59 protein-coding genes, 4 pseudogenes and 1 other annotated feature (2 of these 64 only partly in view) are annotated in these 55,301 nt (G+C 53.3%); of the genes and pseudogenes, 35 read left to right on the top strand and 28 right to left on the bottom strand.

Features of this window, described 5'->3' with window-relative positions:
• Positions 1–371: the 5' portion of a pyrimidine (deoxy)nucleoside triphosphate diphosphatase gene (locus ACKI5T_RS01490; protein WP_407435075.1), read on the bottom strand. It extends 46 nt beyond the left edge of the window; only the first 371 of its 417 coding nucleotides appear in the window; it begins with the start codon at positions 369–371; its stop codon lies beyond the left edge, outside the window.
• 75 nt (positions 372–446) lie between these two features.
• Between ACKI5T_RS01490 and ACKI5T_RS01485 the strand changes: the two genes are divergently transcribed.
• Positions 447–1,016: a carboxymuconolactone decarboxylase family protein gene (locus tag ACKI5T_RS01485; RefSeq protein WP_407435073.1), complete on the top strand. Its 570-nt coding sequence runs from the start codon at positions 447–449 to the stop codon at positions 1,014–1,016.
• Entirely contained in the window at positions 1,009–1,626 is a 618-nt protein-coding gene (locus tag ACKI5T_RS01480; RefSeq protein ID WP_407435071.1) for a CDP-alcohol phosphatidyltransferase family protein, read from the top strand. The genes ACKI5T_RS01485 and ACKI5T_RS01480 overlap by 8 nt, the downstream gene beginning before the upstream one ends.
• Here ACKI5T_RS01480 and ACKI5T_RS01475 read toward each other — a convergent pair.
• From ACKI5T_RS01475 to xthA, 6 genes are all read right to left on the bottom strand, one after another.
• Entirely contained in the window at positions 1,623–2,930 is a 1,308-nt protein-coding gene (locus ACKI5T_RS01475) for a sulfurtransferase (RefSeq protein ID WP_407435069.1), read from the bottom strand. The two genes, ACKI5T_RS01480 and ACKI5T_RS01475, sit on opposite strands and share 4 nt — an antisense overlap.
• Before the next feature lie 77 nt (positions 2,931–3,007).
• Positions 3,008–3,628 (bottom strand): ATP-binding cassette domain-containing protein, encoded by a 621-nt coding sequence (locus tag ACKI5T_RS01470; RefSeq protein ID WP_407435067.1) that lies wholly within the window; start codon positions 3,626–3,628, stop codon positions 3,008–3,010.
• Positions 3,628–5,163 carry a thiamine ABC transporter permease gene (locus ACKI5T_RS01465; protein WP_407435065.1) on the bottom strand — a complete coding sequence of 512 codons (1,536 nt, stop codon included), beginning with the start codon at positions 5,161–5,163 and terminating at the stop codon, positions 3,628–3,630. Before ACKI5T_RS01465 ends, ACKI5T_RS01470 begins: the two co-directional genes overlap by 1 nt.
• Positions 5,136–6,308 carry an ABC transporter substrate-binding protein gene (locus ACKI5T_RS01460; RefSeq protein WP_407435064.1) on the bottom strand — a complete coding sequence of 391 codons (1,173 nt, stop codon included), beginning with the start codon at positions 6,306–6,308 and terminating at the stop codon, positions 5,136–5,138. The genes ACKI5T_RS01465 and ACKI5T_RS01460 overlap by 28 nt, the downstream gene beginning before the upstream one ends.
• A 12-nt stretch (positions 6,309–6,320) precedes the next feature.
• Positions 6,321–6,950, bottom strand: a complete 630-nt coding sequence (locus tag ACKI5T_RS01455) for a TVP38/TMEM64 family protein (RefSeq protein ID WP_407435141.1) — start codon at positions 6,948–6,950, stop codon at positions 6,321–6,323.
• A 57-nt stretch (positions 6,951–7,007) separates the two neighbouring features.
• Complete coding sequence (gene xthA, locus ACKI5T_RS01450) at positions 7,008–7,814, bottom strand: exodeoxyribonuclease III (protein ID WP_059178229.1); 807 nt, start codon at positions 7,812–7,814, stop codon at positions 7,008–7,010.
• A gap of 433 nt (positions 7,815–8,247) precedes the next feature.
• Here xthA and ACKI5T_RS01445 point away from each other — a divergent pair, with 433 nt between their 5' ends.
• The 7 genes from ACKI5T_RS01445 to ves all read left to right on the top strand — a co-directional run bounded on the left by ACKI5T_RS01445 (position 8,248) and on the right by ves (position 15,954).
• Positions 8,248–9,468, top strand: coding sequence for an aspartate aminotransferase family protein (locus ACKI5T_RS01445; protein ID WP_407435062.1), 1,221 nt, complete (start codon positions 8,248–8,250; stop codon positions 9,466–9,468).
• Complete coding sequence (astA, locus tag ACKI5T_RS01440) at positions 9,465–10,499, top strand: arginine N-succinyltransferase (protein WP_407435060.1); 1,035 nt, start codon at positions 9,465–9,467, stop codon at positions 10,497–10,499. The genes ACKI5T_RS01445 and astA overlap by 4 nt, the downstream gene beginning before the upstream one ends.
• Complete coding sequence (astD, locus tag ACKI5T_RS01435; RefSeq protein WP_407435059.1) at positions 10,496–11,983, top strand: succinylglutamate-semialdehyde dehydrogenase; 1,488 nt, start codon at positions 10,496–10,498, stop codon at positions 11,981–11,983. Before astA ends, astD begins: the two co-directional genes overlap by 4 nt.
• Positions 11,970–13,295, top strand: a complete 1,326-nt coding sequence (gene astB / locus ACKI5T_RS01430; protein ID WP_407435057.1) for an N-succinylarginine dihydrolase — start codon at positions 11,970–11,972, stop codon at positions 13,293–13,295. The genes astD and astB overlap by 14 nt, the downstream gene beginning before the upstream one ends.
• 9 nt (positions 13,296–13,304) lie before the next feature.
• Positions 13,305–14,270 carry a succinylglutamate desuccinylase gene (astE, locus tag ACKI5T_RS01425; RefSeq protein ID WP_407435055.1) on the top strand — a complete coding sequence of 322 codons (966 nt, stop codon included), beginning with the start codon at positions 13,305–13,307 and terminating at the stop codon, positions 14,268–14,270.
• A gap of 338 nt (positions 14,271–14,608) precedes the next feature.
• Positions 14,609–15,097: an ATP-independent periplasmic protein-refolding chaperone Spy gene (gene spy / locus ACKI5T_RS01420; RefSeq protein ID WP_407435053.1), complete on the top strand. Its 489-nt coding sequence runs from the start codon at positions 14,609–14,611 to the stop codon at positions 15,095–15,097.
• Between the two features lie 299 nt (positions 15,098–15,396).
• Positions 15,397–15,954, top strand: a complete 558-nt coding sequence (gene ves, locus ACKI5T_RS01415) for an environmental stress-induced protein Ves (protein ID WP_012017097.1) — start codon at positions 15,397–15,399, stop codon at positions 15,952–15,954.
• Here ves and cho read toward each other — a convergent pair.
• Together cho and nadE are read right to left on the bottom strand one after the other, a co-directional pair.
• Positions 15,932–16,810 (bottom strand): excinuclease Cho, encoded by an 879-nt coding sequence (gene cho / locus ACKI5T_RS01410; RefSeq protein ID WP_407435051.1) that lies wholly within the window; start codon positions 16,808–16,810, stop codon positions 15,932–15,934. The genes ves and cho overlap by 23 nt on opposite strands.
• An 86-nt stretch (positions 16,811–16,896) precedes the next feature.
• Entirely contained in the window at positions 16,897–17,724 is an 828-nt protein-coding gene (gene nadE, locus ACKI5T_RS01405; RefSeq protein WP_407435049.1) for an ammonia-dependent NAD(+) synthetase, read from the bottom strand.
• A 246-nt stretch (positions 17,725–17,970) separates the two neighbouring features.
• On the opposite strand from nadE, the gene osmE reads away from it, so the two are divergent.
• From osmE to chbG, 7 genes are all read left to right on the top strand, one after another.
• A complete protein-coding gene (osmE, locus tag ACKI5T_RS01400; RefSeq protein ID WP_012017100.1) occupies positions 17,971–18,315 on the top strand; it encodes an osmotically-inducible lipoprotein OsmE in 345 nt (114 codons plus the stop codon).
• Between the two features lie 188 nt (positions 18,316–18,503).
• Entirely contained in the window at positions 18,504–18,896 is a 393-nt protein-coding gene (locus ACKI5T_RS01395; protein WP_071818733.1) for a PTS sugar transporter subunit IIB, read from the top strand.
• An 81-nt stretch (positions 18,897–18,977) separates the two neighbouring features.
• On the top strand, positions 18,978–20,336 hold the full coding sequence (chbC, locus tag ACKI5T_RS01390; RefSeq protein ID WP_012017102.1) for a PTS N,N'-diacetylchitobiose transporter subunit IIC: 1,359 nt from the start codon (positions 18,978–18,980) through the stop codon (positions 20,334–20,336).
• 46 nt (positions 20,337–20,382) lie between these two features.
• The gene (chbA, locus tag ACKI5T_RS01385) at positions 20,383–20,730 is read left to right on the top strand and encodes a PTS N,N'-diacetylchitobiose transporter subunit IIA (RefSeq protein WP_407435046.1); all 348 of its coding nucleotides are present in this window, start codon (positions 20,383–20,385) and stop codon (positions 20,728–20,730) included.
• A 24-nt stretch (positions 20,731–20,754) separates the two neighbouring features.
• On the top strand, positions 20,755–21,573 hold the full coding sequence (chbR, locus tag ACKI5T_RS01380; protein WP_012017104.1) for a transcriptional regulator ChbR: 819 nt from the start codon (positions 20,755–20,757) through the stop codon (positions 21,571–21,573).
• Positions 21,574–21,686: 113 nt separating this feature from the next.
• Positions 21,687–23,042 carry a 6-phospho-beta-glucosidase gene (locus ACKI5T_RS01375; protein WP_407435043.1) on the top strand — a complete coding sequence of 452 codons (1,356 nt, stop codon included), beginning with the start codon at positions 21,687–21,689 and terminating at the stop codon, positions 23,040–23,042.
• 10 nt (positions 23,043–23,052) lie between these two features.
• Entirely contained in the window at positions 23,053–23,811 is a 759-nt protein-coding gene (gene chbG / locus ACKI5T_RS01370; RefSeq protein WP_407435042.1) for a chitin disaccharide deacetylase, read from the top strand.
• 39 nt (positions 23,812–23,850) lie between these two features.
• Here chbG and katE read toward each other — a convergent pair whose 3' ends face one another.
• The gene (gene katE / locus ACKI5T_RS01365) at positions 23,851–26,109 is read right to left on the bottom strand and encodes a catalase HPII (RefSeq protein ID WP_407435040.1); all 2,259 of its coding nucleotides are present in this window, start codon (positions 26,107–26,109) and stop codon (positions 23,851–23,853) included.
• Positions 26,110–26,315: 206 nt separating this feature from the next.
• On the opposite strand from katE, the gene cedA reads away from it, so the two are divergent.
• A complete protein-coding gene (cedA, locus tag ACKI5T_RS01360) occupies positions 26,316–26,570 on the top strand; it encodes a cell division activator CedA (RefSeq protein ID WP_407435139.1) in 255 nt (84 codons plus the stop codon).
• 46 nt (positions 26,571–26,616) lie between these two features.
• On the opposite strand, the gene ACKI5T_RS01355 is transcribed toward cedA, so the two are convergent.
• The 4 genes from ACKI5T_RS01355 to hxpB all read right to left on the bottom strand — a co-directional run bounded on the left by ACKI5T_RS01355 (position 26,617) and on the right by hxpB (position 30,399).
• Positions 26,617–28,008: an L-cystine transporter gene (locus ACKI5T_RS01355; RefSeq protein ID WP_407435038.1), complete on the bottom strand. Its 1,392-nt coding sequence runs from the start codon at positions 28,006–28,008 to the stop codon at positions 26,617–26,619.
• A gap of 127 nt (positions 28,009–28,135) precedes the next feature.
• The gene (locus tag ACKI5T_RS01350) at positions 28,136–28,726 is read right to left on the bottom strand and encodes a metal-dependent hydrolase (RefSeq protein WP_407435036.1); all 591 of its coding nucleotides are present in this window, start codon (positions 28,724–28,726) and stop codon (positions 28,136–28,138) included.
• A 94-nt stretch (positions 28,727–28,820) separates the two neighbouring features.
• A complete protein-coding gene (gene kduD, locus ACKI5T_RS01345; protein ID WP_407435034.1) occupies positions 28,821–29,582 on the bottom strand; it encodes a 2-dehydro-3-deoxy-D-gluconate 5-dehydrogenase KduD in 762 nt (253 codons plus the stop codon).
• Positions 29,583–29,727: 145 nt separating this feature from the next.
• Positions 29,728–30,399, bottom strand: coding sequence for a hexitol phosphatase HxpB (gene hxpB / locus ACKI5T_RS01340; RefSeq protein ID WP_407435033.1), 672 nt, complete (start codon positions 30,397–30,399; stop codon positions 29,728–29,730).
• 146 nt (positions 30,400–30,545) lie between these two features.
• Here hxpB and ACKI5T_RS01335 point away from each other — a divergent pair, with 146 nt between their 5' ends.
• Positions 30,546–31,082, top strand: coding sequence for a YniB family protein (locus tag ACKI5T_RS01335; RefSeq protein WP_407435031.1), 537 nt, complete (start codon positions 30,546–30,548; stop codon positions 31,080–31,082).
• A gap of 50 nt (positions 31,083–31,132) precedes the next feature.
• On the opposite strand, the gene ACKI5T_RS01330 is transcribed toward ACKI5T_RS01335, so the two are convergent.
• The 3 genes from ACKI5T_RS01330 to pfkB all read right to left on the bottom strand — a co-directional run bounded on the left by ACKI5T_RS01330 (position 31,133) and on the right by pfkB (position 33,424).
• Positions 31,133–31,993, bottom strand: coding sequence for a fructosamine kinase family protein (locus ACKI5T_RS01330; protein WP_407435029.1), 861 nt, complete (start codon positions 31,991–31,993; stop codon positions 31,133–31,135).
• A 105-nt stretch (positions 31,994–32,098) separates the two neighbouring features.
• The gene (gene ghoS, locus ACKI5T_RS01325; protein WP_407435027.1) at positions 32,099–32,389 is read right to left on the bottom strand and encodes a type V toxin-antitoxin system endoribonuclease antitoxin GhoS; all 291 of its coding nucleotides are present in this window, start codon (positions 32,387–32,389) and stop codon (positions 32,099–32,101) included.
• 102 nt (positions 32,390–32,491) lie between these two features.
• Complete coding sequence (pfkB, locus tag ACKI5T_RS01320) at positions 32,492–33,424, bottom strand: 6-phosphofructokinase II (RefSeq protein ID WP_133630453.1); 933 nt, start codon at positions 33,422–33,424, stop codon at positions 32,492–32,494.
• A gap of 305 nt (positions 33,425–33,729) precedes the next feature.
• Here pfkB and ACKI5T_RS01315 point away from each other — a divergent pair, with 305 nt between their 5' ends.
• Positions 33,730–34,488 carry a YdiY family protein gene (locus ACKI5T_RS01315; protein WP_041689381.1) on the top strand — a complete coding sequence of 253 codons (759 nt, stop codon included), beginning with the start codon at positions 33,730–33,732 and terminating at the stop codon, positions 34,486–34,488.
• Positions 34,489–34,750: 262 nt separating this feature from the next.
• Complete coding sequence (locus tag ACKI5T_RS01310; RefSeq protein ID WP_407435025.1) at positions 34,751–34,984, top strand: hypothetical protein; 234 nt, start codon at positions 34,751–34,753, stop codon at positions 34,982–34,984.
• A gap of 210 nt (positions 34,985–35,194) precedes the next feature.
• Here the strand turns inward: ACKI5T_RS01310 and yniD are convergent, their stop codons facing one another.
• Both yniD and yncL read right to left on the bottom strand, forming a co-directional pair.
• A complete protein-coding gene (yniD, locus tag ACKI5T_RS01305; protein WP_096759519.1) occupies positions 35,195–35,302 on the bottom strand; it encodes a small membrane protein YniD in 108 nt (35 codons plus the stop codon).
• A 66-nt stretch (positions 35,303–35,368) separates the two neighbouring features.
• Positions 35,369–35,461 carry a stress response membrane protein YncL gene (gene yncL / locus ACKI5T_RS01300; RefSeq protein ID WP_407435022.1) on the bottom strand — a complete coding sequence of 31 codons (93 nt, stop codon included), beginning with the start codon at positions 35,459–35,461 and terminating at the stop codon, positions 35,369–35,371.
• A 322-nt stretch (positions 35,462–35,783) separates the two neighbouring features.
• Between yncL and thrS the strand changes: the two genes are divergently transcribed.
• The 14 genes from thrS (at position 35,784) to selO (ending at position 48,393) form a co-directional block, all read left to right on the top strand.
• Complete coding sequence (gene thrS, locus ACKI5T_RS01295; protein WP_407435020.1) at positions 35,784–37,712, top strand: threonine--tRNA ligase; 1,929 nt, start codon at positions 35,784–35,786, stop codon at positions 37,710–37,712.
• Positions 37,713–37,715: 3 nt separating this feature from the next.
• Entirely contained in the window at positions 37,716–38,258 is a 543-nt protein-coding gene (gene infC / locus ACKI5T_RS01290) for a translation initiation factor IF-3 (protein ID WP_071818735.1), read from the top strand.
• 96 nt (positions 38,259–38,354) lie between these two features.
• Positions 38,355–38,552: a 50S ribosomal protein L35 gene (rpmI, locus tag ACKI5T_RS01285; protein ID WP_012017121.1), complete on the top strand. Its 198-nt coding sequence runs from the start codon at positions 38,355–38,357 to the stop codon at positions 38,550–38,552.
• Positions 38,553–38,604: 52 nt separating this feature from the next.
• On the top strand, positions 38,605–38,961 hold the full coding sequence (rplT, locus tag ACKI5T_RS01280) for a 50S ribosomal protein L20 (protein WP_012017122.1): 357 nt from the start codon (positions 38,605–38,607) through the stop codon (positions 38,959–38,961).
• A 118-nt stretch (positions 38,962–39,079) separates the two neighbouring features.
• Positions 39,080–39,203 (top strand) — a sequence feature (Phe leader region).
• A complete protein-coding gene (gene pheM / locus ACKI5T_RS01275; protein WP_001386830.1) occupies positions 39,085–39,129 on the top strand; it encodes a pheST operon leader peptide PheM in 45 nt (14 codons plus the stop codon). (Overlaps the previous feature by 45 nt.)
• 40 nt (positions 39,204–39,243) lie before the next feature.
• Positions 39,244–40,227, top strand: coding sequence for a phenylalanine--tRNA ligase subunit alpha (gene pheS, locus ACKI5T_RS01270; RefSeq protein ID WP_012017123.1), 984 nt, complete (start codon positions 39,244–39,246; stop codon positions 40,225–40,227).
• Positions 40,228–40,242: 15 nt separating this feature from the next.
• Positions 40,243–42,630, top strand: coding sequence for a phenylalanine--tRNA ligase subunit beta (gene pheT, locus ACKI5T_RS01265; protein WP_407435017.1), 2,388 nt, complete (start codon positions 40,243–40,245; stop codon positions 42,628–42,630).
• Between the two features lie 4 nt (positions 42,631–42,634).
• Entirely contained in the window at positions 42,635–42,934 is a 300-nt protein-coding gene (gene ihfA / locus ACKI5T_RS01260; protein WP_003857805.1) for an integration host factor subunit alpha, read from the top strand.
• Between the two features lie 99 nt (positions 42,935–43,033).
• Positions 43,034–44,014: a vitamin B12 ABC transporter permease BtuC gene (btuC, locus tag ACKI5T_RS01255; RefSeq protein WP_407435137.1), complete on the top strand. Its 981-nt coding sequence runs from the start codon at positions 43,034–43,036 to the stop codon at positions 44,012–44,014.
• A 32-nt stretch (positions 44,015–44,046) separates the two neighbouring features.
• A complete protein-coding gene (locus ACKI5T_RS01250) occupies positions 44,047–44,598 on the top strand; it encodes a glutathione peroxidase (protein WP_407435015.1) in 552 nt (183 codons plus the stop codon).
• Complete coding sequence (gene btuD / locus ACKI5T_RS01245; protein WP_407435013.1) at positions 44,598–45,353, top strand: vitamin B12 ABC transporter ATP-binding protein BtuD; 756 nt, start codon at positions 44,598–44,600, stop codon at positions 45,351–45,353. The genes ACKI5T_RS01250 and btuD overlap by 1 nt, the downstream gene beginning before the upstream one ends.
• 72 nt (positions 45,354–45,425) lie before the next feature.
• The gene (locus ACKI5T_RS01240; RefSeq protein WP_012017128.1) at positions 45,426–45,890 is read left to right on the top strand and encodes a C40 family peptidase; all 465 of its coding nucleotides are present in this window, start codon (positions 45,426–45,428) and stop codon (positions 45,888–45,890) included.
• A 285-nt stretch (positions 45,891–46,175) separates the two neighbouring features.
• Positions 46,176–46,889 (top strand): EAL domain-containing protein, encoded by a 714-nt coding sequence (locus ACKI5T_RS01235; RefSeq protein WP_407435011.1) that lies wholly within the window; start codon positions 46,176–46,178, stop codon positions 46,887–46,889.
• 61 nt (positions 46,890–46,950) lie between these two features.
• Entirely contained in the window at positions 46,951–48,393 is a 1,443-nt protein-coding gene (selO, locus tag ACKI5T_RS01230; RefSeq protein ID WP_407435009.1) for a protein adenylyltransferase SelO, read from the top strand.
• Here selO and hmuV read toward each other — a convergent pair.
• The 9 genes and pseudogenes from hmuV to ACKI5T_RS01185 all read right to left on the bottom strand — a co-directional run.
• Positions 48,390–48,548: pseudogene (hmuV, locus tag ACKI5T_RS01225) on the bottom strand (hemin ABC transporter ATP-binding subunit); the annotation flags it as partial. The gene selO and the pseudogene hmuV sit on opposite strands and share 4 nt — an antisense overlap.
• A pseudogene (locus ACKI5T_RS01220) lies at positions 48,543–48,791 on the bottom strand (iron chelate uptake ABC transporter family permease subunit); the annotation flags it as partial. The pseudogenes ACKI5T_RS01220 and hmuV, both read right to left, overlap by 6 nt.
• Positions 48,791–49,612 (bottom strand): hemin ABC transporter substrate-binding protein, encoded by an 822-nt coding sequence (locus ACKI5T_RS01215; protein WP_407435007.1) that lies wholly within the window; start codon positions 49,610–49,612, stop codon positions 48,791–48,793. The gene ACKI5T_RS01215 and the pseudogene ACKI5T_RS01220, both read right to left, overlap by 1 nt.
• Positions 49,609–50,427: pseudogene (locus tag ACKI5T_RS01210) on the bottom strand (hemin-degrading factor); the annotation flags it as partial. The gene ACKI5T_RS01215 and the pseudogene ACKI5T_RS01210, both read right to left, overlap by 4 nt.
• Positions 50,361–51,187: pseudogene (locus ACKI5T_RS01205) on the bottom strand (TonB-dependent receptor plug domain-containing protein). The pseudogenes ACKI5T_RS01205 and ACKI5T_RS01210, both read right to left, overlap by 67 nt.
• The gene (locus ACKI5T_RS01200; protein WP_407435005.1) at positions 51,187–51,327 is read right to left on the bottom strand and encodes a hypothetical protein; all 141 of its coding nucleotides are present in this window, start codon (positions 51,325–51,327) and stop codon (positions 51,187–51,189) included. The pseudogene ACKI5T_RS01205 and the gene ACKI5T_RS01200 overlap by 1 nt, the downstream one beginning before the upstream one ends.
• A 73-nt stretch (positions 51,328–51,400) precedes the next feature.
• On the bottom strand, positions 51,401–51,589 hold the full coding sequence (gene hemP, locus ACKI5T_RS01195) for a hemin uptake protein HemP (protein WP_407435003.1): 189 nt from the start codon (positions 51,587–51,589) through the stop codon (positions 51,401–51,403).
• Between the two features lie 168 nt (positions 51,590–51,757).
• Complete coding sequence (gene aroH, locus ACKI5T_RS01190) at positions 51,758–52,804, bottom strand: 3-deoxy-7-phosphoheptulonate synthase AroH (protein ID WP_407435001.1); 1,047 nt, start codon at positions 52,802–52,804, stop codon at positions 51,758–51,760.
• Positions 52,805–52,955: 151 nt separating this feature from the next.
• On the bottom strand, positions 52,956–53,789 hold the full coding sequence (locus tag ACKI5T_RS01185; RefSeq protein WP_012017138.1) for a pyruvate, water dikinase regulatory protein: 834 nt from the start codon (positions 53,787–53,789) through the stop codon (positions 52,956–52,958).
• Positions 53,790–54,124: 335 nt separating this feature from the next.
• Here ACKI5T_RS01185 and ppsA point away from each other — a divergent pair, with 335 nt between their 5' ends.
• Positions 54,125–55,301, top strand: partial view of a phosphoenolpyruvate synthase gene (gene ppsA / locus ACKI5T_RS01180; RefSeq protein WP_012017139.1) — the start only. The gene runs 1,202 nt beyond the window's last position; only the first 1,177 of its 2,379 coding nucleotides appear in the window; its start codon is at positions 54,125–54,127; its stop codon lies beyond the right edge, outside the window.

The following is a 55,301-nucleotide window of genomic DNA, read 5'->3' as shown; positions in this document are numbered from 1 at the left end:
TCCAGCAAGGGGATATCGGCAGGCGCTAGCGTGTAGGTTAGCGCCTCTTCGGGCGTACACCACACCAGCCCGCTGTGATAATGAGCCGTCAGCTCGCCGCTGAATGTCGGGACGTGCCACGCGTGCAGCGCGATGAGCCGCTGCGACACTTCGCGCTGATGGCTGGCGACATACTGCGCAGGCTGCGCCTCAATGCCCAGCTCCTCACGCAGCTCACGAATCAGCGCGTCGGGCTGCGTTTCGCCTGCTTCGACTTTCCCTCCGGCAAACTCCCACATTCCGGGCTGATCGGCATGGGGTGGGCGCTGCGCCAGTAAAATTTTGCCGTCCTGTTCCAGGATCGCGGCGACGACATCGAGAGTTTTCAGCATGGTCATCAATAATTGAAGGTGAAAAACGACATATTATCGTCGCCTTTCAAAGAGTCCAGCCATCAGGAGAGTTCGGTGAAAGAAACTACCGTCTGGGTACACCCCGTCAAATCCATTCCCGTCAGCCTGAAACCTATCGCGGCGATGCAGAAAAAACATTTCGGCGCGGTGCTCAATCCAACCCGCTGGTGGGGGCGAATGCCGCGTTTGTTCTGGCTGGTGGCGCTGTTTGTCGGTTTTCTTGAACGCCGTAATGCGCGTCTCAGTCCGACGCTGCGCTCGCTGCTGATGACCCGCGTCTCGCAGCTTTGCCACTGCGCGTTTTGTATCGATGCCAACAGCCTGCGTCTGGCCGAGCGCTGCGGCGCGCTGGATAAAGTGCACGCCGTCAGCCACTGGCGCGATTCGACGTTGTTCAGCGCGGATGAGCGTGCCGCACTGGCCTATGCCGAGGCGACAACGGCCACGCCGCCGCAGATCGGTGACGACGTAAAAACCGAGCTTAAGCGTTTTTACAGCGACGCTGCGATAACAGAAATGACCGCCCTGATTGCGTTTCAGAATCTCTCGGCGCGTTTTAACGCTGCACTCGACATCCCGGCGCAGGGGCTCTGCGACGCCTTCAAAGGAAAACCGCATGCTTGACAGACATGTGCATCCGCGCATAAAACCAGGGCTTAACCGTCTGGTAGAAAAGCTTGATAAACCGACTATCACCGCTGATGGCTTAACGCTGGTAGGGTTTGCCATCGGCGTGCTGGCGTTGCCTTTTCTGGCGCTGGGCTGGTATCTGGCGGCGCTGGTGGTCATCGTGTTGAACCGTTTGCTCGACGGACTCGACGGTGCGCTGGCGCGGCGGCGCGGCATAACCGATGCCGGTGGCTTTCTCGATATTGCGCTCGATTTCCTGTTTTACGCCCTGGTGCCATTTGGCTTTGCGCTGGCAGCCCCTGCGGAAAATGCGCTGGCGGCAGCCTGGCTGCTGTTTGCGTTTATCGGTACGGGGAGCAGTTTTCTGGCGTTTGCGGCGCTGGCTGCAAAGCATGATATTGATAATCCTGGCTACGCGCACAAGTCGTTTTATTATCTGGGGGGATTAACGGAAGGGACGGAGACGATCCTGCTGTTCGCGCTGTGCTGTTTGTTCCCGATGCACTTTGCGCTGTTCGCCTGGATCTTTGGCGCGTTGTGCTGGCTCACCACCACAACGCGCGTCTGGAGCGGGTATCAAACGCTTAAAGCGCTCGCCCGTTAAAGCGTGCTTTCAGGCGTCAGCGGCCCGGTCGTGACAGGGTTTTGCGGGTGAGCGCTCCATTCGTACCAGCCACCGTCGTACACGGCGACGTTTTGCCAGCCCATCGCCCGCGCGTACATAAAGGTTTCTGACGCGCGCCAGCCTGTACCGCAATAAAACGCCACATGCTGATCGGGCAGAATATTCCACTGCTTCCACATCGCCGCGATATCATCGGCGCTGCGCATGGTTCCATCGGGATTGTGGAAGTCCTCCATATGGGTGGCATCGCTGCCCGCATGACCCCAGCGGGCCCCGGCAATTTCGCCTTTTGGTTTGATATAGCTGTAGCCGCTGGTTTCACCGATAAACTCCGGCCACGAGCGAATACTGACCAGCGAGGCATCCTTGCGATGCAGCAGTCCGCGCGCCTGTTCCATATCCACCATCAGCTGCGGCTGCCCGGGAATGGGGGCGCCGAAATCGTTCGCCGGTTTGACTTTTGCGGGCGTGCCGCGCCCGACCGGCAGATTCGCGTCGGACCAGGCCTTCCAGCCACCGTCCAGAATGCGTACGTCCTTCACACCGGCGTACAGCATGATTTGCGCCACGCGTGCCGCAGCATAGACGTCGCGGCCATACAAAATCACAGTGGTGTCGTGACGAATGCCGTGCTTCGCCAGCATCGCTTTCAGTTTGTCATCTGACACTTTATTCCACAGCGGTTCGCTTTCGACTTCATTGGTATCAATGTAATCCGCGCCGGGAATGTGATTTAGCAGGTAAAATTTGGGCGCACCCCAGGCGGCTTCGATAATTTTAAAATCACCCGTCGGCGCGGCCGCCACTTTTTTGCCCTGCTGCAGCTGATGGATCCATTGCGGATAGACCAACTGCTCAAAATGAGGTAGACGTTGCAGGCGAGCAGGGGTTTGCAGCGCGTCGCCCAGCGTTGAAACCGTCGAATATCCTGCATTATGTAATCGTGCTTTGACCGCCTGATTGTCTGCGTCGCTGCCGTACAGGGCAATCACGGATGCTGGCGTCAGGTTATGCTGTTTTGCCCAGCCTGCGAGCTGTTCGTCACTCATCACGTTAAGCCAGCTGGCGGAGAGATTCAGCGCGGCAGGTTCATGCCCGGACGGGCCAGACAGCGTCTGCGGCCAGCCGTTATAAAACGCGCTGGCGCGGGTGTCGATAACCGTACCCTGATGCTGTTGCAGCTGCGCAAACGTCAGTGATTGCGCCATATCAGCGGCAGCGGTGGAGAAAGTGGCGAGCCCCAGGATCATGGCGAGCGTGGACAGGTGAGAAACACGTTTCATCGAAAAATCTGATATCAGGTAAAAGGTGTGTCATTTTCGTCCCCCGCTCGCCAGAGTTCTTTGCGTTAGCACATAAATTATTGCCACATGGACAGCTGAAGCACGCGTCCCTCCGCCGGAATATCGTCTTCATCGTGCGTGACCAGCACCACGGGAATATTGAGCGCGCGAACCTGTGCGAACACCCATTCCCGGAACGAGACGCGCAACGCCTTATCCAGACGACTAAACGGCTCATCCAGCAGCAGCGCGTGCGGCTGCGCCAGAAGCGCGCGCAACAGGCTGACTCTGGCGCGCTCCCCGCCGGAGAGCGTGGCCGGATCGCTTGCGTAGAACCCATCAAGCCCCGCACTTTTTAGCGCATGCTCAACCTGATCACGACGCGCGGGTCCTTTTATGTGCTCAGGGAGCGCCAGCAGCAGATTTTGCCCCACGCTAAAGTGGTCGAACAGCAGCGCGTCCTGGAACAAAATACCGATCTCACGTTTCTCGACGGGCAGCGCGTCGCATTCTCTGTTGTTCAGCCACAGTTCGCCGCACGCTTTGAAATCTTTGGGAAGTGCGCCCACCATCCAGGCGAACAGCGTGGATTTTCCACTGCCGGACGGGCCCATCAGCGTGACGATTTCGCCCTTATTCACGCAGAAGTTCACCTGGCGGAAAAGCGGCTCAAGCGTCAGATTTTTAACTATCAGCATTAACGTAGACCTCGTCTGAAACGTCCAGCCAGGCGGGATAAACCTGCCGCGAGGCCAAAAGCGGCGGCCGTCAGCGCCAGCAACCACAGCGCGCGACCCGCAAGAATGGCCGTGCTGCCGCCGCTGCTGAGCGCGACCGCCTCGGTGGTCAGCGTCGGGAATCGTCCCGCGCCGAGCCATAGCGTCGGCAAGTATTGCGCCATGCTGACGGAAAAGCCTGTGGCAAAAGCGGTAAGCAGAGGGCGGATCAGCATAGGACATTTGATCAGCCAAAATATTTTGCTGCGCCGCATGCCGAGCGTTCTCGCGATTAATATTGCGCGCGGGTCCAGCCCGCGCCACGCAGGTTGCAGCACCAGCAGCATCCACGGCAACACCCACAGCAGATGCCCCCACAGCACGGCAAGATACGATCCGTCGATGCCCGTGAAGAGCGCGATACGGTACTGTCCGGCGACCAGTGGCAGGGCGGGGAGTGCCAGCGGAAGCCAGATCCAAAGCGACTCGCGAGACGGCCCCCATTCAAGCCAGAGTAAAATAATCGCCAGGGCTATCAGGCCAGAAAACAGCGCCAACGAGAGACTGGCGCGAAACGGCACCAAATCAAAACTGTCTTCGCCTGCCAGCAAAATCAGCGCAGCTGCACACATCACTCCGCAAAGCGGCAGTAGCCCTCCCAGCGTTGTGCCGATCATGGGCGCGCCCAAATGCTGCCGAATGCCAGACGCGCCGGGAACCGGGCGGTGCCAGCGTCTCCAGATTATACAACCGACGGCGGCAAACAGCGCCAGCAGCAGAAGGAGCAGCAGGCACAATAATGTCCCTTTGGTCTGCTGCTGTGCATCACCCTGACTCAACCACTGCCAGGCCAGCACCGCCAGCGTCGGCGGATTACCCGGTCCAAGGATAATCGCGACATCCACCACCGACAGCGACCAGGCGACCACCGCCAGCATTACCGCGCCGAGCGCTGGTGTGATGGCGGGCAGTACCAGCCAGAAAAGTCCTTGAATGCGCGAATAGCCGAGCGTTCGCAGCACCACCCACTGTTGCGCCAGCGTCTTTTCGGGCAGCACCGCATACATCGCCCACAGCACAAACGCGCTCTCTTTCACCGCCAGCGTCAGCCCCAGGCCAATGCCGTAGCGATCGATCAGGGGAGAACAGGCGCTGCACCATTGATAAAACGCGCCGCCTTCTGCAAACATCAGCAGCACGCTGGTGGCAAAGGCGACATGCGGTACGGCCAGCAGCGATGGCAGTCGGGTATGTAAACGCCGCCAGCGGTCGCCGGGCCACAGCGCCGCGACCACGCAAAGGGCAATCAAAAGCGAACCTGCGGTGGCGATAAACGTCGAAACGAGCGTGGCGATAAACGCCTGCGGCAGCTGCGGATCGCTCAACAGCGCCTGCCATCCGGCAAGCGACAAGGCCGGAGCCATCAACATGCCCGCCGCAGGGATCAGCGGCGCATAGATGACGGCTACCGCTATCCAGACCAGCCAGCCTAGCGGGTGCCGTAGCGACGCAACCATTCGTGCTCCAGCGCATTAACCCACGCCGCATGCGGTTCCAGCAAGGTTTTCGGTAACCCGTCAGGGATGAATTTTTTAAGTTGCGCGGCCTGTTCCGACGGCAGTTTTTGCGGGCTTAACACGCTCGGATCGCCCCAAATTTTAGGGTCGGCTTTGCGAATTTGCGCCCCGGGCGACAGGAGGAAATTGGCAACCACTTTGGCACCCGCGCTGGCGCTGCTGTTCGCCGGGATCGCCACGAAATGCACATTGCCTACCATGCCGTCGTGAAAGCCAAAACTGTAGCTGTCGAGAGGCAGTTCGCCGCTGGCCACTTTTTGCTGCGCGTGCGCCGGGTTAAAGGTGACTGACATATTCAGATTGCCGCTGGCGAGCAGGGCATCCATTCGTGCAGGGCTGGGCGGAAAGTCTTTGCCTTCGCGCCAGAGCAGCGGGTGCAGTTTATCGAGATAATCCCATAGCGGAGCCGTCACTGCGTTGAACGTGTGTGAATCAGGCGGGACTTTCAGCGCATCAGAATTTACCGTCAGTGTTAGCAGGAGCTGTTCCAGCCACGCCGTGCCGGTGAAATCCGGCGGACGCGGATAGGTGATTTTACCGGGATTTTTTTGCGCATAGCTGAGCAGGGCTTCGGGATCGGAGAGCGGAACTGGCAGACTCTTTTTGCGGGCAATAAACGTCAATTGCGCGCCGCCCCACGGGGATTCTGCGCCGTCGGTTGGAATGGCAAAATCTTCGTTGACCGGTTTATCGGTATCGACATAGCGCCAGTTCGGCAGCGTTTGCGCCCAGCTGGTTTGCAGCAAACCGGCTTCTTTCAGCGTGCGGAAATTCTCCCCGTTGACCCACAGTAAATCGACAGAACCGTTGGTTTTTCGCCCGGCGGCGGATTCTGTCTGGATGCGTTTGACCGCATCGGCAGCGTCCGCCAGATGTACGATTTTGAGGGTGATCGCGTAATGGGTTTTCATCTCGCCGCTTACCCAGTCGAGATAGCGATTGACGGCCTGATCGCCGCCCCAGGCATTAAACCAGACGGTCTGGCCTTTGGCGTCGTTTTGCACGGTTTGCCAACTGGCGTCAGCCATTGCGGGGGCTGCCAGCAGCAGTCCGGTCAGAAATACGCAGCCACGCACACGGCGCATAATGCCTCCCTGTTAATGAGAAGAATGGAAATAGCGAGAAAACAGCCAGCGCGTCACCAGCGGCAATAACCCTAAGAGTGTAAAGGCGAAAAGCATGCCCGGCGACAGAATATCGCGCAGCGATGTCAGTTTGCCCAGTTCGCGTCCGGCATTCAGGAATATCACCGTGGCGGGCAGCATCGCCAGCTGGCTAATCCACCAGTAACGACGCACGCCAAGGGCGGTTAATCCGGCGAGTAAATTGACCAGAAAGAACGGAAAAAGCGGCATCAGGCGCAGGGCGAAAAGATAAAATGCGCCGTTGCGAACCATCCCCTCATTAACCGTTTTTAGTTGATGGCTGAACCGGTGCTGAACCCCATCGCGCAGAATATAACGGCTGGTCAGCATCGCGAGCGTCGCGCCAAGCGTGGAGGCAAACGACACCAGAATAATGCCCTGCCAAAACGGGAACAGCGTGCCGCCGAGCAGGGTGAGTAGCGCCGCACCCGGAATCGACAGGGCAGAGACCACCACGTAGGCGGCGAAATAGATTGCGGCACTGCGTGCGGGAGCCTGTTCAACATAGTCCTGGAGCGCGAGCTGATGCGTTTTGATCGATTCGAGCGAAAGAAAACCGGGGGGCAGCAGCGTCTGAATCATGAAAAATGCGCCCAACAGGGCGCATATCAACAGAATTTTTTGCAGTTTCACCGGCGATTACAGTTTGAACTTAGCCCAGACTGGCGCGTGGTCGGACGGCTTTTCCATGCCGCGAATATCGTAATCGATACCGGTTTCGATGCAGCGTTCCGCCAGCGGTGCGCTGGCCAGCAGCAGGTCGATGCGCAGGCCACGATTGTCATCAAAGCCTTTTGAGCGGTAGTCAAACCACGAGAAACGGTCCTGCGTATCCGGATTTGCGGCACGGAAGGTATCCACCAGACCCCAACTTTGCAGACGCTGCATCCACTCGCGTTCTTCCGGCAGGAATGAGCATTTCCCGGTTCGCAGCCAGCGCTTGCGGCTGTCTTCGCCGATGCCGATATCCAGATCCGTTGGGCTGATATTCACGTCACCCATGATCAGCACCGGATTCTCTTTGTTCAGTTCCGTCGTCAGATAATCCTGCAGATCCTGATAGAACTTGGCCTTGGCCGGGAATTTGGTCGGGTGGTCGCGGCTTTCGCCCTGCGGGAAATACCCATTGATGACGGTGATGTTCCCAAGCGGAGAGGGAATTTCCGCCATGATAATGCGGCGCTGCGCTTCGCCGTCGTCGCCAGGGAAGCCACGACGCACGGAAACCGGTGTCTGTTTGGTCAGCAGCGCCACGCCATAGTGGCCTTTCTGCCCGTGATAAAAGACGTTATAGCCCAGTTTGGCGACGTCTTCGAGGGGGAACATGTCGTCGTGAACTTTTGTCTCCTGCAGGCCGATCACGTCTGGCTGATGTTGCTCAACGATGGCTTCCAGTTGGTGAGGACGGGCGCGCAGGCCGTTGATATTAAAAGAGACAAATTTCATAGTCGCTGCCAATGCAAGGTGAATAGTGCATGGATGTTAGCAGAATTTGCGCCGCCTGTTATCGGGTTCAACTAATAACTGCAACAGAAAATCCCGACGGTGCAATATTTGCACCATTTCGACGCGCCTTGCCCTCAAACAGAGCGTAAACGGCCAGTAAATTTCGCGAGCGATCACAAATCCAGAATTATATTTGGCCTGTGAATAATATTTCTGTTTTTCCTGCGGCAAACCGCCGCTTGCTGTAAAAATATTCACTTATTATGCATTAACAGTGAATAGCTGTACGGCGTAACCTATTGATATTCCGTCCTCCCAAGCCGTTTATGCAATTTTATCGCTGGCTGGCACGAACTCTGCAATCTACATTCACAGTGCAAACACTCAATTATTTAACATTTGAATAACTTTTAATTTACCGGATGAGGTCGCTATGTCTCTGTCAATTACGCGTGAAAATTTCGATGAATGGATGATACCGGTTTACGCCCCGGCGGCTTTTATTCCGGTACGGGGTGAAGGCTCACGCCTGTGGGACCAGCAGGGAAAAGAGTACATCGACTTTGCGGGCGGGATTGCGGTAAATGCTCTGGGCCACGCGCATCCTGCGCTGCGTCAGGCGTTGAACGACCAGGCAGCGAAGTTCTGGCATACCGGCAACGGCTATACCAACGAGCCTGCGCTGCGCCTGGCTAAAAAATTGATCGACGCGACCTTTGCCGAAAAAATCTTTTTCTGTAACTCCGGCGCAGAGGCCAACGAAGCGGCACTCAAGCTGGCACGTAAATACGCCCACGATCATTTTGGTGCGCAAAAAAGCGGAATTGTGGCGTTCAAAAACGCCTTCCACGGGCGCACCCTGTTTACCGTGAGCGCGGGCGGTCAGCCCGCCTATTCACAAGATTTTGCTCCGCTGCCACCGGACATTCGTCACGCTATTTATAACGATCTGCAATCCGCCGCCGCGCTGATTAATGACGATACCTGCGCGGTGATCGTCGAGCCGATGCAAGGCGAGGGCGGCGTGGTGCCTGCCGATAAAGCGTTCCTGCAAGGGCTGCGTGAATTGTGCGATCGCCACAACGCGCTGCTGATTTTTGATGAAGTCCAGACCGGCGTTGGCCGTACCGGCGAGCTGTATGCGTACATGCACTACGGCGTGACGCCGGATGTGCTGTCGACAGCCAAAGCCCTCGGTGGTGGATTCCCGATTGGTGCCATTCTGACGACCAACAAATGTGCCAGCGTGATGGTCGTGGGCACGCACGGCACGACTTACGGCGGTAACCCGTTGGCGTCGGCGGTGGCAGGACAGTTACTGGATATTATCAATACGCCAGAGGTGTTGAAGGGCGTGAAGCAGCGCCACGACTGGTTTGTGGAGCGTCTTAACGCCATTAACAGCAAAACCGGTATGTTTAAAGAAATTCGTGGTCTGGGGCTGCTAATCGGCTGCGAACTGACGGCTGAATTTGCTGGAAAAGCTAAACTTATTTCACAGGAAGCGGCAAAAGCGGGCGTGATGGTGCTGATCGCGGGGGCTAACGTGGTGCGTTTTGCGCCGGCGTTAATCGTCAGCGAAGAAGAGATCGCCACAGGTTTAGACCGTTTTGCGCTGGCCTGTGAACAGGTGAAATCAGGGGTGTCATCATGATGGTCATCCGTCCCGTTGAGCGCGGCGATCTTGCCGGACTCATGCAGCTTGCTGGTAAGACGGGGGGCGGGCTGACCTCGCTTCCTGCCGATGAAAAAACGCTGTCGTCTCGCATCGACCGCGCCCTGCAAACCTGGCAAGGGACGCTGCCAAAAAGTGAACAAGGCTACGTCTTTGTTCTGGAGGAGTCTGACACCGGGACCGTGGTAGGGATCTGCGCCATTGAGGTGGCGGTGGGCCTTAATGACCCGTGGTACAACTACCGCGTTGGCACGCTGGTTCACGCATCGAAAGAGCTGAATGTCTATAACGCGCTGCCGACGCTTTTCCTCAGCAACGATCACACCGGCAGCAGCGAACTCTGCACTTTATTTCTTGACCCCGACTGGCGCAAAGAGGGCAACGGCTATCTGCTCTCGAAATCCCGCTTTCTGTTTATGGCCGCATTTCGCGATCGCTTTAATGAAAAAGTGGTGGCGGAAATGCGCGGCGTTATCGATGAAACGGGCTACTCCCCGTTCTGGGAAAGCCTGGGTGAACGCTTCTTCTCGATGGAATTTAGCCGCGCCGACTATTTGTGCGGGACAGGGCAGAAAGCGTTTATCGCCGAATTGATGCCGAAACATCCGATCTACACCGACTTTTTAAGTCCGCAAGCGCAGGCGGTAATTGGCCAGGTCCATCCGCAGACCGCGCCCGCTCGCGCGGTGCTGGAGAAAGAAGGTTTCCGCTACCATAACTATGTCGATATTTTTGACGGTGGCCCGACGCTGGAGTGCGAGGTCGACCGCGTGCGAGCCATCCGTAAAAGCCGTCTGGTGACGGTGGCAGAAGGCCAGCCAGCGCCGGGTGAATGGCCCGCTTGTCTGGTGGCGAACGAGCAGTACGACCATTTTCGCGCGATGCTTATCCACACCAACCCCACCTGTGAACGTCTGGTGCTGACCGCAGCCCAACTGGATGTCCTGAAATGTAACGCAGGCGATACCGTTCGTCTGGTGCGACTTTGCCCCGAGGAGAAAACAGCATGAGTTTATGGATCAATGGTGACTGGGTCACGGGCGAAGGCGAACGACGCGTGAAGACCAATCCGGTCGGCAATGAGGCGCTCTGGCAGGGTTTTGATGCCAGTCTGGCTCAGGTAGAGCAGGCGTGTCAGGCGGCCAGAAAAGCCTTTCCGGCGTGGGCAAAACTGCCGTTTACGGCCCGTCAGGCGATTGTCGAAAAATTTGCGACGCTGCTGGAAGCCAATAAAGCAGAACTGACCCGCGTTATCGCCCGCGAAACCGGCAAGCCGCGCTGGGAAGCGACGACCGAAGTCACGGCGATGATCAATAAAATCACTATTTCGGTTAAGGCCTATCATACCCGCACTGGCGAACAGCATACCGATATGGCGGATGGTGCCGCGACGCTGCGGCATCGTCCTCACGGCGTGCTGGCAGTCTTCGGCCCGTACAATTTCCCGGGGCATCTGCCTAACGGCCATATTGTGCCTGCGCTGCTGGCAGGGAATACGGTGATTTTCAAGCCAAGTGAGCTGACGCCGTGGAGCGGTGAAGCGGTTGTGAAACTCTGGGAACAGGCGGGTCTGCCGCCGGGCGTGCTTAATCTGGTTCAGGGCGGGCGTGAAACCGGTCAGGCGCTGAGCGGGTTAAGCGATCTCGACGGCCTGCTGTTTACCGGCAGTGCGGGAACGGGATATCAGCTGCATCGCCAGCTGGCAGGTCAGCCGGAGAAAATTCTGGCGCTGGAAATGGGCGGCAATAATCCCCTGATTGTTGAAGATCCTGATGATATTGACGCCGCTGTGCATCTGGCGATCCAGTCGGCGTTTGTCACCGCCGGACAGCGCTGCACCTGCGCACGTCGTCTGCTGGTGAAAAACGGCGCACAGGGCGATGCGTTTTTAGCGCGTCTCATTGAGGTGACCGCGCGTCTGGTGCCTGATGCATGGGACGCCGAGCCACAACCCTTTATCGGCGGGCTGATTTCCGAACAGGCCGCGAATAACGTCATTCATGCCTGGCGCGAACACGTGGCGCGGGGCGCAAAAACGCTGCTGGAGCCAAAGCTTGTGCAGCCAGGAACGTCACTGTTAACGCCGGGCATCATTGATATGTCGGATGCACGGGACATCCCGGATGAAGAGGTCTTTGGGCCGCTGCTGTGCGTCTGGCGTTACGATGATTTCGACAGCGCGATCGCGATGGCCAACAATACCCGCTATGGCCTGTCGAGCGGGCTGATTTCACCCGATCGCGAGAAGTTTGATCAGCTGCTGATTGAAGCACGCGCAGGCATTGTTAACTGGAACAAACCGCTGACCGGGGCGGCGAGCACCGCGCCGTTTGGAGGCGTGGGCGCATCCGGTAATCATCGCGCCAGCGCGTGGTATGCCGCCGATTACTGTGCGTGGCCGATGGCCAGTCTGGAAACGCCCGCTCTGACGCTGCCCGAGACGCTCAACCCAGGACTCGATTTTACTCAGGGGGATGCTCATGAAAGCGCGTGAAGTCAACTTTGATGGGCTGGTGGGGCTGACCCACCATTACGCTGGATTGTCGTTTGGCAACGAAGCGTCGACGAAACACCGATTCCAGGTCTCAAATCCAAAGCTGGCGGCCAAGCAGGGGCTGCAGAAAATGAAAGCGCTGGCGGATGCTGGTTTTCTGCAGGCAGTGATCCCGCCGCAGGAACGTCCAAACGTTAACGTGTTGCGCCAGCTCGGCTTTAGCGGCAGCGATGAGCAGGTCGTCGAAAAAGCCGGAACCCAAGCGCCGCATCTGCTTTCGGCAGCCAGTTCGGCATCGTCAATGTGGGTGGCCAATGCCGCCACCGTCGGGCCATCGGCCGATACCCTCGACGGAAAAGTGCATCTGACCGTGGCGAACCTCAACAATAAATTCCATCGCGCGACCGAAGCGGTCACCACCGAGCGTGTGCTGCGCGCCATCTTTAAAGATGATGCGCAGTTTAGCGTGCACGAGGCGCTGCCGCAGGTGGCGATGTTTGGTGATGAAGGGGCGGCGAACCATAACCGTCTTGGCGGTGACTACGGTGAACCCTCCACGCAGCTTTTCATTTATGGCCGCGATGACAGTGGACACGTCGCGCCGTCCCGTTATCCGGCGCGCCAGACGCTGGCCGCGAGCCAGGCCGTTGCGCGCCTGAATCAGGTCAACCCAGGGCAGGTGGTGTTTGCGCAGCAAAATCCACAGGTTATCGATCAGGGCGTGTTTCATAACGACGTGATTGCGGTTTCAAATCGTCAGGTGCTGTTTTGCCATGAGCAGGCGTTTGCCCAGCAGGAGAAATTACTGGCAACCCTTGCCGAACGGGTGCCGGGTTTTATGCCGATTCAGGTGCCGACAAGTGCCGTCAGCGTGCAGGACGCGGTGCAAACCTATCTGTTTAACAGCCAACTGCTGAGCCGTGAGGATGGCAGCATGCTGCTGGTCCTCCCGCAGGAGTCGCAAAACCATCAGGGCGTGTGGCGCTATCTCAGCGAACTGGTCAAGGGCGATAACCCCATCAGCGAACTGAAGGTGTTCGACCTGCGTGAAAGCATGGCGAACGGCGGGGGGCCGGCGTGTTTACGCCTGCGGGTGGTGCTCACGCAGGACGAAATCCGCGCCGTCAATCCGGCGGTACTGATGAACGATGCGTTGTTTAATACGCTCAACGATTGGGTCGATCGTTATTATCGCGATCGCTTAACCCAGGCTGATTTGGTCGATCCGCAACTGCTGCGAGAAGGGCGTGAGGCGCTGGATGCCTTAACGAAGATCCTGCATCTGGGATCGGTTTACCCGTTCCAGCGCTAAGGAGAGGTTATGCAGAATTTACTGGCGCTGACGCTCGCGGATGAAACGCCTGCTGCGCGGCAAGGCGAGGGGCCGACGTTTCACTGGAAATGGTCCGGACGCGGGTTGCTTGAACTGATCCCTTTTGAGACCAGTGAACGGTCTCTGGTGCTTTCCGCGGGCATTCACGGCAATGAAACCGCACCGGTTGAAATTGTCGATTTACTGCTCAAGGCACTGTTTATCGGTGACATATCTTTGCGCTGCCGTGTGCTGGTGGTGCTGGGGAATCCTCCGGCGCTGGCGCAAAATAAGCGCTATCTGGAAAGCGATATCAACCGTATGTTTGGCGGACGCGGGGCGCAGTTTCCGCAGGGTGATGAGACCGCGCGGGCACTCCAGCTTGAAAACGGCGTGCGCGAGTTTTTTGCCACGACGGGTCCTGACCGCTGGCATCTCGATCTGCATACCGCCATTCGTGCGTCTTACCACGTGCGTTTTGGCGTTATGCCGCAGCGCAACCAGCCGTGGGATGAGTCTTTCCTTGGCTGGCTCGGGGATGCGGGCCTTGAGGCGCTGGTTTTCCATCAGTCACCTGGCGGGACATTTACCCATTTTACCTGCGAGAATTTTGGTGCGCTGGCCTGTACGCTTGAGCTGGGCAAAGCGTTGCCGTTCGGGCAAAACGATCTTTCACGCTTTGCGCCGACGCATCTGGCGCTGCGTGCGCTGTTATCTGGAAACGAGCCTGAACATTATTCAGGAACCGTCGATCGCTATCGGGTCGTGCAGCAGATCACCCGCCGTAGCGAGGCATTCCAGCTACATATGGCGGCGCATACGTTAAACTTCACCCCTTTTCGGCATGGTGTGGTGTTGGCGCAAGACGGTGACGAGCGTTACGAAGTGCAGAAAACGACGGAATACGTGTTGTTCCCCAATCCCTCGGTTGCCTTTGGTTTGCGGGCAGGGTTGATGCTTGAGAAATTAACCTAATGCTATTTCCTCTCTCTGAGGAGAGAGGAATATCAATTTTATTTTCTTATCGATAATGGCGTTTGCCGTTATTTGCAGATTTATCCTGGTGTATTGCTTTATTATTAATCCACAGAGCGGTATACTTCTTCATAATCTCTTTAAACTCAGCTATTTGCCTATTTTTGTTTCAACTCTCCACTTTTTTTCCTTAATTCCTCCACATTTGGCTAAAAATTGTTTTTTACACTTTCATTGTTTTACCGTTGCTCTGACTTATTGACGATAAACCCCGTAAAGTTAATCTCGTCAACACGGCATAGCGCCGAAGAATAACTGAAAGAAAAGGACAAAAAATTATGCGTAAATTAACTGCACTGTTTGTTGCTTCTACCCTGGCTCTGGGCGCTACCAGCATGGCGTTCGCCGCCGATACCGCGACAGCAACTGCCGCGCCCGCTGATAGCAAGATGATGCACCATAAAGGCAAGCCGGGTATGCATCATGACATGATGTTTAAAGACCTGAACCTGACGGATGCCCAGAAACAGCAGGTTCGCGACATCATGAAAAGCCAGCGTGACCAGATGAAACGTCCTCCGCTGGAAGAGCGCCGCGCAATGCACGATATCATTGCCAGCAATACGTTTGATAAGGCCAAAGCGGAAGCGCAAATCGATAAGATGGCTGAGCAGCACAAAGCCGGCATGCTGGCCCGGATGGAAACGCAGAATAAGATTTACAACATTCTGACCCCTGAACAGAAAAAACAGTTCAATGCCAATTTTGAGAAGCGTCTGACAGAACGTCCTGCGCCAGAAGGTAAAATGGCTCCGCCAGCTGAATAATCAGCTCAACACATATAAGACCGCCGGAATCCTGTTCACAAAAGCGTAATCGCGGTGGACAGGTCCGGCGGTTTTTTCTTTCTCACCCTCTTGTCACGCGCCACCAGCACGGTATGCTCCTGTAAGCGGTTCAGATAATGTTTAAGAGAGTCATGGCGTTAGTGTTTTTTTCAACGCCATACTAAGGCCTTATTGCATTGCTGCCGATAATGCATCTGTAATGACCCAACGATAACAATCAAGATAGCGACATTGACTCAGTGTCGCCCTGGTGCGAGTTGCGCCTTTCAGGAGTGGTGATGGATTTTTTTGATATCCGCAAAATGCCGGTTAATCTCTGGCGAAACGGGGCTGGCGAGACGCGTGAGATTTGCTGTTTTCCTTCTGCGACGCGTGATTTTCACTGGCGTGCCAGTATTGCTTCTATTGCCAGCAACGGCGAATTCTCTCTTTTTCCAGGTGTCGATCGGGTAATCACGCTTCTTGAAGGTGGCGAAGTGACGCTGGATGCGGGGCATGCGTTCTGCCATACCCTAAAACGACATCAGCCGTTTAGTTTTGCGGGTGACCATCCGGTGAAGGCGAATCTCACCGAAGGGCGGATGTCGATGGATTTCAATATTATGACGAAGCGCGACTGTTGCCGGGCAAAAGTGCGCGTGGCCGATCGCACCTTTACCACGTTTGCCTCACGCGGGGGCGTGGCGTTTGTGCTGAGTGGCGCGTGGCAGTTAGGGGACAAACTCCTGACCGCCGATCAGGGCGCAAGCTGGCATGACGGAACGCACACGTTACGTTTACTGGAATCTGAAGGAACGCTGTTGTTCAGTGAAATTACCTGGCTTCCGGGTCACTGAGTTCAATGATTTCATACCCACCGGCAAGCAACGGTTTGCACAGGATTTTATAACCGTCGTGATCAAAACCGGCTGGCGCGCGCAGGAGTGCCGTCGCATCGTCTAGCGTATCGACGGCACCCAGCCAGAACCAGTTATGAATGATGTGATAATGCGTCATTTCGTCGCGGGTTTCTTTTAACGCAATGGCGCCTTGCCATGGCCAGCAGGTGACGCTCAGCGCCGACAGCCCTTCTTTTAATCTCGCATCGTGTTCTTCAATGCTTTCTTTACCGCAGCACGCACCTGCACATCGTTTTAGCGCAAAGCGGAAACAGGCGCGCCCACGGGTGAGTGATTCCAGCCCCAGCACGCCATAGCAAAGTTGCTGTGCATCGGCGAGGGTTTGCAGGGCTTGCAGTGCCGCACGGCGATTGGCAAACAGACCGTGCAGCCCCGGTGCGTGCGAGAAATCAACGTCTCGGGCATAAACCACCTGCGGTTTTCCACCTGTGATTTGCAAGGAACACAGCTGACGATTGCGACGCAGGCGTTTATTGAACAGCGGCTGCTGCTCTTTAATCAGACGCGCTTCAAGTAGCAATGCACCCAGTTCGCCCGCGGTTTGCATCCAGGTAATCCGCCGCGACTGGCGCAGCATGGCGGCCTCGTCGGGCGTACGCAGATGCGATAACACCCGACTGCGTATATTTACACTTTTGCCGATATACAACGGCATGGCATCACTCTCGCCATGAAAGAAATAGACACCGGGCTGTTTTGGAAGCGCCTCAAGCCAGGGGCGAAGATGTTCTGGGTATTCGTAGATGGCCGCCGCTTCAAATTCAAGACGCGGGGCAGATTGACGCCTGCTCACAAAAAACTCCGTATACTGTTCAGTTATACAGTGTAACAGGTTGCGAATGGTTAAAAAAGAGGCGGTAATGACCGCCTCTTACGCGTTTAGCGTTTCCAGAAGTCGTCGAATACCGTAATCGGCGGGCGACGCTTATGCTCAGTTTTCAGATACCAGCCTTCAATGGTGCGGGCGATGGTGTCATCCAACGTTTTCCCTTCCAGATAATCATCGATATTTTCATAAGTGACACCCAGCGCGGCTTCATCCGGAAGAGAAGGGCGATCGTCCTCCAGATCGGCCGTTGGTGCTTTCAGGTACAGGTGTTCCGGGCAGCCCAGAGCGGCCAGTAACTGTTTTCCCTGGCGCTTATTGAGGCGGAAAAGCGGGTTGATATCGGTGCCGCCGTCGCCATACTTGGTGAAGAATCCCGTCACGGCTTCCGCGGCATGATCGGTACCGACCACCACACCTTTGGTCATCCCGGCGATGCTGTATTGCGCTTTCATACGCTCGCGCGCTTTTTCATTGCCGCGCACAAAATCGCTGAGTTCAAGACCCGCCTCGCGCAGCGCTTGCTCGCTGGCCAGCACGGAACCTTTAATGTTCACGGTCAGCACGCGATCCGGCTGAATAAAAGCAATGGCGTCCTGACAGTCCTGCTCATCGGCCTGGACACCGTAAGGCAGTCGCACGGCGATAAACTGTAGCGACTCATCACCTGTTTCCTGGCGCAATTCCGAGATTGCCTGCTGGCAAAGTTTACCGGCAAGCGTAGAGTCCTGACCGCCGCTGATGCCTAACACCAGCGTTTTCAGAAACGAGTTTGTTTTCAAATAGGATTTCAAAAAATCGATGCTGCGACGAATTTCCTCGTTGGCATCGATGGATGGCTTAACGCCAAGCGCCTGAATAATCTCTTGTTGCAGAGCCATTACGCCCTCCATTAGCAAAAACAAAGCACAATGTGTGATGTGTTAAAACTAACCCTTTGGGCGGAAAACGACAAGGATCACAGTTTCGAGACGGGCAAATTAAGACGATTTAGTCGCTTATCGTTGTTTTATTAGAATTTTCCGAAAAACCTGCTGCTTCGCCCGTAAAGTTGATGAATAGACATTTTTATCCCATGCTTAGATAACACGCTGATTAACAAGCGCTGATAAACAAGAGGAAGGAATATGAACAAGAACGTAGCAGGAATTTTAGGTGCAGCGGCGGTATTGACTATGCTGGCGGGTTGTACAGCTTATGATCGTACCTCCGATCAGTTTACGCAGCCGGTAGTTAAAGATGTGAAGAAAGGCATGAGCCGCGCGCAAGTGTTGCAGGTAGCGGGTAAACCTTCTTCAGAAGTGACTATGATCCATGCTCGTGGGACTTGCCAGACTTACATTCTGGGTCAACGAGACGGTAAAGCAGAAACCTATTTTGTCGCGTTGGACGATACAGGACACGTGATCAACTCGGGTTATCAGACCTGTGCTGAGTATGATACCGACCCACAGGCACCGAAAGTTAAATAACGTTTTTGCCTGAGCACCTGAACAAACCGGCCAACTGGCCGGTTTTTTTATGCATTGACGAATCTTATTTATTTGCGCGAATTATTTACATAAACTGTGAGGGCAGTCAAAACGACAGGTCAAGGAGAGACAATTTTGATTAACCGCGAATTATCACCTCATCCCGCCTTGCCGTATACTCGATTTCAATGACAAACAAGTGTAACACCCGCAGGCGTCAATCTGGTGATAGTGGGTGGTCATACAAGAGGGAAGTGGCTATGGAAAAGAAACATATCTATCTGTTTTGCTCTGCGGGCATGTCAACGTCGTTACTGGTGTCAAAGATGCGCGCACAAGCGGAAAAGTACGACGTGCCTGTGGTGATTGAAGCGTTTCCTGAAACGCTGGCAGGTGAAAAAGGCCCGGCGGCGGATGTCGTATTACTGGGACCACAAATTGCCTATATGCTGCCAGAAATTCAGCGTCTATTGCCGAATAAACCGGTTGAAGTGATCGATTCTGCGCTGTACGGCAAAATCGATGGTTTGGGTGTGCTTAAAGCTGCAGTTGCATCGATTAAAAAAGCTGCCGCTAATTAGAATATTTTATTTTTCCCGTCAAAGAGTTATTTCACACACTTACGCCGCAATATTCGTTGCGGCATTTAAGGGTCATTTCCTATGAGTAGAGTCATCAATTCACTTGAAAAGGTTCTCCTTCCTTTTGCTGTTAAAATAGGAAAGCAGCCGCATGTAAATGCCATCAAAAACGGTTTTATTAAAGTTATGCCGTTGACGTTGGCTGGGGCCATGTTCGTTTTAATTAATAACGTTTTTCTGAGTTTCGGTGAAGGTTCTTTCTTCTATTCATTAGGTATTCGCTTAGACGCTTCAACCATTGAAACCCTCAATGGCTTTAAAGCCATCGGCGGCAACGTATACAACGGTACGTTGGGTATTATGTCGTTGATGGCACCTTTTTTCATTGGGATGGCGCTGGCTGAAGAACGAAAAGTCGATCCTCTGGCGGCAGGTTTATTATCCGTCGCGGCCTTTATGACCGTCACACCTTATAGCGTGGGCGAAGCCTATGCCGTGGGAGCGAATTGGTTAGGGGGCGCAAATATTATTTCCGGTATTGTCATCGGATTGGTCGTGGCGGAAATGTTTACTTTTATCGTTCGCCGAAACTGGGTGATTCGTTTACCGGATAGCGTGCCAGAATCTGTATCGCGTTCGTTCTCTGCGTTAATTCCCGGCTTTATTATTCTCTCTATCATGGGGATTATCGCCTGGGCTCTGACTCACTGGGGCACTAACTTCCACCAGATTATTATGGACACCATTTCTACGCCGCTGGCGTCGATGGGGGGGGTGGTAGGCTGGGCGTACGTGATTTTCACCTCGCTACTGTGGTTCTTTGGGGTACACGGTTCTCTGGCGCTGGCTGCGCTGGACAGCGGAATCATGACGCCGTGGGCGCTGGAAAACGTGCAGTTGTATCAGCAGTACGGTTCGGTCGATGCGGCTCTTGCAGCAGGTAAAACCTTCCACGTGTGGGCGAAACCAATGCTGGATTCGTACATCTTCCTGGGCGGTACGGGTGCAACGCTGGGTCTGATCATCGCCATCTTTATCACTTCTCGTCGCGCCGACCATCGTCAGGTGGCGAAGCTGGCGCTGCCGTCAGGTATCTTCCAGATTAACGAGCCGATCCTGTTTGGTTTGCCAATCATCATGAATCCGGTGCTGTTTATCCCGTTCATCCTGATTCAGCCGCTGCTGGCCGCAATTACGTTGACCGCGTATTACCTGGGCATTATCCCGCCAATCACCAACATTGCACCCTGGACGATGCCGGCGGGTCTGGGCGCATTCTTCAACACCAACGGTAGCGTGGCCGCTTTCTTACTGGCGATATTCAACTTAGGTGTCGCAACGCTGCTCTACATGCCTTTCGTGGCGATCGCCAACAAAGCCCAAACCACGATAGATGAAGAAGAGAGCGAAGAAGATATCGCCCTCGCACTGAAATTCTAAGATTGTCAGGCCGCGGGGCAACCCGCGGCAGTAAAAGGAGATGAAGATGTTTGATTTGGATACTATCGTGGCGGAAGAAGCCGCCGAAAACGACCTCGAAGAAGTGGTGATGGGGCTCATTATCAATTCTGGACAAGCACGCAGCCTGGCTTACGGTGCGCTTAAGCAGGCGAAACAGGGCGATTTCGAGGCCGCGAAAACCATGATGGCGCAGTCCCGCACCGCGCTGAACGAAGCTCATCTGGTACAAACTAAGCTGATTGAAAGCGATCAGGGTGAAGGTAAAATGAAGGTCAGTCTGGTGTTAGTTCACGCCCAGGATCACCTCATGACTTCGATGCTGGCACGCGAGCTTGTCGCAGAGTTGATCGAGCTTCACGAGAAGATGCACTAAGTCTGTCCGCAGGAGGTAAACACGATGGAAATTAAAACCGCACTTGAGCAGCAGTTGTTTAATGGCAAGAATTTTCACGTGGTTATCTACAATAAAACGGAAAGCGTCAGCGGCCTGCACCAACACGATTACTACGAATTCACCATTGTCCTGACCGGTCGCTACTATCAGGAAATCAACGGCAAGCGGGTTCTGCTGGAGCGGGGGGACTTTGTTTTCCTGCCGATGGGATCGTATCACCAGAGTTTTTATGAGTTTGGGGCCACGCGTATTCTCAACGTGGGCGTGAGCCGACGCTTCTTCGAAAAACATTATTTACCGCTGGTGCCATTCTGTTTTGTGGCATCGCAGGTTTATCGCATCAAAAATGAATTCCTGACCTGGATCGAAACGGTGATTGCATCACTGAATTTTCGTGACAACGAATTTGATGAATTTATCGAGACGGTGACCTTTTATGTGATGAACCGATTGCGCCATCATCGCGACGAACAGCAGATTATCGATGATATTCCACAGTGGCTTCGCGGTACCGTTGAATCAATGCATGACAAAATGCAATTTGGCGATAACGCGCTGGAAAATATGATTGCGCTGTCTGGTAAATCGCAAGAGTATCTTACGCGTGCCACGCAGCGTTATTATCAAAAAACACCGGTGCAAATTATTAACGGCATCCGCATTAATTTTGCTAAAAAACAGCTCGAAATTACCAACTATTCCATCACCGATATCGCTTACGAGTCGGGATATAGCAGCCCGAGTCTGTTTATTAAAACCTTTAAAAAATTCACCTCTTTTACGCCGAGCAGTTATCGTAAAAGTCTAACGGTCATAAATTAATTTTGGCGGTGTTATCCGCCATCAATATTGACGTAATTGCTTGCCCACATAATAGCGGGAATGCCACGCTATACTTTGCAGGCAGTTATCCTGATTACGCTAAGGGAGATATTATGCAACAGAAATTAAAAGTCGTAACGATTGGCGGCGGCAGCAGTTATACCCCAGAATTGCTCGAAGGTTTTCTGAAACGTTATCACGAGTTGCCTGTGAGTGAATTATGGCTGGTGGATGTTGAAGAAGGGCAGGAGAAACTCGATATTATTTTCGACCTGTGCCAGCGCATGGTGAAAAAAGCCGGCGTTCCGTTAACCGTGCATAAAACGCTCGATCGCCGCCTGGCATTAAAAGACGCTGATTTTGTCACAACCCAACTGCGCGTTGGCCAGCTTAAAGCGCGTGAACTCGACGAGCGTATCCCGCTGAGCCACGGTTACTTAGGTCAGGAAACCAACGGCGCGGGCGGTCTGTTTAAAGGTCTGCGCACCATTCCGGTGATTTTCGACATCATTAAAGACGTGGAAGAGATTTGCCCGCAGGCATGGGTCATCAATTTTACCAACCCGGCCGGTATGGTGACGGAAGCGGTGTATCGGCATACCAGTTTTAAACGTTTTATCGGCGTGTGCAACATTCCGATCGGCATGAAAATGTTTATTCGCGATGTGCTGGTCCTGTCCGACAGTGACGATCTTTCCATCGAGCTGTTTGGTCTCAACCACATGGTGTTTATCAAAGACGTGCTGGTCAACGGTGAGTCGCGCTTCGCTGAGCTGCTGGACGGCGTTGCATCGGGTCGTCTGACGGCCGGATCGGTAAAAAATATCTTCGACTTGCCGTTCAGTGAAGGGCTGATTCGTTCTCTGAATCTGCTGCCGTGCTCTTACTTGCTCTATTACTTCAAGCAGAAAGAGATGCTGGCGATTGAAATGGGCGAGTACTACAAAGGCGGCGCGCGTGCGCAGGTAGTGCAGAAGGTCGAGAAACAGCTGTTTGATTTGTATAAAGATCCAGAGTTGAACGTCAAGCCTAAAGAGCTTGAACTGCGCGGTGGGGCTTACTATTCCGACGCCGCCTGCGAAGTGATCAACGCGATTTACAATGATAAGCAAGCTGAACATTACGTGAACGTGCCGCATCACGGCCATATCGACAATATCCCGGCAGACTGGGCGGTGGAGATGACCTGCATTCTGGGTCGTGACGGCGCGACGCCACACGCGCGTATCACCCATTTTGATGAGAAAGTGATGGGCTTGATCCACACCATCAAAGGTTTCGAAGTAGCGGCCAGCCATGCGGCGCTGAGCGGCGAGTTGAATGATGTCTTACTGGCGTTGAATCTCAGTCCGCTGGTGCATTCTGACCGTGATGCGGAATTGCTGGCACGCGAAATGATCCTGGCGCATGAGAAATGGTTGCCTAATTTTGCGGCGACGGTTGAGAAACTCAAACGCGAACAACGGTAAGAGGGCGAAAATGGACAAGCTGTTGATCGTAAACGCCGATGATTTTGGTCTGTCGAAGGGGCAAAACTACGGCATCGTTGAAGCCTGTCGCCATGGGGTGGTGACGTCCACCACCGCGATGGTCAATGGCGAAGCGGTCGAACATGCCGCCGCGCTAAGTCGTGAGTTGCCGGGCCTGGGCGTGGGGATGCATTTTGTATTAACGCTCGGGATGCCGCTGTCGCCGATGCCTGGACTGACGCGCAGCGGGCAACTGGGGAAGTGGATTTGGCAAATGGCGGAGCAGGGGACGCTACCGCTCGATGAAATTGCGCGTGAACTGGATTGTCAGTTTAATCGTTTTGTCGATCTTTTCGGAAGCGAACCGACGCATATCGACAGTCACCATCATGTGCATATGATCCCGGCTATTTTCCCGCTGGTCGCCGAGTTTGCGGCGCGAAAGGGTGTAGCGATGCGCGTGGACCGTCAGGTGCAAGCCTCTCACGATTTGGCGCTGAGTCGTGCGCCAACCACCCAAGGATACAGCAGCGATTTTTATGGCGATGAGATCAGCGAAACGCTGTTCTTGCAGGTGCTGGATGCTTCTGCTGCACGGGGTGAGCAGTCGTTTGAGATGATGGCCCATCCCGCCTTTGTCGATAATACGGTGCGTAAAAGTGCCTATTGCTGGCCGCGCCTGGCGGAGCTGGACGTGCTAACGTCGCCCTCGCTGAAATATGCGATTGCAGAACGCGGGTATCGTCTGGGGTCGTTCCTGGATTTATGAGGTGAAATATCGCCGGGTAGTGAATACCCGGCGATTTTATTACGCCGGAATACTGGCGATTTTACTGCTTCTGGACCACACACGGTGCGCAGCCATTTGGTCGAACAGCTGCTCCATAAACTGACCGTCAGCACCGTCACCTTCAACAATGCCTTCCTCGCCCTGATCGGCCACTTTCAACAGCGATTTGAACTGTCGCGCATCACCCGCCAGAGCGATCGGTTTCAGGTGTTTGTACGCCTCAAGCAGATAATAGGCGGCGTCACCGTTGCCGAGCAGGCTCTGAATATCACCGCACGGTACGATCACGGCATCAACAGTCAGCGACGGCGCACCCGCGAATGTCCCCGCGATCGGCAGAACGGAGCCGTCATCGGTCGTCACTTCGCCCATTCGGGAATAGAGCAGTTTGGCGTGTACGCCCTTGGATTTGAGCACTTGCAGGATCGCCAGCACGTCGCTTGAGCGGGTTTTATCGTTCAACAGCACCGCGACGACACGACCTTTTATGGTGCCGCTAGGCACGGCGTACAGGCTCAGTGACGCGTCTTTTTTCAGCCCGTTAACGTCTTTCGGTGGCGCAAGATGACGCTGCTCGTCGGTGAGCGTAATGCCCAGATTATCGGCAACGCCTTGCGCCAGTTGGATGTCGATATGCGCCAACTGATCAACGACGCGCTCGCGAATATAGGTGCGCACCACTTTGCTTAATTCAAAGCTGAAGGCCCCAATAATATGCTGCTGCTCAATCGGCGTCTGGCTTTGCCAGAACAGGCGAGGGTGGGCGTAATATTCGCCGAACGACGGGCTACGCTCGCGGATTTTTGTCCCTTCGACCCGTTCCTGATATGACTCAAAACCTCCCCGTTTAGCGGCAGGTGGCGTTTCACGCGGCCAGTTGTCGTTGATGGAGTTGGGTTCATAATTCGCCGGATTGGTATCGATATCCTGTCTGTGCATCCCGTCGCGCTGGAAATTATGGTACGGACAGGTTGGGCGATTGATCGGGATTTCGTGGAAATTTGGTCCGCCGAGACGGCTGATTTGCGTATCGGTATACGAAAACAGACGGCCCTGAAGGAGCGGATCGTTGGTGAAGTCCAGCCCCGGAACAATATGACCCGGGTGGAACGCCACCTGTTCGTTTTCGGCAAAGAAATTATCAGGGTTGCGGTTGAGCACCATTTTGCCGACCAGTTGTACCGGGACCAGTTCTTCAGGGATGAGCTTGGTGGGATCGAGCAGGTCAAAATCAAATTTAAACTCATCTTTTTCCGCAATCAGCTGCAACCCAAGCTCGTATTCCGGATAATCGCCCGCCTCGATCGCTTCCCACAGCTCGCGACGATGGAAATCAGGGTCGCGTCCGGTCAGCTTTTGCGCTTCATCCCACACCAGCGAGGCTTTACCCGCCACCGGTTTCCAGTGGAAACGGACGAACGTTGCTTTCCCTTCCGCATTGATCATGCGGAACGTGTGAATACCAAACCCTTCCATCGTGCGGTAGCTGCGCGGAATACCGCGATCGGACATGGCCCAGATCACGTTATGCAGCGTCTCAGGCTGGAGAGAAATATAGTCCCAGAAGGTGTCGTGCGCGCTTTGTCCCTGCGGAATTGCCCAGTGTGGTTCCGGTTTGACGGCATGGACAAAGTCAGGGAATTTATGCGCATCCTGAATAAAGAATACCGGTGTGTTATTGCCGACGAGATCAAAAATCCCTTCATCGGTGTAGAACTTGGTGGCAAAACCACGGATATCACGCACGGTATCAGCAGAGCCGGCGCCGCCCTGAACGGTAGAAAAACGCACGAACACGGGCGTGATTTTGTCGGGGTCGGAAAGGAAGTCGGCTTTGGTAATGTCGCTGAGATTTTTATACGGCTGGAAATAACCGTGTGCGGCAGAACCGCGGGCATGAACGATACGTTCCGGAATGCGCTCGTGGTCAAAATGGGTGATTTTTTCGCGCAGAATAAAGTCTTCAAGCAGCGTCGGGCCACGATTCCCGGCGCGTAGAGAATTCTGGTCGTCGGCGATGCGCACGCCTTGATTGGTTGTCAGCGCATAATTTTCGCCCCCCTTGCGGTGAGGTTCCAGCGATTGAAGTTTATCGTTGCCGGTTTCCGGTGATTTCACGCTGCCCGGTGCGGTCGGTTGCTCGCCAGGGGCTGAAGATTCAGGCGTCGGTTTATGCGAACCGTTTTCAGGCGCCAGCGAATCCATGCCCGGTTTTGACTCTTCTGTCCCGTGGATGGGCGATGGTTGAGGTTGATGTGTCTTATCATTATGCGACATTCCACTCGTCTCCTTTTTCATTGCTGAAGTGGATCGTTGTTGCGAAAAACCCTGTTAACTATAGAACAATGTGATTTGTTGACGGGCAAACTGAGAATTTTCAGACTGGACGTTTAGCGAAAGGAGGCATGCGTCGCATGCCGGGCGCGACGCACGGGGTGGGAATCGGCTATGATAGGAATTTCCTGTTTCCAGAATTTGTTTTAGTGAACCAGCTGCTTATGAAATCATTTCGTCAACAAAACCGTCCTGTCATTAGCTACGTGCCTCGCGTCGAACCCGCGCCGCCCGCTCACGCCCTGAAGGTAGATGGCTTTCGCGATGTCTGGCAGTTACGGGGAAAATATGTGGCGTTTGTCCTGATGAGTGAACATTTCCGCCGTTCTCCCGCTTTTAGTGAGCCGGAAGCAGCCCAGCGTTGGGCGATGCAAATCCGTCAGGATGAAGATATTCAGGAATAACAGACATAAAAAAACCGCCCGAGGGCGGTTTTTTGTTTTGGCAGGATTAACGGTGCGCCAGTTCGGCGTTTTCGTCGCTATCCAGAATCTCTTTGTCGGTCTGCTTCAGCCACTGGCTGGTCAGCGTACCAGCGGTCATGGAACCGCTGACGTTCAGCGCGGTACGACCCATGTCGATCAGCGGCTCAACGGAAATCAGCAGTGCAACCAGCGTTACCGGAAGACCCATCGCAGGCAGTACGATCAGCGCTGCAAACGTCGCACCGCCACCCACACCTGCCACACCGGCGGAGCTGACGGTCACGATGCCGACCAGCGTCGCGATCCATACTGGATCAAGCGGGTTGATGCCGACGGTTGGCGCAACCATAACCGCCAACATGGCCGGATACAGACCCGCACAGCCGTTCTGACCGATGGTTGCACCGAAAGAGGCTGAGAAGCTGGCGATGGATTCCGGCACACCCAGACGACGAGTTTGCGCTTCAACGTTCAACGGAATAGACGCCGCGCTGGAGCGGCTGGTGAACGCGAACGTCAGCACCGGCCAGACCTTACGGAAGTATTTCAGCGGGCTGACGCCGTTCACACCCAGCAGGATGCCGTGAACAACAAACATGATGCCCAGACCGAGGTAAGAGGCAATCACGAAGCTGCCCAGCTTGATGATGTCCTGCAGGTTAGACCCCGCGACGACCTTGGTCATCAGTGCCAGAACGCCGTATGGCGTCAATTGCATGACCAGACGAACCAGTTTCATTACCCAGCTTTGCAGCGTGTCGATGGCTGTCAGAACGCGCTGGCCTTTCGGCGCATCGTCTTTCAGCAGTTTCAGCGCCGCGACACCCAGGAAGGCCGCAAAAATGACCACGCTAATAATAGACGTTGGGTTTGCGCCAGTCAGATCGGCAAACGGGTTTTTCGGCACGAATGAGAGCAGCAATTGTGGGACACTCAGGTCCGCCACTTTGCCTGCATAGTTGGTTTCGATCGCGGTCAGACGCGCGGTTTCCGCGGTGCCCTGGACCAGACCTTCAGCGGTCAGGCCAAACACATTGGTCACCAGCACACCGACCAGCGCCGAGATCAGCGTGGTGAAAAGCAGAGTGCCAATGGTCAGGAAGCTGATTTTACCGAGCTGTGAAGCGTTATGCAGACGGGCCACGGCGCTCAGAATAGAGGCGAAGACCAGCGGCATGACGATCATTTGCAGCAGTTGGACGTAGCCGTTACCAACAACGTTAAACCACTGAATGGAATCTTTCAGAACTGGGTTATCGGAGCCGTAAATCGCCTGCAATGCCAGACCAAATACCACACCCATGACCAGACCTACGAGTACCTTTTTCGCCAGGCTCCACTGCTTGTGACGCGTCTGCGCCAGCAGCAATAGCAAGACAACGAACACCACGATGTTCGCGATTAGTGGAAAATTCATCCCCGTTCTCCTGATTTATAATCCGATCGGTATATTCCGATCATGTTGGCGCAAGATTATCAGAAGTGTGATGTGGCGCTTATATCCAAATGGAATGGTTTATGACAAATGTGATTATTTTGTTGGTTTAACGTTCAATTTGATGATTAATAAAACGATTGAACTGAAATTGCAGCGTATTGATCATTTGCGACGACCAGCGCACTGCACCATTTTCGGGCAGGGTCTGTGGCATCCAGACGGCGTAAGCGAACAGCGCCATGCACAACACGCGTTCCAACTGGTTGCCTTTTTGCGGGGCCAGAATAGGAAAGCGGAAACGCCAGCGACACGGCCAGAGCAGCGGGACACCGGCGGGCGTGAGCATATCAGCAAGGATATGGCTTAAATAGCCGAGCACCATTCCCTGAATAGCATCTGCCGGGACAATCCAAGTTTCGGGAATTTTAAGGTAAAAGCAGGTCAGTAGAATAAAAACCGCCAGCAGGCTGTGCGTGAATCCGCGATGACCAAAGGCACGAGCGATAGGCTTGGCTATCCATTTTAACCGTTGCCCCAAAAATGACTTTGGATGATCAATATCCGGTAGCAAGCAGGTGAGGACCGCAGACGGAACGATATGCCACCAGTCTCCCTGCGCCAGCACAGGGGTCAGCTCAGCGTTTTTGGCAAACACTGCGCAGGCAATTGAAAAAAGGAGGTGGCCTTCCGCCGTCATGATAAAACCCACAAAACTGTCAATTCATACAGTATAGGGTTTTTGTACAGTAGGCGGAAGAGGTTACGGTGTAACTCTTTGTCACAAAGCGACGCTATCGCGCCAGCCAGCCCCCATCAACGGCAAGGGTATAGCCGCTGATATAATCCGACGCGGCTGAAGCGAGGAACACGACCGGGCCTTGCAGATCGTCAGGCGTACCCCAACGTGCGGCCGGGATGCGATCCAGAATCTCTTTACTGCGCTGCTCGTCATCGCGCAACTGCTGGGTATTGTTAGTCGCCATATAACCGGGTGCAATGGCATTGACGTTAATCTTGTGCGTTGCCCACTCGTTCGCCAGCAGGCGCGTGATACCTAATACACCGCTTTTGGACGCCGTATAGGAGGGCACGCGAATCCCGCCCTGGAAGGAGAGCATTGAGGCGATATTAATGATTTTGCCACCTTCGCCTTGCGCAATGAACTGGCGCGCCACGGCCTGGGACAGGAAGAAAACTGATTTGAGATTCAGGTTCATCACGTCATCCCAGTTTTTTTCACTGAAGGTCAGCGCGTCTTCCCGGCGAATGGTACCTGCGTTATTCACCAGAATATCGACACGGCCCATCTCAGCGACGGTTTTGCTCACGATGTCATCTATAGCGTCTTGCTTGCTGAGATCTGCCTGTATCGCCATAAAACGTCGGCCTAAGGCGATGACTTTGGCTGCCGTCTCTTCGGGGATTTTGCGGTTTACACCTACAATATCGCATCCCGCTTGCGCGAGCCCAAGCGTCATTCCCTGGCCTAAGCCTGTGTCGCATCCCGTCACGATGGCGACTTTTCCCGAAAGATTAAAGGCATCCAGTATCATATGTACCTCAGAGTATAGGGTTATTGTCGTTCTGGAGGTAAGAATAGAAGCCGTTGAGGGGAAATACAAATTAAAATGAAATGATGTTTTAAAAATATTATGGCGGTCATGTTTTCGGGCAACCGTACGTTGCCCGAAAAGCGATTTACTGGCCGAAAAGGTGAGCGGGTATTAAATCGACGAGTGACGTCAGTTTGGCATTTGCCAGCGCAAAGCGCGGATCGTGCTGGCCTTCTTCGGCGGGAACGACAATCGAAAGCATGCGTGCCGCTTTAGATGCGACCATGCCGTTCACGGAATCCTCCAGTGCCACACAGGCCAGTGGATCAACACCCAGTTTCGCGGCACAGTCCATATACACCTGTGGATGCGGCTTGCTGTACGGCAGTTTTTCTGCCGAGGCCAAAGCGTCAAAGCTGTCGCGTAGATCAAACATCTCCAGCACTTTTTCCAGCATATGCAGCGGCGAGGCGGAGGCCAGACCGACTTTTAACCCCTGGGATTTGCACAGCGCAATGGCTTCGCGGGCGCCAGGCAATAGCGGACGTTTTTCTTCGACGAGGGCGATGGCTCGGCTAATCACGCGGGCGGTGACCTCTTCACGGCTCGGACCGCTCCACGGTTGATGCGCATACCAAAGCTCGACGACCATATCAATGCGCAGGCCCAGTGTATCGGGAAGCTCTCCGCGGCGGCTGATGTCCACCCCGAGGCTTGCCATCACATCCAGTTCAGCACGATCCCACAGAGGTTCAGAATCGATCAGTAATCCATCCATATCGAAAATGGCAGCAACAATTTGGTGCGGGGTCGACATGACAACATCTCCTTTCGTAGGGATACAGCGGAAGGTTTAATCAGGTACTCAGAGCAATTTACCATATCGCTTTTAAAGATCAGGCGAAATTCGCCACCTGAGGGTAAACTTAGGCTCAAATAGAGCGTCTTTATCAAGGGGAACTGATGACGTATCAACAAGCTGGACGCATAGCAGTGCTAAAACGCGTGGCCGGATGGGTGATTTTCATCCCAGCGCTGATTTCTACGCTGATTTCAGTGCTGAAATTCATGTATGACCACAGTGAAAAACAGGCGGGCATTAATGCGGTTATGCTTGATTTTGCACATGTTATGATTGAGATGATGCGCTTTAATACGCCTTTTTTGAATTTCTTCTGGTACAACTCACCTACGCCTGATTTTCAGCACCAACTGAACATTATGTTCTGGATTATCTTTGCAATGATCTTTATCGCGCTAGCGCTGCAAGCGTCGGGCGCACGTATGAGTCGCCAGACCCGTTTTCTGCGCGAAGGCGTTGAAGATCAACTGATTTTGGAACAAGCGAAGGGTGTAGATGGGTTAACGCGCGAGCAGATTGAATCACGCATTGTGGTGCCGCATCACACCATTTTACTGCAGATATTCCCGCTGTACGTTTTGCCGGTGATTATTATCGTCGGAGGATATTTCTTCTTTTCATTGCTGGGTTTTCTGTAAAGCAAAACGGGTGGTTTTGACCACCCGTTTTCATGACTATTTTCCCACGTCTATGCCGCTAAAACCCTATCCAACGCGCGTTGGGCATTCACCAAATGCTCCCCTCCAAACAAAATCGCCCGGTTAAACAACGTGTAGAGCTGATAGATCGGTTGTCGGTCAAGAAAATCCGGAGGCAGTGGGGAAATGGCCTGATAGCCGTCATAGATTTGCGGCGGTTGTTCAGGATGTAGCGGTAGCATCGCCAGGTCGCATTCCCGGTCGCCCCAGTAGCAGGCGGGGTCAAAAATATACGGTCCGTTTGGACCTAACGCACAGTTTTCAGACCACAAATCACCGTGGAGTAATGACGGTTGCGGCTGGTGCGATGCAAGTCGCTGATGTACGTGATCTACGATCGCATCGATGTTGCCAAACGCGAGACCTTTTTCCGCAGCGAGCTCCAGCTGCCAGCCGATGCGTTGTTCCGCAAAGAAGGTCGACCAGCGGCGCTGCCAGGCGTTGGGCTGCGGTGTAGTCGAAAGATCGTTATCAAAATCGAGACCAAACTGCGGTTGATCGCTCCACTGATGCAGCCGCGCGATCTGCTGGCCCAACAAAAAGGCGTTGTGTGCGTCCAGTGGGCGGGCAGGGAGATAGTCCATCACCAGGAAGCTATAGTCACGATCGCTACCCAGCGCCCAGACTTTTGGCACTGAGACGGTTTTGCTGCGCGACAATAACTCAAGCTGATCGGCTTCGGCGGTGAAGATAGGAAGAAGCTCCCGCTCATCACATTTCACGAAGAGATCGCGTCCCGCAAACCGCAGGTGCCATGCGGCGTGGATCTCTCCGCCCGGCAACTCGTTACGCAGTTCAATGTCCCCTTCGCCCAGCTGTTCATTTAACAGATGACTGATAGCCTGCCACATGATGATTCTCCCATGTTGTCCGCCAGATCATAAAGTTAGCGCAGAACCGCCGTTAAATAATACGAGCTAACGCACACCTGAGCCGTTTGGATGTATACAGGGCACTTATTGTTCGCTTTTTTGCCACTCTTCCCAGGTATTCACCTGAATGGCGGCTTCTTTGCCTGTCGCGCTTTTGACCAGACCGCTGGCCAGCGTTTTCACTTCATCAGCGCTGAGGGCGCTGATCAGACCAAAGGTGTTGATGCCCAGGTCGTGAATGTTTCCTTCCTCATCAGCCATCGTGAGCAAAAAACCGCTTCGCGAAAGATGATTGGTGATTTCGTTGAGCTCGGTCAGCGAATCTTCATGAATTTTTACGATTACCACGTAGCGGGTGATATCACCACTGCTCATATTTCACCTCGTTGTTATCATGAAAGTTTTTTTAGCATAGTCGATTGCGCCATTTTGGCGACTTTATGCACACTTCCCCCTGGGATAAGGGGGAAGCTGGGGTTACTGTTGAGTGAGATAGTTGACGATTTTCTGCGTATCAGCGAGAGAGCAGAGTCGCGTCCCTTTATTGATAGTTGCGGCGCTACCAGCCGCGACGCCATGACGCGTCATCTCCAGCAAGGATGCACCTTGTGCAAGTTTTAGCGTCATCGCGCCGACCATGCTGTCACCCGCACCCACGGTGCTCTGGCTTTTCATCGGTGGGGGAACGACCTGAACGTATCCTGACTCGTCAACGGCGAGCGCACCCTGCGGCCCAAGTGAAACCACCACGCGGCGTGATTTCCCGCTGCGTACCAATTCCTGAGCTGCGTCACGCACATCGTCTGGCTGCGTTAATGCGCGATTCACCAGCGCACTCAACTCTTTTTGGTTCGGCTTGATGAGCTCCAGATTGCCGGATTCCAGCGCTGCCGTCAGTGCGTCGCCAGAACTATCCACGACACAGCGCAGGCCCTGTTTTTGCGCCGCGTGGATCAGTTGCGTGAGTTTTTCGGTTTTGACGCCTGGCGGCAGACTCCCGCTGATCACCAGTAGGGACCCGCTTTCAATCGCCATAACCTTTTCTTCCAACTGACGAAATTCATCGTCCGTCAGCATGGCGCCGGGCATAACGAAACGATACTGTTCACCGCTGGATTCGACGTGAACGTGCAAATTCTGCCGCGTCCAGTCTTTGGCCTGAACGGTGTCTACGGCCACTCGTTCGTCTGCCAGCAACGCCACCAGATGTTCACCGGTTGCGCCTCCGGCTGGAAATATGGCAGTGGCTTTACCGCCAAGCTGAGTTATCGCGCGTGCGACGTTGATGCCTCCGCCGCCGGGTTCAAAGACGGGAGCGCTGCAGCGGAGTTTGCCCTCAGGGTAGATCTGAGGTGTTAGGGTGGCACTGTCGAGAGAAGGGGAGAGCGTCAAAGTGTAAATATGTACCATTGTGACCTCCTTTTAGCATGGGCTTCGTTAAGCCTGGCACCCATTGGACAGAAAAGAAAGTAAATAACAGTATGATTTTTAATATAAATGTGTAAGGCAATTCTAAGGCAATAGCGGCTTTTTAATATGAAATAAAAGTCGGTTTAAGATCGTTCTTATTCAAAAAATGAAATAAGAAATCATTGCTATGTTATATGAGCCTTTTTATAATTTGTTACCTTTCTACGGATGCCTTCTCATTGATCCTCAAGAAAGTTTCCGAGACCGTGATGGTCTCTTTTTTTGTTGTACGGACTCCCTTAAAAATGAAGCTTTTGAAGACAGTACCCGCTGCAATGATGCTGGCGGGAGGCGTGTTTGCCTCGATGTATGCAGCCGCTGATGACACCGTTTTTACTGTCATGGATGACCCTTCCACTGCGCAGAAACCGTTTGAAGGCAACCTTAACGCCGGTTATCTGGCGCAATCGGGTAACACTAAAAGCTCTTCCCTGACGGCTGATACCACCATGACCTGGTATGGCGAAAGTACAGCCTGGTCACTGTGGGGTAATGCGAGTAATACTTCCTCTAACGACGAGCGTTCTTCTGAGAAGTATGCGGTAGGCGGTCGTAGCCGTTACAACATGACCGATACGGATTATCTCTTCGGACAGGCGAGTTGGTTAACAGACCGCTATAACGGCTACCGTCAGCGTGATGTGTTCACTGCGGGTTATGGTCGTCAGTTCCTGAACGGACCGGTACACAGTTTCCGTTTCGAATTCGGTCCTGGTGTACGTTATGACGAATACACAGATGGCGAAACCAAAACACAACCGCTGGGTTATGCGTCTGGCACCTATGCGTGGCAGTTCACTGATAACGCCAAATTCACGCAGGGTGTCTCCGTATTTGGTGCGGATGATACGACGCTGAACTCAGAGACTGCGCTGAATGTGGCGATTAACGCACACTTTGGTTTGAAGGTTGCTTACAACGTTACCTGGAACTCTGAACCACCGGCTTCCGCTCCGGAACACACAGACCGCAGAACCACGATTTCCTTAGGTTACAAAATGTAATTCTCTCGGGCCGAAATATTATCGGCCCATTTTTATTTTAACAAAGCGTGCTATTAAAACGTAAACAGCGTTTTAAATAACGTATTAATTCGCTATCTCCATAATTTCTTCATAATTCTCTCTCTTGATAAAACTTCAGTTTATTTGACAACTTTTGATAAATAAATTGACTATGCAAAAGTGTGATCCAGATCTACACTATCAACACAGGCATTTATTCGCCTCAAGTTGTTCTGCATTAATTGAGAAAGAGAAAAACATTATGAATAAATTCAAAACCGCTGCAGCAGCAATGGTGCTTTCAGCACTTTCATTTGGCGTATTTGCTGCTGATTCTACTACACAGTCTGCCAGTGACACCTCAACTCAAATCGGTATTACTCGCGCTTCTGATGTTGAAGCGGGTTCAAACATCGCGCCGGGTTCACAGTCCACTGGGCAGTCAATGAATGATGCATTTGATGTGCACAAACTTGTGGCGGGTGAATGGTCTTAATCTTAATGGGTGATTCTATTGCGTAATATTATTGGAATCATTTATCCCTGTAAAAACCGGATTCTGACGTACCGGTTTTTAACATGGGATAAGATGTAAATTTATTCAAAGATTTACGAGTCAGTGTATTAGCTGTGTAAGAGTTAAATCACCCATTTGCATTACGCCTAATACATTTTGTATTAAAGCACGTAATGTTAAGGTGTTTCTCTAGCCCCATAACATTGCCGCCCAGCGTAATAATAACATCGCTGCGCAGATAGCGATTAATACCACCACCATTTTCCAGTGTTTTTTCGCAAAGCGTTTTGATGGCATAGTTCTTCCTTGTGATTTGCTTACATCTCTTTATGAATATACAGGATGTATAGCCTACCCGTAGAGTCAAAACCAGTTAAACTTGCTCGCTAGCAGCATGACCAGTACCGCGGCAGAGAGAATATTCAATATGATAACCGTTCTGCTGGAAACATTCATACTTTGCCCCCTTCGTTGTAAGGTCTTGTGAAAGCGTAGCCCAGCAAAATGAGATTGCGAGCGTCACGCAGAAAACTCACTTCACGCCTCCGAAAGCTGTTGATATATCAATCGCGCGCAGGGAGTGCATTCCCCCTTTTGTTAGTGTTACCATCTGGGAACAGATCGTAAATCAGAGTTTGTCTGATTACGGTGATGTGTCGGATGGCGAGCCAATTTGACGATTGTTGGTCAGATGGTGTCGTAATCCATTGTCAAAACACGATTATTTTCTTTGTATATGCTCTTATGTGTGGGGCATCACTGCAAATAAGGATATAAAATGCCTGTAATTACTCTTCCTGATGGCAGTCAACGCCATTTTGACCGTGCCGTAAGCCCGATGGATGTTGCCCTCGACATTGGACCTGGCCTGGCTAAAGCCACCATCGCTGGTCGCGTAAACGGTGAGTTGGTTGATGCTTCCGATCTGATTGAAAACGACGCACAGCTTTCCATCATTACCGCCAAGGATGCCGAAGGTCTTGAGATCATTCGTCACTCCTGCGCGCACCTGTTGGGCCATGCTATCAAGCAGCTGTGGCCGAATACCAAAATGGCGATTGGCCCGGTTATTGATAACGGCTTCTACTATGACGTTGATCTTGATCATACGCTGACTCAGGAAGACATCGACGCGCTCGAAAAACGTATGCACGAGCTCGCCGAAACGAACTACGATGTCATCAAGAAGAATGTCAGCTGGCACGAAGCGCGTGAAACCTTTGTGAAGCGTGGCGAAAACTACAAAGTTTCTATTCTTGATGAGAACATTTCGCATGATGACAAGCCAGGCTTGTATCATCACGAAGAATATGTCGACATGTGTCGTGGACCGCACGTGCCGAACATGCGTTTCTGTCACCACTTCAAATTGATGAAGATTGCCGGTGCGTACTGGCGTGGCGACAGCAACAATAAGATGTTGCAGCGTATTTATGGTACCGCTTGGGCAGACAAAAAAGCCCTGAATGCTTATCTGGTTCGTCTGGAAGAAGCGGCGAAGCGTGACCACCGTAAAATCGGTAAACAACTCGACCTGTATCATATGCAAGAAGAAGCGCCGGGTATGGTCTTCTGGCATAACGATGGCTGGACTATCTTCCGTGAACTGGAAACTTTCGTACGCTCTAAGTTGAAAGAATATCAGTATCAGGAAGTGAAAGGCCCGTTCATGATGGACCGTGTGCTGTGGGAAAAAACCGGCCACTGGGACAACTATAAAGATGCGATGTTTACGACGTCTTCAGAGAACCGTGAATACTGCATCAAACCGATGAACTGTCCTGGCCACGTTCAGATCTTTAACCAGGGTCTGAAATCTTACCGTGACCTGCCGCTGCGTATGGCGGAGTTCGGTAGCTGTCATCGTAATGAACCATCAGGTGCATTGCATGGTCTGATGCGTGTACGCGGCTTTACTCAGGATGACGCGCATATCTTCTGTACTGAAGGGCAGGTGCGTGATGAAGTTAACGCCTGTATTCGTATGGTCTACGATATGTATAGCACTTTTGGCTTCGAGAAAATCGTGGTCAAACTCTCAACTCGTCCGGAAAAACGTATCGGCAGTGACGAGACCTGGGATCGTGCTGAGGCGGATCTGGCAGTTGCGCTTGAAGAAAACAACATTCCGTTTGAATATCAACTGGGTGAAGGCGCATTCTACGGTCCGAAAATTGAATTTACACTGTATGACTGTCTCGACCGCGCCTGGCAGTGCGGTACGGTTCAGCTGGACTTCTCTCTGCCGCAGCGTTTAAGCGCCTCTTATGTAGGTGAAGACAACGAGCGTCAGATTCCGGTTATGATTCACCGTGCGATTCTGGGTTCTATTGAACGCTTTATCGGTATTCTTACCGAAGAATTCGCGGGCTTCTTCCCAACCTGGCTTGCGCCAGTGCAGGTTGTAGTGATGAATATTACCGATTCTCAGGCTGATTACGTTAAAGAATTGACGCAGAAACTACAAAATGCGGGCATTCGCGTAAAAGCGGACTTGAGAAATGAGAAGATTGGCTTTAAAATCCGTGAGCACACATTACGTCGTGTCCCTTACATGTTGGTCTGCGGTGATAAAGAGGTGGAATCAGGCAAAGTTGCCGTTCGCACCCGCCGTGGTAAAGACTTGGGCAGTTTGGACGTAAATGAAGTGATTGAGAAGCTGCGACTTGAGATTCGCAGCCGCAGTCTTCAACAACTGGAGGTATAAGGTATTAAAGGCGGAAAACGAGTTCAAACGGCGCGCCCGAATCGTATTAATAGCGAAATTCGCGCGCAAGAAGTTCGCTTAACAGGTCTGGAAGGCGAGCAGCTTGGTATTGTGAGTCTGAGAGAAGCTCTGGAAAAAGCAGAAGAGTCCGGAGTAGACTTAGTCGAAATCAGCCCTAACGCCGAGCCGCCAGTTTGTCGTATCATGGATTACGGCAAGTTCCTCTATGAAAAGAGCAAGTCTTCTAAGGAACAGAAGAAAAAGCAAAAAGTTATTCAGGTTAAGGAAATCAAATTCCGACCTGGCACCGACGATGGCGATTACCAGGTAAAACTCCGCAGCCTGGTACGCTTTCTGGAAGAGGGTGATAAAGCTAAGATCACACTGCGTTTCCGCGGTCGTGAGATGGCTCACCAGCAGATTGGTATGGAAGTGCTTAATCGCGTCCGTGACGATCTGAGTGAACTGGCAGTGGTCGAATCCTTCCCATCGAAGATCGAAGGCCGCCAGATGATCATGGTGCTCGCTCCTAAGAAGAAACAGTAAGGCCTTCAAGTAGCAGGATCTGTGGAGCCCTCGGTCTTCACAGGTCTTGTTCGCCTATGTTTCGTTTATTAACAATGCGAAGTGGAAGTTATTAAAATGCCAAAAATTAAGACCGTACGCGGTGCTGCTAAGCGTTTTAAAAAAACCGGTAAAGGTGGATTTAAACACAAGCGTGCTAACCTGCGTCACATTCTGACTAAAAAAGCTACCAAGCGTAAACGTCACCTGCGTCCAAAAGCCATGGTTTCTAAAGGCGATTTGGGTCTGGTTATCGCGTGCCTGCCGTACGCATAAGTCGTTAACGTTTTTTTAACTTTTTAATTAGAATAGATACAGGAGAGCACATATGGCTCGCGTAAAACGTGGTGTAGTTGCCCGTGCACGTCACAAGAAAATTTTGAAACAAGCCAAAGGCTACTACGGTGCGCGTTCACGCGTATACCGCGTTGCCTTCCAGGCTGTTATCAAAGCTGGTCAGTATGCTTACCGTGACCGTCGTCAACGTAAGCGTCAGTTCCGTCAACTGTGGATTGCGCGTATCAACGCAGCAGCACGTCAGAACGGTATTTCTTACAGCAAATTCATCAACGGCCTGAAAAAAGCCTCTGTTGAAATCGACCGTAAGATTCTGGCTGACATCGCAGTATTCGACAAATTAGCGTTCACCGCTCTGGTCGAAAAAGCGAAAGCAGCACTGGCATAAGCCAGTTGAAAGAGGGGGCTTTGCTCCCTCTTTTGTTTCACAAGACCATCAAATAATTGACAATTCCCCGTCTAGCCTTTCCAATAAGGTCTTACGGCATGTACCACATAAGGTAACGCAAGCATGAATGCTGCTATTTTCCGCTTCTTCTTTTACTTTAGCACCTGATTTCAGGAGGCTAGCGCATGAAAGATGAAACGAAAAACAGCGCCAGAAAGCCTCCTGATGGAGGCTTTTTTTGTTTCTACTGCTGATGAATATCGCCACATAACGAGGAAAAACATGTCACATCTCGCAGAGCTGGTTGCCAATGCAACGGCCGCCATTAATCAAGCCTCAGATGTTGCCGCATTAGACAATGTCCGCGTCGAATATCTGGGTAAAAAAGGGCATTTGACCCTTCAAATGACCACGCTGCGGGAGCTTCCGCCCGAAGAGCGCCCGGCTGCAGGTGCGGTCATCAACGAAGCTAAAGAACAGGTTCAGCAAGCGTTAAACGCGCGTAAATCTGACCTGGAAAGCGCTGCATTGAACGCGCGCCTGGCTGAAGAAACGATTGATGTTTCCTTGCCGGGGCGTCGTATCGAGAACGGCGGCCTGCATCCGGTGACTCGTACCATCGATCGCATTGAAAGTTTCTTCGGTGAGCTCGGCTTTACCGTGGCGACAGGCCCGGAAATCGAAGACGACTACCATAACTTCGATGCACTGAATATTCCTGGCCATCATCCGGCACGCGCTGACCACGACACTTTCTGGTTTGATGCTACGCGTTTGCTGCGTACTCAGACCTCTGGCGTGCAGATCCGTACCATGAAGGAACAAGCTCCGCCGATCCGTATTATCGCGCCGGGTCGCGTATATCGTAACGACTACGATCAGACCCACACGCCAATGTTCCATCAGATGGAAGGCTTGATTGTCGATAAAAACATCAGCTTTACCAACTTGAAAGGCACGCTTCACGACTTCCTGAACAACTTCTTTGAAGAAGATCTGCAGGTTCGTTTCCGTCCATCCTATTTCCCGTTCACTGAACCGTCTGCGGAAGTTGACGTGATGGGTAAAAACGGCAAATGGCTCGAAGTTCTGGGCTGCGGCATGGTTCACCCTAATGTTCTGCGCAACGTGGGTATTGATCCGGAAATCTATTCCGGCTTTGCCTTCGGTATGGGCATGGAGCGTCTGACGATGCTGCGTTATGGCGTAACCGATTTGCGCGCATTCTTCGAAAACGATCTGCGTTTCCTCAAACAGTTTAAATAAAGGCAGGACAGAACAATGAAATTCAGTGAACTGTGGTTACGCGAATGGGTAAACACGAACCTCGATAGCGAAGCGCTTTCTAACCAGATCACCATGGCCGGTCTGGAAGTGGATGGCGTTGAGCCGGTATCCGGCGCATTTAACGGCGTAGTTGTCGGTGAAGTGGTCGAATGCGGTCAGCACCCAAATGCTGACAAGCTGCGCGTTACAAAAGTGAACGTTGGCGGCGAACGTCTGTTGGATATCGTCTGTGGCGCGCCAAATTGCCGTCAAGGACTGAAAGTAGCCGTGGCCACTGTGGGCGCAGTTCTGCCGGGCGATTTCAAAATCAAAGCCGCCAAACTGCGTGGCGAACCATCAGAAGGGATGCTGTGCTCCTTCTCTGAGCTCGGGATTTCCGACGACCATAACGGCATCATCGAACTTCCTGTCGATGCGCCGATTGGCGCCGATATTCGCGAATTCCTTAAGCTCGATGACAACATGATTGAAATCAGCGTCACCCCGAACCGTGCCGACTGCTTAGGCATTATCGGCGTGGCTCGCGATGTGGCCGTACTAAATCAAACCGATCTGAACGCGCCAGAAATTGCGCCAGTGGCGGCAACTATTACCGACACGCTGCCGATTCAGGTTGAGGCCGCTGATGCTTGCCCGCGTTATCTGGGTCGCGTAGTGAGAGGCATCAACGTTAAGGCGCCAACACCGCTGTGGATGAAAGAGAAACTGCGTCGCTGTGGCATTCGTTCTATCGACGCGGTTGTTGACGTCACCAACTTCGTGCTGCTCGAACTGGGCCAGCCGATGCATGCTTTCGATAAAGATCGTATCGACGGCGGCATTGTGGTGCGTATGGCGAAAGAGGGTGAAACCCTGGTTCTGCTTGACGGTAGCGAAGCGAAACTCAACGCAGACACCTTAGTTATTGCCGATCACAACAAAGCGCTGGCAATGGGCGGCATCTTTGGTGGTGAACATTCAGGCGTGAATGACGAAACCCAGAACGTTCTGCTGGAATGCGCATTCTTCAGCCCGCTGTCTATCACCGGTCGCGCACGTCGTCATGGTTTGCATACCGATGCGTCTCACCGTTATGAGCGCGGTGTCGATCCAGCGCTTCAGCATAAAGCGATGGAGCGTGCGACTCGCCTGCTGATCGACATTTGCGGCGGTGAAGCCGGTCCGGTCATTGATGTGACCAACGAAGCAACGCTGCCAAAGCGTGCAACCATCACGCTGCGCCGCTCTAAACTTGATCGTCTGATTGGCCATCATATTGCCGATGCGCAGGTCAGCGACATTCTGCGTCGCCTGGGCTGTGAAGTCACGGACGGTCAGGATCAGTGGCAGGCCATTGCGCCGAGCTGGCGTTTTGATATGGAAATCGAAGAAGATCTGGTGGAAGAAGTGGCGCGTGTATACGGCTACAACAATATTCCCGATGAGCCGGTACAAGCAGGTCTGATCATGGGCACGCACCGTGAAGCCGATCTGTCGTTAAAGCGTGTGAAAACCATGCTTAATGACAAAGGTTATCAGGAAGTGATTACTTACAGCTTCGTTGATCCAAAACTGCAGCAGCTGGTGCATCCGGGTCACGAAGCCCTGATTCTGCCGAACCCGATCTCCAGCGAAATGTCTGCAATGCGTCTTTCCCTGTTGACCGGTCTGCTCGGCACCATCGTTTATAACCAGAACCGTCAGCAGAGCCGCGTCCGTATTTTCGAAACCGGTCTGCGTTTTGTTCCTGATACGCAGGCTGACCTGGGCATTCGCCAGGATCTGATGCTGGCAGGTGCCATCTGTGGCAACCGCTACGATGAGCATTGGGATATGACGAAAAACAGCGTTGATTTCTACGATGTGAAAGGCGATCTGGAATCTGTTCTTGATCTGACCGGTAAATTATCTGAAATCGAATTCCGTGCTGAAGCCTGCCAGGGCCTGCATCCGGGCCAAAGTGCTGCCATTTATTTACACGATGAACGCATTGGTTTCATTGGTGTTGTTCACCCAGAGCTTGAGCGCAAACTGGATCTCAATGGCCGTACGATGGTGTTTGAACTGGAGTGGAACAAGGTCGCAGACCGCGTCATTCCTCAGGCTCAGGACGTTTCTCGCTTCCCGGCGAACCGTCGTGATATCGCCGTTGTGGTGGCTGAAAATGTGCCCGCAGCAGATATTTTGGCCGAATGTAAGAAAGTTGGCGTAAATCAGGTAGTTGGCGTAAACTTATTTGACGTGTACCGCGGCAAGGGCGTAGCAGAAGGTTTTAAGAGCCTCGCTATTAGCCTTATCCTTCAGGATACCAGCCGTACACTCGAAGAAGAGGAGATTGCCGCTACCGTCGCCAAATGTGTAGAGGCATTAAAAGAGCGATTCCAGGCATCATTGAGGGATTGAACCTATGGCGCTTACAAAAGCTGAAATGTCAGAATATCTGTTTGATAAGCTTGGGCTTAGCAAACGGGATGCCAAAGAACTGGTAGAACTGTTTTTCGAAGAGATCCGTCGTGCTCTGGAAAACGGTGAGCAGGTTAAACTGTCCGGTTTTGGCAATTTTGATTTGCGAGACAAAAACCAACGTCCGGGCCGTAACCCGAAGACGGGGGAAGATATTCCCATTACAGCCCGCCGCGTGGTGACCTTCAGACCCGGACAGAAGTTAAAAAGCCGTGTCGAAAACGCAACGCCCAAAGCAGAGTAATTGAACTAACTAAAAAGGCCGCTGATGCGGCCTTTTTTCTTTGCTCTCACGCGTACCCGCCGTAAAATCAATGACATCTCCCACATGAAAACAAAACCCATGCATGATTATGCCCATCGTCAACATCGCTCCGATCTGAGCGGATTACTCGTGCTGGTTGTATTACTCATCGTCGCGGTGACGGTCAGTCTGTGTGCGGGCGACCAGTGGATTGGGCCAGAAAACTGGCTGAGCGAGCGGGGCCAGCTCTTTGTGTGGCAGATCCGTTTGCCGCGCACAGTGGCGGTGATACTGGTGGGCGCCGCGCTCGCCTTGTGCGGGACGATGATGCAGGCTTTGTTTGAGAACCCACTGGCGGAGCCAGGATTGCTTGGCGTCTCGAATGGCGCAGGCGTAGGGCTTATCGCGGCCGTGATGTTTGGCCAAGGGGCGCTGTCAGGCTGGAGCGTCAGCGTCTGTGCTATCGCTGGGGCACTGCTGAGCACGGTGATTTTGCTTCGCTTTGCCAGACGGAATCTATCAACCAGCCGATTGTTACTGGCCGGTGTGGCGCTAGGGATTATCTGTAGCGCCCTGATGACATGGGCGGTGTATTTCTCAACATCGTTTGATCTGCGCCAACTGATGTACTGGATGATGGGAGGATTCGGTGGTGTAGACTGGCGTCAGGGCTGGTTAATGCTGCTGCTGGTTCCCATCATTATCTGGGCCTCCTGCCAGTCAGCGCCACTGAACATGCTCGCCTTAGGCGAAACCTCAGCCCGCCAACTCGGTTTGTCGATTGACGTATGGCGCAAGGTGCTGGTCGTCGCGATTGGCTGGATGGTAGGCGTGAGCGTCGCTCTCGCGGGGGCGATTGGATTTATCGGCCTTGTCATCCCGCATATGCTGCGCCTCGGCGGAATGACCGATCACCGTACATTATTGCCCGCATCCGCTGTTGCCGGTGCCGCGACGCTACTCATCGCCGACATTGTTGCCCGTCTGGCCCTCACCGCGGCAGAGTTGCCCATCGGTGTCGTGACGGCTACGCTGGGCGCACCTGTGTTTATCTGGCTACTATTAAAGGCCGGACGTTAGATCCGACATTGTAAACCAACTAAGGGGACGCTATGCAGCACGACATTCTGAATACTGAAGTTACGACCATTGATGGCGAAACAACAACACTGGAAAGCTATAAAGGTAAAGTGTTGTTAATCGTGAACGTCGCCTCGAAATGCGGTTTGACGCCGCAGTATGAACAGCTGGAAAACATTCAGAAAGCCTGGGAGAAGGATGGACTGGTGGTTCTCGGTTTCCCGTGTAATCAGTTCCTGGGTCAGGAGCCGGGTAGCGAAGAGGAGATCAAAACGTTTTGCAGCACCACCTATGGCATCACGTTCCCGATGTTCAGCAAAATTGATGTGAACGGTGAAAATCGCCATCCCCTCTATCAAAAGCTGATCGCCGCCGCTCCAACAGCCGTTGCGCCAGAACAAAGCGGATTCTACGAACGTATGGCGAGCAAAGGACGTGCGCCGCTGTACCCGGATGATATTTTATGGAATTTCGAAAAATTCCTGATTGGCCGGGACGGGCAGGTTGTACAGCGTTTCTCCCCGGATATGACACCGGAAGATCCTATTGTGATGGAATCTATTAAGCTGGCACTGGCGAAGTAATGACCGTGCTGATGCAGTTGACCGGCGTAGCGCAGAAGGGAAGGCTAGAGCCGGTAAATGTTGAGGTTCGCTCGGGCGAGATCGTGCATCTTGTGGGCCCCAACGGTGCCGGTAAAAGTACGTTGCTGGCCCGTATGGCCGGGCTGACCATGGGTGAGGGAGAAATCACGTTGCTGGGGCGCTCCCTTCGCGAGTGGTCTCCCGTCTCGCTGGCTCATCGACGCAGCTACCTTATCCAGCAGCAGATGCCCCCCTTTGCCATGCCCGTCTGGCACTATCTGGCACTGCATCAGCATGATAAAACCCATTCCGCGTTGCTTGAGGACGTCACTCGCGCCCTGGGGCTGGAAGATAAACTTGCGCGCAACGCCAGCCAGCTCTCCGGCGGCGAGTGGCAGCGCGTGCGCCTGGCTGCCGCGATCCTGCAAATCCATCCGGCGGGAAACCCTCATGGGACCGTTTTGTTACTGGATGAGCCGATGAGCGGTCTGGATGTGGCTCAGCAGGCCGCGCTGGACACGCAATTAAGTCTGCTTTCTGGTAAAGGCATCGCCATCGTGATGAGCAGTCACGATTTAAATCACACGCTGCGCCACGCCCACCGGGTATGGCTTTTAGCGCAGGGGAAGTTGTTAGCCAGCGGCGCGCGCGACAGCGTACTGACACCGCCCAATCTTGCGCGGGCTTACGGTATGCCTTTTCGTCGTCTGGATATTCAAGGGCACAGAATGCTTATTTCGACCGTTCAGGAATAGCGTTTCTTGCAAGGTTCCGTAATCACAGGCTAAATTACGGAAAGGATAAAAAAGCAGAGGATTCGTCTGGAAATGCGATTCTGGTTAATCATTGTGGGCATGTTGTTACTTGCAGGATGCAGCAGTCATCGTGCACCCCCCCCTAATCCGCGGTTATCGGACTCTATTACCGTGATCGCTAACCTTAACGACCAGTTGCAACACTGGCGCGGGGCACCGTATCGCTATGGTGGAATGAGCCGGGGTGGCGTGGATTGTTCAGGCTTCGTGCTTATGACTTTCCGCGATAAGTTCGATTTGCAACTCCCACGTGAAACGCGGATGCAGGCTGAAATTGGTACAAAAATAGACAAAGACGATTTATTGCCGGGCGATCTGGTGTTTTTTAAAACGGGCTCAGGTGAAAGTGGCCTCCATGTCGGCATTTATGATACTGACAACCAGTTTATTCATGCCTCAACCAGTCGCGGTGTGATGCGATCATCTCTGGATAATGTCTACTGGCGAAAAAACTTCTGGCAGGCTCGACGTATATAGCAGGTCGTTTCTGTTTCCTTCTGGCGCGGTCATCTGAACCGCGCGCATTTTTAAGTTATCCAGTTTGAGTTAAATCTATATGTAATTAATTATGTCGATAAGTGGCTGTTTTCGCTAAAACTGGCTATTACACCATAACCAGGATAAAATTATTTTAGATTGAAGGAAAAATCTTAAAAATAAAAAGGAAACAATGAAATTAATCTTTTTAAAATCAATAAAGTTGAATTATTTTAGCAATTGCTCCAGGATGCTCGTTATCTACTTAAACGCGGGGCCGGCGCAATGATTGTCACCCTGAATAATCCTTATCACTCTGAACTATTATTACTTCCTGCTCGCAATTGCGCGGGGGAGCTAAAAGGTTTAGAAATCTTTGCTCACTTTGTTGGCGTGGGAACTGACGTCCGTATTCCAACGGAACTGGTCACCCCGCATCTCTGTGCGGCAGACGAGTTAGCGCTGTTTCACGAAAAGCTGGAATTGCTGGATTCCTGTAAACTGTTTTTTATTCAGCATCACCTTATTGCCTGGATAAATATAACGCCGGCTATTGTTGAGTATCTTTTGACAGACGGGAATGCCACAACAATATTAGAACGCTATCCATTTCTCGAGTTTACGGTTAATGAGAGTTTTCCCGGTTTAAATAATGGAAAAGACGATCCCGTGCTGGCGAGAATGGCAATCCATTTCCCGATGGTGTTGGCTGATTTTGGCGCGGGCATCGCGTCTAACAAAGCCGTCTTTGATGGATTGTTTAAACGGATTGCACTGGATAAAGGATTTATCCATGCGCGCATTGCTGAGTTTTCGTTTGAACCCTTTATGCGGGCGATTCTGGCGCAAATTACGCCCTATTGCCAGGGCGTGATCGCCGCGGGCGTTGACGATGAAGACGTCTTGCGACGTATGCTGCCGTTCAACTTCAGCGCTATGCAAGGCAATTTGTGGTCAGCGGTGACTGCTGAGCAAGTCACGACTCTCGTTCAGAGATAACCCTTCATTTCGCCCGTGTTTAAGTACGGGTAAACCCTCTACACTTAAGGCAGGAGGACCTATGACCCTGTCTTTTACTGCTCACTGGCATGACGAACTACCCGGCTTTTATACTGCGCTCAATCCCACTCCGCTGAAGAATGCCCGTTTGATCTGGTACAACGCCAGTCTGGCGAATGATTTAGGCGTTCCTGCATCATTATTCCAGTCTGAGACCGGCGCGGGCGTATGGGGCGGAGAAACGCTGCTTCCCGGCATGCATCCGCTGGCACAGGTCTACAGCGGCCACCAGTTTGGTGTGTGGGCAGGTCAGCTCGGGGATGGGCGTGGCATCTTGCTGGGCGAACAACAGCTCGCGAACGGACAAACCGTCGACTGGCATCTGAAAGGCGCTGGCTTGACGCCGTATTCGCGTATGGGTGATGGACGCGCAGTGCTTCGCTCAACCATCCGCGAAAGCCTGGCGTCAGAAGCGATGCATGCCCTGGGAATCCCCACCTCGCGCGCTTTATCCATTGTTACTAGCGATACTCATGTTGCCCGCGAATCGATGGAGCAGGGCGCAATGCTGATGCGTATTGCACAAAGCCACGTTCGATTCGGCCATTTTGAACATTTTTACTATCGCCGGGAACCAGAAAAGGTCCGCCAGCTCGCTGACTTTGTCATTGAGCATCACTGGCCGCAATTGCAGAACGACGCTGATAAATATGTTCTTTGGTTCCAGGATGTAGTGGCGCGTACGGCATCGCTGATGGCCTGCTGGCAAACCGTGGGCTTCGCGCACGGGGTGATGAACACCGACAACATGTCTATTCTCGGGCTGACCATTGACTACGGCCCGTACGGCTTCCTGGATGACTTTCAGCCGGATTTCATCTGCAACCACTCTGATTATCAGGGGCGTTATAGTTATGAAAATCAGCCTGCGGTTGGGCTGTGGAATTTACAGCGTCTGGCACAATCACTTTCGCCCTTTATTGCTGTCGAGGCCCTGAACGACGCGCTGGATCGGTATCAGGACATCCTGATGCAGGAATACGGCAAACTCATGCGCCGCAAGCTGGGGTTGATGACGCAGGAGAAAGGGGATAACGATATCCTCAACGCGTTGTTTGCGCTCATGGCGCGTGAAGGCAGCGATTATGCGCGCACGTTCCGCATGCTAGGGCTGACCGAAAAACACAGTGCCGCTTCGCCATTACGCGATGAGTTTGTCGATCGACAGGCCTTTGACAGCTGGTTTGCGACCTATCGTGAGCGTCTGCAGCGTGAAGAAACGCCAGATGACGCCCGTAGCGCGCACATGAATGCGGTCAACCCGGCCATGGTCTTGCGCAACTGGCTGGCGCAGAGGGCGATAGATCAGGCCGAGCAGGGCGATTATGCTGAGTTGCATCGATTGCACGACGCCTTACGCACGCCGTTTAACGACAGAGATGATGACTACGTCAGCCGCCCACCAGACTGGGGAAAACGGCTGGAAATCAGTTGTTCAAGCTAGGGGGCGAGAAATACCTGCGGAGTGGCACTTGTCGGATGCAGGCCAACGTGAACCTGGGCGCCATACCAGCGCGCCAGATCGTCGGCCTGTAAAACCAAATCGGGCGCGCCTTGCGAAACGATCTTTCCTTCATGCAGCAGCACGATCCGATCGGCCAACGGATTGCGAAACAAACCCTGCATGACGCAGCCCGCCAGTGCCAGCGAACCGCCAGTCACCCCCGCCAGCAATACGCGCGGGAGGCGAATAGTCAGCCAGATCTTGCGCAGGGCTTCATCGTGACCGCTCCACAGCAGAGTGACCGGGAGACGCAGCGCGCCAAAACCGGTCGCCAGCAGCGTCATTAACGCCAGCGAAAACGCCAGCATCGATAGTGACAGCACGATGCGGCGAGCCATCAGGGTAACTGCTCCGCTTTGTTGCGCAGTTGCTGAATGGCGTGCGGTGTGCGGACGCTAAACCCGCGCAGCGCCATGTCGTCAATTTGCAGCATCTGTTTGTTTCGTCCCGCAGGCTTTTGCGCCAGGCCTGGCAGCTTCCACAGATTTGCTTCCACGCCGATGGCCTGTACGCCGGCCTGCGAAATCACCACCAGATCGGGCTGGCTGGCGATCACGCCTTCCTGTGACAGGGGCTGGTAGCGAGAAAATCCCTGTATGGCATTATGCAAACCGGCAGCGCGAATCGCCGTATCCGCTGCGGTTTGTTGCCCGGCGGCCATCGCGCTCATCCCGCCGTGACTGAGAATAAACAGCACGCGTTTATTGAGTGGTGATGTCGGTATCGCGGCCAGTTGCTGTTGCACGGTTTTGCGCAGAGTATCTCCCTGCACGACGCGATGGGTTGCTTGCGCAATCACGCGGATCTTCTCATCGATCGCGCTCAAATTGTTACCGCCCTGCACCGTCACCACGTTCACGTTGCTTTGCTCGACCTGTTTGAGCGCTAACGAAGGCTGCGCCTGCGCACTCGTCAGCACCAGCGTCGGGCGCACCGCCAGAATGCCTTCGGCATTAAGCTGGCGCAGATAACCGACATCCGGCAACGACGTGACCTGCTGCGGCCACTGGCTGGTGCTGTCGCGTGCCACGAGAGAAGATTCGGCGCCCAGAGCATAGATAATCTCCGTGACGTCCCCGCCAGGCGCGACAATCTTCTCCTGCGGCGCAGCGAAAGCCGCCAGCGGGAGCGCGATAATCAGGGCAAGCCATTTTCTCATGCGGCCAGCCCTTTTGGTGTCAGGGCGTCGATCTGCGCGCGCCACTGCGTTTGCTCCGGTTCGCCTTCGGTACATTGGCCATAGAGTTGCGCAATCTGCGTGCCGTCTGCGGCGAACACTTCGAGGCTGGTGACGTGGCCGTCGGTGGTTGGTTTACGCGTAATCCACGTCTCCGCGATCGTCTCTTCCAGTAAGTGCAGGGTAAACGTCGGAATGAAAATGTTCAGCCAACCCTTCATCGGCACCACTTTTTCCACTGCGCCGGTAAAGATCTGCACGCAGCCACGGTTGCCCACGAAGATCATAATTTCGTTTCCGCTCTGATGCGCTGCATCCAGTAGTTGCGCCAACGCGGTGTTGTCCACTTTGCAGGCCAGGTCATCACCCACCAGACGGAACGCCTGCTGACGGCTCAGACTGTGGCGCTTCAGGAGGCTAAAGAACTGATGCACGTCGGTCATGGTTCGCCATTCTGCATCCACTTTTTCAGCATCGGGCGACGTGCTGTTGACCGCCACATCGGCCACTTTCAGTTCCAGCGGAGGATCATCGGCAATGATAAAACGGGTCAAAACATCGCCCCATGCACAAGCGTCGGTGTTATCGGTGGTATAAACCTTGAGCAGCGCATCGCCCTGATGGTCAAAGAATTGAATGCTCTGGCGTTTACCGCGTGCGGTGGCTTCGTTGATGTGAAACACGCTTGCCCACTGACTCAAGAACAGGCGCAGATCCAGTGCGCGCGGGTTCAACACCAGCCCGGCATGGCCGTTAAGGTGTTGATGGGTGAATGTGCCGACTTGTTCGTGATCCGCGCTTCAGACCAGTACACCTTTGCCTGGGCGTTCAGCCAGTCGTTACCGTCTGGCGCAATGTTGTAGGTCACTTGCGCGTCACGCTGAATCGTGGATCGATCGGTCATCGGGTTGCTGCTCTCCGACGGCTCAATCGTTTGCGGATTTTTTGGCTCCTGCGCTGCATTGTTGTAATAACGCAGCAAGCCGCCCAGCGTCTGAGCGTTGTCGATTTTCCAGCTGCGTTTCGCCAGCATATTATTGATGGACTCATCGTTTGGCGCGGTGGTGCCGTCGCTTTGGCGTAAATCGCCGCGATCGCGGCTGGACCATGCAACAACGCCATCCAGCACGTCGGTACGACCAAACACGCTGGCACCCATTTCGAGACTGTGGTCGCCCGTTGCACCGGTCCCAAACACGCGGAAGCCGCTGTTTTTCCCGGCGTCCAGCAAATCTTTTGCCTCTACCGTGTCGTAGGAAATCACGCCGCCCATCGCACCGCTGCCGTACAGCAGGGCAGAAGGACCCCGCACCACTTCGATTCGTTTGATCAGCGCGGATCGAGAAACGTGCTGTTGAGGTGTCCGGTATCCGTTCCCTGACGCACGCCGTCGACTAACATCAGCACGCCGCGTCTGTCGTAACCGCGCAGATTCACGTCCTGACCGTTGGTACGCCCCGTGCCGTCCAAAGTCATTCCCGGCACGGTGCGCAGCAGATTGGCGGCAGAACTGGCGGTTTGATTTTCGGGGGCGGTGGCGTCGATTACGCTCACCATCATTGGCGCTTCAAAAGTGCTGGGGCGTTACCCGTCGCGGTGACGGTCATCTCATCAGAGGCCGCAAAAGCAGCGCCCGGAAGGGCACCAACAACGGCCAGCGCCAGCAGCGATGGGCGCAACGACGCGGAATGCAGCAACTCTCCATTAGGAAATCGAAAGCGCTGGCTGCCTGGGGATCACCTGGGGGGCTGGCGAATAGTATGTCTAGGTTTATTTAGTGAGAATCAATTTTCCGGCATGGGTCTGGCGCAGCAGATAGTGCTGGCCGTCATGCTCAATGATCACCCGTCCGTCATCGCCAAGCAGACTTTTACTGTCTATCCGACGCTCCGGGTACGCGGGTGTAGGCTGTGTGCGATCTTTCGCGTGTGTGGCTGCCGTGTTATCCGTACGTGACATAATGTTTAAAATAACAATCAAAGTAACAATGATAATCATTATCAGCAAAGTGAAATTTCACGGCAAGCCTTTTTGTGGAAAAAATGTGACTGGATCAATTTTGCTGCGAAGGGTTTGAAAAGTGGAGGGTTATAAATAAAAACCCCGCCAGGGCGACGGGGTAGGTAATTAAAAACGGCTATCGACGGCGGAGGCTAATTTTTCCAGCAACAGTTCGCTGTCTTCCCAGCTCAGGCACGGATCGGTGATCGACTGACCATAGGTAATCGGTTGTCCTGCTACGACCTTTTGCGTGCCTTCCTTCAGGAAACTTTCCGCCATGATGCCGGCGATGGCGGTAGAACCGCTGCGGATTTGCTGACAAATTTCATCGCACACGTCCAGTTGACGACGATGTTGCTTCTGGCAGTTGCCATGGCTGAAATCGACCACCAGATGTTCCGGGAGATCAAACTCGTGCAACGTGTCGCACGCCGCGGCGATATCTTCGGCATGGTAGTTGGGCTTTTTGCCCCCACGCATAATGATGTGGCCGTACGGGTTACCGCTGGTCTGGTAAATGGTCATCTGACCGTTTTTGTCCGGCGAGAGGAACATATGGCTGGCACGCGAGGCGCGGATCGCATCGACCGCGATGTGCGTATTCCCATCCGTACCGTTTTTAAAGCCCACCGGGCAAGAAAGCGCGGATGCCATCTCACGATGGATCTGGCTTTCGGTAGTACGCGCGCCAATCGCGCCCCAGCTAATCAAATCGGCGATAAACTGTCCGATCACCATATCGAGAAATTCGGTGGCTGTCGGCACGCCGAGTTCATTCACCTGGAGCAGTAATTTACGCGCCAGCTCGATACCGTGATTGACGCGATAGCTGCCGTTCAAATCCGGATCGGAAATCAACCCTTTCCAGCCCACCACGGTACGTGGTTTCTCGAAATAGGTGCGCATCACGATTTCAAGGCGATTCTGGTGCTTATCGCGCAGCACTTTCAGGCGCTTGGCATAGTCCAGTGCTGCATCAAGATCGTGAATTGAGCAAGGGCCAATAACCACCAGCAAACGGCGATCTTCACCGTTCAGTATTTTTTCGATGCGTCGGCGCGACGCAATAACATGTTCCGCAACGCTTGCGGAAACGGGGTGGCGCTGTGCCAGTTCTGCGGGCGTCACCAGACTTTCAATACGCGCGGTGCGAAGTTCGTCGGTTTTATTCATGGAATGTCTCAGAAATATTTGCTTCATCGGCAGACTACCGGGAAGTGATGGGCATCACCTTAAACCAATCCCTGCTGATTTCAAGTTCGGGGCATTTCGGCCCCGAGAGTGAAAGCGATCATAACTGAAATGAAAATAATGCACTAGTATATTAGTACATGCGACGATTCAGACCCATGATGTCGAGAATTTTTGTGGCTATTTCTTCTACCGAATAGTTGGTGCTGTTCAGCCATGGGATCTGGTTTTTACGGTACAACGCTTCGACTTCCGACACTTCCATGCGGCATTGGCGCATCGACGCGTAACGGCTGTTCTCACGGCGTTCTTCGCGGATCGCAGCAAGGCGCTCTGGATTAATGGTCAGACCAAAAAGCTTATGCTGTAGCGGTTTCAGCGCAGGAGGCAGCACCAGGTTATCCATATCGTCAGCAATAAAAGGGTAATTCGCGGCACGAATGCCAAACTGCATCGCCAGATACAGACTGGTGGGGGTTTTGCCGCAGCGCGACACGCCAAGCAAAATGACCTGCGCCTGATCGAGATTACGCATCGAGATCCCGTCGTCGTGCGCCAGGGTGTAATCAATCGCGGCGATACGCGCGTCATATTTGATCAGGTTGCCCGGATTGAGGCCATGGGTGCGATGGGCAATTGGCGTCGGATCAAGTTTCAATTCACCCTGCAAGGGCGCGACCAGCGCCTGAACAATATCCTGACAAAAACCTTCACTTTGCAAAATAATGTCGCGAATTTCGGGAATAACAATGGAGTAAAACACTAACGGCCGAGTGCCAGTTTGCTGGAAAATCGCATCAATTTGTTCTTTGACCGCTTTGGCGCGACTTTCATTTTCGACAAACGGCAGCGTGATGCTGTTGATAGCCACCGGGAATTGTGACATCACCGCATGGCCCAACACCTCGGCGGTGATGGCCGTACCATCAGAAATATAAAAAACGTGGCGATCGACAGCATTATCCATTTTACTCACCCAGAATAGCGAACCTAATTGACTGAAAGCATAAATTAAAAAAGTAAAATACACAGCAAAGAACGTTTTTAAATTATAAATGAAATGGTGTTTTTAATTTTAATGAAAAGTGGATTTCATTTTTCAAATAGGCGTCTTAGTTTCATGGTTTTTGGATGAATCTTTATGAATCATAAAGTTAGACATTGATGGGAAAGTATCCGAAAAAGAGAAAAATAAAAGTGCTTACACGATTCACCGTTTTTTTGTCGGGGATAAATATGTAAGTATAAATACGAAGTCAGACGTTTCTTACTCCGCTTAAATATCACAAAAGGATTGTTTCGATGTCCAACAATGGCTCGTCACCGCTGGTGCTTTGGTATAACCAACTCGGCATGAATGATGTAGACAGAGTTGGAGGCAAAAATGCCTCCCTGGGTGAAATGATTACAAACCTGTCCGGTATGGGTGTTTCCGTACCGAATGGCTTTGCGACTACCGCCGATGCGTTCAACTATTTTCTCGATCAGAGCGGTGTAAACCAGCGCATTTACGACCTGCTGGACAAAACGGATATTGATGATGTGACCGAGCTTTCTAAAGCAGGTTCACAAATCCGCCAGTGGATCATCGACACACCTTTTCAGCCTGAACTGGAACATGCCATTCATGAGGCATATAACCAACTGTCTGCTGACGACGCGCAGGCTTCGTTTGCCGTGCGCTCCTCTGCCACCGCAGAAGATATGCCAGACGCCTCATTTGCCGGTCAGCAGGAAACGTTCCTCAACGTGCAGGGGTATGACGCCGTGCTGGTCGCGGTGAAACACGTTTTTGCTTCGCTGTTTAATGACCGCGCCATCTCCTATCGCGTGCATCAGGGCTACGACCACCGTGGCGTCGCGCTCTCTGCGGGCGTGCAACGCATGGTGCGCTCCGATGTCGGCTCTTCCGGCGTGATGTTCTCGATTGATACTGAATCCGGTTTCGATCAGGTGGTCTTTATCACTTCGGCCTGGGGTCTGGGTGAAATGGTGGTGCAGGGCGCGGTTAACCCTGACGAATTCTACGTCCATAAACCGACGCTGGCGGCGAATCGTCCGTCTATCGTTCGTCGTACGATGGGTTCCAAAAAGATCCGCATGATTTATGCGCCGAATCTTGAACACGGTAAACAGGTTGAGATTGAAGACGTACCGCAGGAGCAGCGCGACCGTTTCTCTCTGACCGATGACGACGTGCAGGAGCTGGCGAAACAAGCGGTGCAAATTGAGAAGCACTATGGCCGTCCGATGGATATCGAATGGGCGAAAGACGGGCACACCGGCAAGCTGTTTATCGTGCAGGCGCGTCCAGAAACCGTGCGTTCTCGCGGCCAGGTCATGGAGCGTTACACACTGCATGCGCAGGGTAAAATCGTCGCCGAAGGGCGTGCGATTGGCCACCGCATTGGCGCAGGCCCGGTCAAAGTGATTCACGATATCAGCGAAATGCACCTGGTTCAGCCCGGCGATGTGCTGG

This window comes from Lelliottia sp., from assembly GCF_045627565.1.
In the GTDB taxonomy this organism is placed as follows: domain Bacteria; phylum Pseudomonadota; class Gammaproteobacteria; order Enterobacterales; family Enterobacteriaceae; genus Enterobacter.
The sequence above is the reverse complement of the archived record's forward strand: the minus strand, read 5'-3'. Positions and strand labels throughout refer to the sequence as shown.

Excerpts from the sequence above, each read along its gene's own strand:
- astB (WP_407435057.1), top strand. The coding sequence starts at position 11,970 with ATGAAAGCGCGTGAAGTCAACTTTGATGGGCTGGTGGGGCTGACCCAC.
- ACKI5T_RS01185 (WP_012017138.1), bottom strand. The coding sequence starts at position 53,789 with ATGGATAATGCTGTCGATCGCCACGTTTTTTATATTTCTGATGGTACG.
- ACKI5T_RS01395 (WP_071818733.1), top strand. The coding sequence starts at position 18,504 with ATGACAAACAAGTGTAACACCCGCAGGCGTCAATCTGGTGATAGTGGG.
- ACKI5T_RS01460 (WP_407435064.1), bottom strand. The coding sequence starts at position 6,308 with ATGCGCCGTGTGCGTGGCTGCGTATTTCTGACCGGACTGCTGCTGGCA.
- ACKI5T_RS01235 (WP_407435011.1), top strand. The coding sequence starts at position 46,176 with ATGATTGTCACCCTGAATAATCCTTATCACTCTGAACTATTATTACTT.
- pheT (WP_407435017.1), top strand. The coding sequence starts at position 40,243 with ATGAAATTCAGTGAACTGTGGTTACGCGAATGGGTAAACACGAACCTC.
- hxpB (WP_407435033.1), bottom strand. The coding sequence starts at position 30,399 with ATGTCGACCCCGCACCAAATTGTTGCTGCCATTTTCGATATGGATGGA.
- ACKI5T_RS01470 (WP_407435067.1), bottom strand. The coding sequence starts at position 3,628 with ATGCTGATAGTTAAAAATCTGACGCTTGAGCCGCTTTTCCGCCAGGTG.
- pheS (WP_012017123.1), top strand. The coding sequence starts at position 39,244 with ATGTCACATCTCGCAGAGCTGGTTGCCAATGCAACGGCCGCCATTAAT.
- chbA (WP_407435046.1), top strand. The coding sequence starts at position 20,383 with ATGTTTGATTTGGATACTATCGTGGCGGAAGAAGCCGCCGAAAACGAC.
- rpmI (WP_012017121.1), top strand. The coding sequence starts at position 38,355 with ATGCCAAAAATTAAGACCGTACGCGGTGCTGCTAAGCGTTTTAAAAAA.
- selO (WP_407435009.1), top strand. The coding sequence starts at position 46,951 with ATGACCCTGTCTTTTACTGCTCACTGGCATGACGAACTACCCGGCTTT.
- ves (WP_012017097.1), top strand. The coding sequence starts at position 15,397 with ATGGATTTTTTTGATATCCGCAAAATGCCGGTTAATCTCTGGCGAAAC.
- nadE (WP_407435049.1), bottom strand. The coding sequence starts at position 17,724 with ATGGCTCTGCAACAAGAGATTATTCAGGCGCTTGGCGTTAAGCCATCC.
- astD (WP_407435059.1), top strand. The coding sequence starts at position 10,496 with ATGAGTTTATGGATCAATGGTGACTGGGTCACGGGCGAAGGCGAACGA.
- ACKI5T_RS01480 (WP_407435071.1), top strand. The coding sequence starts at position 1,009 with ATGCTTGACAGACATGTGCATCCGCGCATAAAACCAGGGCTTAACCGT.
- ACKI5T_RS01240 (WP_012017128.1), top strand. The coding sequence starts at position 45,426 with ATGCGATTCTGGTTAATCATTGTGGGCATGTTGTTACTTGCAGGATGC.
- ACKI5T_RS01465 (WP_407435065.1), bottom strand. The coding sequence starts at position 5,163 with ATGGTTGCGTCGCTACGGCACCCGCTAGGCTGGCTGGTCTGGATAGCG.
- astA (WP_407435060.1), top strand. The coding sequence starts at position 9,465 with ATGATGGTCATCCGTCCCGTTGAGCGCGGCGATCTTGCCGGACTCATG.
- aroH (WP_407435001.1), bottom strand. The coding sequence starts at position 52,804 with ATGAATAAAACCGACGAACTTCGCACCGCGCGTATTGAAAGTCTGGTG.
- pfkB (WP_133630453.1), bottom strand. The coding sequence starts at position 33,424 with ATGGTACATATTTACACTTTGACGCTCTCCCCTTCTCTCGACAGTGCC.
- chbC (WP_012017102.1), top strand. The coding sequence starts at position 18,978 with ATGAGTAGAGTCATCAATTCACTTGAAAAGGTTCTCCTTCCTTTTGCT.
- btuC (WP_407435137.1), top strand. The coding sequence starts at position 43,034 with ATGCATGATTATGCCCATCGTCAACATCGCTCCGATCTGAGCGGATTA.
- ACKI5T_RS01475 (WP_407435069.1), bottom strand. The coding sequence starts at position 2,930 with ATGAAACGTGTTTCTCACCTGTCCACGCTCGCCATGATCCTGGGGCTC.
- ghoS (WP_407435027.1), bottom strand. The coding sequence starts at position 32,389 with ATGAGCAGTGGTGATATCACCCGCTACGTGGTAATCGTAAAAATTCAT.
- ihfA (WP_003857805.1), top strand. The coding sequence starts at position 42,635 with ATGGCGCTTACAAAAGCTGAAATGTCAGAATATCTGTTTGATAAGCTT.
- ACKI5T_RS01250 (WP_407435015.1), top strand. The coding sequence starts at position 44,047 with ATGCAGCACGACATTCTGAATACTGAAGTTACGACCATTGATGGCGAA.
- ACKI5T_RS01215 (WP_407435007.1), bottom strand. The coding sequence starts at position 49,612 with ATGAGAAAATGGCTTGCCCTGATTATCGCGCTCCCGCTGGCGGCTTTC.
- ACKI5T_RS01350 (WP_407435036.1), bottom strand. The coding sequence starts at position 28,726 with ATGACGGCGGAAGGCCACCTCCTTTTTTCAATTGCCTGCGCAGTGTTT.
- yncL (WP_407435022.1), bottom strand. The coding sequence starts at position 35,461 with ATGAATGTTTCCAGCAGAACGGTTATCATATTGAATATTCTCTCTGCC.
- kduD (WP_407435034.1), bottom strand. The coding sequence starts at position 29,582 with ATGATACTGGATGCCTTTAATCTTTCGGGAAAAGTCGCCATCGTGACG.
- ACKI5T_RS01375 (WP_407435043.1), top strand. The coding sequence starts at position 21,687 with ATGCAACAGAAATTAAAAGTCGTAACGATTGGCGGCGGCAGCAGTTAT.
- osmE (WP_012017100.1), top strand. The coding sequence starts at position 17,971 with ATGAACAAGAACGTAGCAGGAATTTTAGGTGCAGCGGCGGTATTGACT.
- astE (WP_407435055.1), top strand. The coding sequence starts at position 13,305 with ATGCAGAATTTACTGGCGCTGACGCTCGCGGATGAAACGCCTGCTGCG.
- thrS (WP_407435020.1), top strand. The coding sequence starts at position 35,784 with ATGCCTGTAATTACTCTTCCTGATGGCAGTCAACGCCATTTTGACCGT.
- yniD (WP_096759519.1), bottom strand. The coding sequence starts at position 35,302 with ATGCCATCAAAACGCTTTGCGAAAAAACACTGGAAAATGGTGGTGGTA.
- ACKI5T_RS01335 (WP_407435031.1), top strand. The coding sequence starts at position 30,546 with ATGACGTATCAACAAGCTGGACGCATAGCAGTGCTAAAACGCGTGGCC.
- katE (WP_407435040.1), bottom strand. The coding sequence starts at position 26,109 with ATGTCGCATAATGATAAGACACATCAACCTCAACCATCGCCCATCCAC.
- hemP (WP_407435003.1), bottom strand. The coding sequence starts at position 51,589 with ATGTCACGTACGGATAACACGGCAGCCACACACGCGAAAGATCGCACA.
- ACKI5T_RS01445 (WP_407435062.1), top strand. The coding sequence starts at position 8,248 with ATGTCTCTGTCAATTACGCGTGAAAATTTCGATGAATGGATGATACCG.
- ACKI5T_RS01355 (WP_407435038.1), bottom strand. The coding sequence starts at position 28,008 with ATGAATTTTCCACTAATCGCGAACATCGTGGTGTTCGTTGTCTTGCTA.
- ACKI5T_RS01310 (WP_407435025.1), top strand. The coding sequence starts at position 34,751 with ATGAATAAATTCAAAACCGCTGCAGCAGCAATGGTGCTTTCAGCACTT.
- rplT (WP_012017122.1), top strand. The coding sequence starts at position 38,605 with ATGGCTCGCGTAAAACGTGGTGTAGTTGCCCGTGCACGTCACAAGAAA.
- spy (WP_407435053.1), top strand. The coding sequence starts at position 14,609 with ATGCGTAAATTAACTGCACTGTTTGTTGCTTCTACCCTGGCTCTGGGC.
- chbR (WP_012017104.1), top strand. The coding sequence starts at position 20,755 with ATGGAAATTAAAACCGCACTTGAGCAGCAGTTGTTTAATGGCAAGAAT.
- ACKI5T_RS01315 (WP_041689381.1), top strand. The coding sequence starts at position 33,730 with ATGAAGCTTTTGAAGACAGTACCCGCTGCAATGATGCTGGCGGGAGGC.
- btuD (WP_407435013.1), top strand. The coding sequence starts at position 44,598 with ATGACCGTGCTGATGCAGTTGACCGGCGTAGCGCAGAAGGGAAGGCTA.
- ACKI5T_RS01455 (WP_407435141.1), bottom strand. The coding sequence starts at position 6,950 with ATGATTCAGACGCTGCTGCCCCCCGGTTTTCTTTCGCTCGAATCGATC.
- chbG (WP_407435042.1), top strand. The coding sequence starts at position 23,053 with ATGGACAAGCTGTTGATCGTAAACGCCGATGATTTTGGTCTGTCGAAG.
- xthA (WP_059178229.1), bottom strand. The coding sequence starts at position 7,814 with ATGAAATTTGTCTCTTTTAATATCAACGGCCTGCGCGCCCGTCCTCAC.
- ACKI5T_RS01330 (WP_407435029.1), bottom strand. The coding sequence starts at position 31,993 with ATGTGGCAGGCTATCAGTCATCTGTTAAATGAACAGCTGGGCGAAGGG.